The sequence below is a fragment of the Clostridium porci genome, assembly GCF_009696375.1.
Classification (GTDB): Bacteria; Bacillota; Clostridia; order Lachnospirales; family Lachnospiraceae; genus Enterocloster; species Enterocloster porci.
Map to the genome: position 1 here is coordinate 57672 of NZ_VUMD01000002.1, position 55426 is coordinate 113097.

The 55426-nt window shown below is 45.2% G+C and carries 61 protein-coding genes and 6 pseudogenes (2 of these 67 only partly in view); 39 read left to right on the forward strand and 28 right to left on the reverse strand.

Features of this window, described 5'->3' with window-relative positions; genetic code table 11:
• From ptsP to FYJ39_RS02480, 6 genes and pseudogenes are all read left to right on the forward strand, one after another.
• On the forward strand, positions 1-1225 hold the 3' portion of the coding sequence (ptsP, locus tag FYJ39_RS02450) for a phosphoenolpyruvate--protein phosphotransferase (RefSeq protein ID WP_287847230.1). 389 nt of this gene lie to the left of the window's left edge; the window shows 1225 of its 1614 coding nt (coding positions 390-1614); its start codon lies off the left edge, out of view; it ends in the stop codon at positions 1223-1225.
• A gap of 83 nt (positions 1226-1308) precedes the next feature.
• Positions 1309-1467, forward strand: a complete 159-nt coding sequence (locus tag FYJ39_RS20790) for an HPr family phosphocarrier protein (protein WP_287847249.1) — start codon at positions 1309-1311, stop codon at positions 1465-1467.
• Between the two features lie 49 nt (positions 1468-1516).
• On the forward strand, positions 1517-1804 hold the full coding sequence (locus FYJ39_RS21445; protein ID WP_407923822.1) for a winged helix-turn-helix domain-containing protein: 288 nt from the start codon (positions 1517-1519) through the stop codon (positions 1802-1804).
• A gap of 510 nt (positions 1805-2314) precedes the next feature.
• A pseudogene (locus FYJ39_RS02470) lies at positions 2315-2857 on the forward strand (transposase).
• A 69-nt stretch (positions 2858-2926) separates the two neighbouring features.
• Positions 2927-3091 (forward strand): hypothetical protein, encoded by a 165-nt coding sequence (locus FYJ39_RS02475; RefSeq protein WP_154470887.1) that lies wholly within the window; start codon positions 2927-2929, stop codon positions 3089-3091.
• 107 nt (positions 3092-3198) lie between these two features.
• A pseudogene (locus FYJ39_RS02480) lies at positions 3199-3570 on the forward strand (transposase); the annotation flags it as partial.
• A gap of 134 nt (positions 3571-3704) precedes the next feature.
• On the opposite strand, the gene FYJ39_RS02485 reads toward FYJ39_RS02480, so the two are convergent.
• Complete coding sequence (locus FYJ39_RS02485; protein WP_154470888.1) at positions 3705-4826, reverse strand: KamA family radical SAM protein; 1122 nt, start codon at positions 4824-4826, stop codon at positions 3705-3707.
• A gap of 519 nt (positions 4827-5345) precedes the next feature.
• On the opposite strand from FYJ39_RS02485, the gene FYJ39_RS02490 reads away from it, so the two are divergent.
• Positions 5346-7013 (forward strand): Na/Pi cotransporter family protein, encoded by a 1668-nt coding sequence (locus FYJ39_RS02490; protein WP_154470889.1) that lies wholly within the window; start codon positions 5346-5348, stop codon positions 7011-7013.
• 201 nt (positions 7014-7214) lie between these two features.
• On the opposite strand, the gene FYJ39_RS02495 is transcribed toward FYJ39_RS02490, so the two are convergent.
• The 4 genes from FYJ39_RS02495 to FYJ39_RS02510 all read right to left on the reverse strand — a co-directional run bounded on the left by FYJ39_RS02495 (position 7215) and on the right by FYJ39_RS02510 (position 10426).
• On the reverse strand, positions 7215-7865 hold the full coding sequence (locus tag FYJ39_RS02495) for a trimeric intracellular cation channel family protein (protein WP_154470890.1): 651 nt from the start codon (positions 7863-7865) through the stop codon (positions 7215-7217).
• 35 nt (positions 7866-7900) lie between these two features.
• The gene (asnA, locus tag FYJ39_RS02500; protein ID WP_154470891.1) at positions 7901-8908 is read right to left on the reverse strand and encodes an aspartate--ammonia ligase; all 1008 of its coding nucleotides are present in this window, start codon (positions 8906-8908) and stop codon (positions 7901-7903) included.
• Positions 8909-9012: 104 nt separating this feature from the next.
• On the reverse strand, positions 9013-9225 hold the full coding sequence (locus FYJ39_RS02505) for a DUF3006 domain-containing protein (RefSeq protein WP_154470892.1): 213 nt from the start codon (positions 9223-9225) through the stop codon (positions 9013-9015).
• A gap of 37 nt (positions 9226-9262) precedes the next feature.
• Complete coding sequence (locus FYJ39_RS02510) at positions 9263-10426, reverse strand: ComEC/Rec2 family competence protein (protein WP_154470893.1); 1164 nt, start codon at positions 10424-10426, stop codon at positions 9263-9265.
• Between the two features lie 416 nt (positions 10427-10842).
• On the opposite strand from FYJ39_RS02510, the gene FYJ39_RS02515 reads away from it, so the two are divergent.
• On the forward strand, positions 10843-11070 hold the full coding sequence (locus FYJ39_RS02515) for a hypothetical protein (RefSeq protein ID WP_154470894.1): 228 nt from the start codon (positions 10843-10845) through the stop codon (positions 11068-11070).
• Between the two features lie 378 nt (positions 11071-11448).
• On the opposite strand, the gene FYJ39_RS02520 is transcribed toward FYJ39_RS02515, so the two are convergent.
• Positions 11449-13269, reverse strand: coding sequence for an ABC-ATPase domain-containing protein (locus FYJ39_RS02520; protein ID WP_154470895.1), 1821 nt, complete (start codon positions 13267-13269; stop codon positions 11449-11451).
• Positions 13270-13740: 471 nt separating this feature from the next.
• On the opposite strand from FYJ39_RS02520, the gene FYJ39_RS02525 reads away from it, so the two are divergent.
• The 5 genes from FYJ39_RS02525 (at position 13741) to FYJ39_RS02545 (ending at position 17827) form a co-directional block, all read left to right on the forward strand.
• A complete protein-coding gene (locus FYJ39_RS02525; RefSeq protein ID WP_154470896.1) occupies positions 13741-14415 on the forward strand; it encodes a hypothetical protein in 675 nt (224 codons plus the stop codon).
• A gap of 186 nt (positions 14416-14601) precedes the next feature.
• Positions 14602-15207 carry an imidazole glycerol phosphate synthase subunit HisH gene (hisH, locus tag FYJ39_RS02530; protein ID WP_154470897.1) on the forward strand — a complete coding sequence of 202 codons (606 nt, stop codon included), beginning with the start codon at positions 14602-14604 and terminating at the stop codon, positions 15205-15207.
• Positions 15208-15241: 34 nt separating this feature from the next.
• Complete coding sequence (hisF, locus tag FYJ39_RS02535; RefSeq protein WP_154470898.1) at positions 15242-16003, forward strand: imidazole glycerol phosphate synthase subunit HisF; 762 nt, start codon at positions 15242-15244, stop codon at positions 16001-16003.
• 159 nt (positions 16004-16162) lie between these two features.
• Complete coding sequence (locus FYJ39_RS02540; RefSeq protein ID WP_154470899.1) at positions 16163-16837, forward strand: uracil-DNA glycosylase; 675 nt, start codon at positions 16163-16165, stop codon at positions 16835-16837.
• A 147-nt stretch (positions 16838-16984) separates the two neighbouring features.
• Positions 16985-17827, forward strand: coding sequence for an undecaprenyl-diphosphate phosphatase (locus FYJ39_RS02545; protein ID WP_154470900.1), 843 nt, complete (start codon positions 16985-16987; stop codon positions 17825-17827).
• A gap of 73 nt (positions 17828-17900) precedes the next feature.
• On the opposite strand, the gene FYJ39_RS02550 is transcribed toward FYJ39_RS02545, so the two are convergent.
• Positions 17901-18932, reverse strand: a complete 1032-nt coding sequence (locus FYJ39_RS02550) for a 3-deoxy-7-phosphoheptulonate synthase (protein WP_154470901.1) — start codon at positions 18930-18932, stop codon at positions 17901-17903.
• 804 nt (positions 18933-19736) lie between these two features.
• Here FYJ39_RS02550 and tyrS point away from each other — a divergent pair.
• Positions 19737-20963: a tyrosine--tRNA ligase gene (gene tyrS, locus FYJ39_RS02555; protein ID WP_154470902.1), complete on the forward strand. Its 1227-nt coding sequence runs from the start codon at positions 19737-19739 to the stop codon at positions 20961-20963.
• A 62-nt stretch (positions 20964-21025) separates the two neighbouring features.
• Positions 21026-21772: a hypothetical protein gene (locus FYJ39_RS02560; RefSeq protein WP_154470903.1), complete on the forward strand. Its 747-nt coding sequence runs from the start codon at positions 21026-21028 to the stop codon at positions 21770-21772.
• Between the two features lie 135 nt (positions 21773-21907).
• Here the strand turns inward: FYJ39_RS02560 and FYJ39_RS02565 are convergent, their stop codons facing one another.
• A complete protein-coding gene (locus FYJ39_RS02565) occupies positions 21908-23272 on the reverse strand; it encodes an MATE family efflux transporter (protein ID WP_154470904.1) in 1365 nt (454 codons plus the stop codon).
• A 349-nt stretch (positions 23273-23621) separates the two neighbouring features.
• On the opposite strand from FYJ39_RS02565, the gene FYJ39_RS02570 reads away from it, so the two are divergent.
• A complete protein-coding gene (locus tag FYJ39_RS02570; RefSeq protein ID WP_154470905.1) occupies positions 23622-24188 on the forward strand; it encodes a manganese efflux pump MntP in 567 nt (188 codons plus the stop codon).
• A 986-nt stretch (positions 24189-25174) separates the two neighbouring features.
• On the opposite strand, the gene FYJ39_RS02575 is transcribed toward FYJ39_RS02570, so the two are convergent.
• Positions 25175-26158, reverse strand: coding sequence for a radical SAM protein (locus tag FYJ39_RS02575; RefSeq protein WP_154470906.1), 984 nt, complete (start codon positions 26156-26158; stop codon positions 25175-25177).
• 82 nt (positions 26159-26240) lie between these two features.
• Positions 26241-27122 (reverse strand): AraC family transcriptional regulator, encoded by an 882-nt coding sequence (locus FYJ39_RS02580; protein ID WP_287847210.1) that lies wholly within the window; start codon positions 27120-27122, stop codon positions 26241-26243.
• 248 nt (positions 27123-27370) lie between these two features.
• On the opposite strand from FYJ39_RS02580, the gene uxuA reads away from it, so the two are divergent.
• Positions 27371-28420 carry a mannonate dehydratase gene (gene uxuA / locus FYJ39_RS02585; protein ID WP_154470907.1) on the forward strand — a complete coding sequence of 350 codons (1050 nt, stop codon included), beginning with the start codon at positions 27371-27373 and terminating at the stop codon, positions 28418-28420.
• Positions 28421-28747: 327 nt separating this feature from the next.
• On the opposite strand, the gene FYJ39_RS02590 is transcribed toward uxuA, so the two are convergent.
• Complete coding sequence (locus FYJ39_RS02590) at positions 28748-29968, reverse strand: 6-phosphofructokinase (protein ID WP_154470908.1); 1221 nt, start codon at positions 29966-29968, stop codon at positions 28748-28750.
• 347 nt (positions 29969-30315) lie between these two features.
• Here FYJ39_RS02590 and FYJ39_RS02595 point away from each other — a divergent pair, with 347 nt between their 5' ends.
• From FYJ39_RS02595 to FYJ39_RS20410, 6 genes are all read left to right on the forward strand, one after another.
• Positions 30316-30534 (forward strand): helix-turn-helix domain-containing protein, encoded by a 219-nt coding sequence (locus FYJ39_RS02595; protein WP_154470909.1) that lies wholly within the window; start codon positions 30316-30318, stop codon positions 30532-30534.
• 160 nt (positions 30535-30694) lie between these two features.
• The gene (locus tag FYJ39_RS02600) at positions 30695-31744 is read left to right on the forward strand and encodes a TRAP transporter substrate-binding protein (RefSeq protein ID WP_235919721.1); all 1050 of its coding nucleotides are present in this window, start codon (positions 30695-30697) and stop codon (positions 31742-31744) included.
• Complete coding sequence (locus FYJ39_RS02605) at positions 31745-32242, forward strand: TRAP transporter small permease (RefSeq protein WP_154470910.1); 498 nt, start codon at positions 31745-31747, stop codon at positions 32240-32242.
• A gap of 1 nt (position 32243) precedes the next feature.
• Positions 32244-33551 (forward strand): TRAP transporter large permease, encoded by a 1308-nt coding sequence (locus FYJ39_RS02610; RefSeq protein WP_154470911.1) that lies wholly within the window; start codon positions 32244-32246, stop codon positions 33549-33551.
• A gap of 244 nt (positions 33552-33795) precedes the next feature.
• Positions 33796-34395 (forward strand): biotin transporter BioY, encoded by a 600-nt coding sequence (locus FYJ39_RS02615; RefSeq protein ID WP_154470912.1) that lies wholly within the window; start codon positions 33796-33798, stop codon positions 34393-34395.
• 447 nt (positions 34396-34842) lie between these two features.
• Positions 34843-34998 (forward strand): hypothetical protein, encoded by a 156-nt coding sequence (locus FYJ39_RS20410; protein WP_195840358.1) that lies wholly within the window; start codon positions 34843-34845, stop codon positions 34996-34998.
• Positions 34999-35654: 656 nt separating this feature from the next.
• Here FYJ39_RS20410 and FYJ39_RS02620 read toward each other — a convergent pair.
• Positions 35655-36332 carry a transcriptional regulator gene (locus tag FYJ39_RS02620; protein WP_235919722.1) on the reverse strand — a complete coding sequence of 226 codons (678 nt, stop codon included), beginning with the start codon at positions 36330-36332 and terminating at the stop codon, positions 35655-35657.
• A 92-nt stretch (positions 36333-36424) separates the two neighbouring features.
• Here FYJ39_RS02620 and FYJ39_RS02625 point away from each other — a divergent pair, with 92 nt between their 5' ends.
• From FYJ39_RS02625 to FYJ39_RS02650, 6 genes are all read left to right on the forward strand, one after another.
• Complete coding sequence (locus tag FYJ39_RS02625; RefSeq protein WP_154470913.1) at positions 36425-36571, forward strand: hypothetical protein; 147 nt, start codon at positions 36425-36427, stop codon at positions 36569-36571.
• Between the two features lie 137 nt (positions 36572-36708).
• A complete protein-coding gene (locus FYJ39_RS20415; RefSeq protein WP_195840359.1) occupies positions 36709-36900 on the forward strand; it encodes a hypothetical protein in 192 nt (63 codons plus the stop codon).
• Positions 36901-37239 (forward strand): DeoR family transcriptional regulator, encoded by a 339-nt coding sequence (locus tag FYJ39_RS02635; RefSeq protein WP_154470915.1) that lies wholly within the window; start codon positions 36901-36903, stop codon positions 37237-37239.
• Positions 37236-37550, forward strand: coding sequence for a DUF3847 domain-containing protein (locus tag FYJ39_RS02640; RefSeq protein WP_154470916.1), 315 nt, complete (start codon positions 37236-37238; stop codon positions 37548-37550). Before FYJ39_RS02635 ends, FYJ39_RS02640 begins: the two co-directional genes overlap by 4 nt.
• Entirely contained in the window at positions 37547-37747 is a 201-nt protein-coding gene (locus FYJ39_RS02645; RefSeq protein ID WP_154470917.1) for a hypothetical protein, read from the forward strand. The genes FYJ39_RS02640 and FYJ39_RS02645 overlap by 4 nt, the downstream gene beginning before the upstream one ends.
• A gap of 126 nt (positions 37748-37873) precedes the next feature.
• Positions 37874-38104 (forward strand): DUF4318 domain-containing protein, encoded by a 231-nt coding sequence (locus tag FYJ39_RS02650; RefSeq protein WP_235919723.1) that lies wholly within the window; start codon positions 37874-37876, stop codon positions 38102-38104.
• Between the two features lie 209 nt (positions 38105-38313).
• On the opposite strand, the gene FYJ39_RS02655 is transcribed toward FYJ39_RS02650, so the two are convergent.
• The 11 genes and pseudogenes from FYJ39_RS02655 to FYJ39_RS02700 form a co-directional block, all read right to left on the reverse strand.
• Entirely contained in the window at positions 38314-38781 is a 468-nt protein-coding gene (locus FYJ39_RS02655) for an AraC family transcriptional regulator (RefSeq protein WP_235919724.1), read from the reverse strand.
• A gap of 353 nt (positions 38782-39134) precedes the next feature.
• Positions 39135-39983, reverse strand: a complete 849-nt coding sequence (locus FYJ39_RS02660; protein ID WP_154470918.1) for a MerR family transcriptional regulator — start codon at positions 39981-39983, stop codon at positions 39135-39137.
• 56 nt (positions 39984-40039) lie between these two features.
• Positions 40040-40300: a hypothetical protein gene (locus tag FYJ39_RS20420; RefSeq protein WP_195840360.1), complete on the reverse strand. Its 261-nt coding sequence runs from the start codon at positions 40298-40300 to the stop codon at positions 40040-40042.
• 53 nt (positions 40301-40353) lie between these two features.
• Complete coding sequence (locus FYJ39_RS02670) at positions 40354-41115, reverse strand: class I SAM-dependent methyltransferase (RefSeq protein ID WP_154470920.1); 762 nt, start codon at positions 41113-41115, stop codon at positions 40354-40356.
• A 30-nt stretch (positions 41116-41145) separates the two neighbouring features.
• Entirely contained in the window at positions 41146-41556 is a 411-nt protein-coding gene (locus FYJ39_RS02675) for an ester cyclase (RefSeq protein ID WP_154470921.1), read from the reverse strand.
• Between the two features lie 51 nt (positions 41557-41607).
• Positions 41608-41781: a hypothetical protein gene (locus FYJ39_RS02680; RefSeq protein ID WP_154470922.1), complete on the reverse strand. Its 174-nt coding sequence runs from the start codon at positions 41779-41781 to the stop codon at positions 41608-41610.
• 66 nt (positions 41782-41847) lie between these two features.
• A complete protein-coding gene (locus FYJ39_RS02685; protein WP_154470923.1) occupies positions 41848-42147 on the reverse strand; it encodes a DUF3847 domain-containing protein in 300 nt (99 codons plus the stop codon).
• Positions 42140-42301: a DeoR family transcriptional regulator gene (locus FYJ39_RS21650; RefSeq protein ID WP_456236677.1), complete on the reverse strand. Its 162-nt coding sequence runs from the start codon at positions 42299-42301 to the stop codon at positions 42140-42142. The genes FYJ39_RS02685 and FYJ39_RS21650 overlap by 8 nt, the downstream gene beginning before the upstream one ends.
• A 212-nt stretch (positions 42302-42513) precedes the next feature.
• Positions 42514-42696 (reverse strand): annotated as a pseudogene (locus FYJ39_RS02695) (PcfB family protein); the annotation flags it as partial.
• 58 nt (positions 42697-42754) lie between these two features.
• A pseudogene (locus FYJ39_RS21315) lies at positions 42755-42838 on the reverse strand (DUF5348 domain-containing protein); the annotation flags it as partial.
• A 17-nt stretch (positions 42839-42855) separates the two neighbouring features.
• Positions 42856-43964 (reverse strand): annotated as a pseudogene (locus FYJ39_RS02700) (DUF6017 domain-containing protein).
• Positions 43965-44128: 164 nt separating this feature from the next.
• Between FYJ39_RS02700 and FYJ39_RS02705 the strand changes: the two are divergent.
• A pseudogene (locus FYJ39_RS02705) lies at positions 44129-44380 on the forward strand (ABC transporter ATP-binding protein); the annotation flags it as partial.
• Between the two features lie 116 nt (positions 44381-44496).
• Here the strand turns inward: FYJ39_RS02705 and FYJ39_RS02710 are convergent.
• Positions 44497-44667, reverse strand: coding sequence for a DUF1540 domain-containing protein (locus FYJ39_RS02710; RefSeq protein ID WP_154470924.1), 171 nt, complete (start codon positions 44665-44667; stop codon positions 44497-44499).
• A 263-nt stretch (positions 44668-44930) separates the two neighbouring features.
• On the opposite strand from FYJ39_RS02710, the gene FYJ39_RS02715 reads away from it, so the two are divergent.
• The 3 genes from FYJ39_RS02715 (at position 44931) to hslO (ending at position 47202) form a co-directional block, all read left to right on the forward strand.
• A complete protein-coding gene (locus tag FYJ39_RS02715) occupies positions 44931-45443 on the forward strand; it encodes an SEC-C metal-binding domain-containing protein (RefSeq protein ID WP_154470925.1) in 513 nt (170 codons plus the stop codon).
• A 76-nt stretch (positions 45444-45519) separates the two neighbouring features.
• Positions 45520-46299: a class I SAM-dependent DNA methyltransferase gene (locus FYJ39_RS02720; RefSeq protein ID WP_456236678.1), complete on the forward strand. Its 780-nt coding sequence runs from the start codon at positions 45520-45522 to the stop codon at positions 46297-46299.
• Positions 46300-46323: 24 nt separating this feature from the next.
• Complete coding sequence (gene hslO, locus FYJ39_RS02725) at positions 46324-47202, forward strand: Hsp33 family molecular chaperone HslO (protein ID WP_154470926.1); 879 nt, start codon at positions 46324-46326, stop codon at positions 47200-47202.
• A 150-nt stretch (positions 47203-47352) separates the two neighbouring features.
• Here the strand turns inward: hslO and FYJ39_RS02730 are convergent, their stop codons facing one another.
• Complete coding sequence (locus FYJ39_RS02730; RefSeq protein ID WP_054347109.1) at positions 47353-47550, reverse strand: cold shock domain-containing protein; 198 nt, start codon at positions 47548-47550, stop codon at positions 47353-47355.
• A gap of 327 nt (positions 47551-47877) precedes the next feature.
• Here FYJ39_RS02730 and FYJ39_RS02735 point away from each other — a divergent pair, with 327 nt between their 5' ends.
• The gene (locus FYJ39_RS02735; RefSeq protein WP_154470927.1) at positions 47878-48423 is read left to right on the forward strand and encodes a DUF5662 family protein; all 546 of its coding nucleotides are present in this window, start codon (positions 47878-47880) and stop codon (positions 48421-48423) included.
• Here FYJ39_RS02735 and FYJ39_RS02740 read toward each other — a convergent pair.
• Positions 48403-49185 carry a TMEM164 family acyltransferase gene (locus FYJ39_RS02740; RefSeq protein ID WP_154470928.1) on the reverse strand — a complete coding sequence of 261 codons (783 nt, stop codon included), beginning with the start codon at positions 49183-49185 and terminating at the stop codon, positions 48403-48405. The genes FYJ39_RS02735 and FYJ39_RS02740 overlap by 21 nt on opposite strands.
• A 147-nt stretch (positions 49186-49332) precedes the next feature.
• On the opposite strand from FYJ39_RS02740, the gene FYJ39_RS02745 reads away from it, so the two are divergent.
• From FYJ39_RS02745 to FYJ39_RS02765, 5 genes are all read left to right on the forward strand, one after another.
• Positions 49333-49758, forward strand: coding sequence for a DMT family transporter (locus tag FYJ39_RS02745; RefSeq protein ID WP_154470929.1), 426 nt, complete (start codon positions 49333-49335; stop codon positions 49756-49758).
• A gap of 98 nt (positions 49759-49856) precedes the next feature.
• Positions 49857-50582: a helix-hairpin-helix domain-containing protein gene (locus FYJ39_RS02750; protein ID WP_154470930.1), complete on the forward strand. Its 726-nt coding sequence runs from the start codon at positions 49857-49859 to the stop codon at positions 50580-50582.
• 92 nt (positions 50583-50674) lie between these two features.
• Complete coding sequence (locus FYJ39_RS02755; protein ID WP_154470931.1) at positions 50675-51382, forward strand: response regulator transcription factor; 708 nt, start codon at positions 50675-50677, stop codon at positions 51380-51382.
• A gap of 92 nt (positions 51383-51474) precedes the next feature.
• A complete protein-coding gene (rlmH, locus tag FYJ39_RS02760) occupies positions 51475-51954 on the forward strand; it encodes a 23S rRNA (pseudouridine(1915)-N(3))-methyltransferase RlmH (RefSeq protein ID WP_154470932.1) in 480 nt (159 codons plus the stop codon).
• 261 nt (positions 51955-52215) lie between these two features.
• Positions 52216-53127: an AraC family transcriptional regulator gene (locus tag FYJ39_RS02765; protein WP_154470933.1), complete on the forward strand. Its 912-nt coding sequence runs from the start codon at positions 52216-52218 to the stop codon at positions 53125-53127.
• Between the two features lie 232 nt (positions 53128-53359).
• Here FYJ39_RS02765 and FYJ39_RS02770 read toward each other — a convergent pair whose 3' ends face one another.
• Both FYJ39_RS02770 and FYJ39_RS02775 read right to left on the reverse strand, forming a co-directional pair.
• Positions 53360-54310 carry a GDSL-type esterase/lipase family protein gene (locus FYJ39_RS02770; RefSeq protein WP_154470934.1) on the reverse strand — a complete coding sequence of 317 codons (951 nt, stop codon included), beginning with the start codon at positions 54308-54310 and terminating at the stop codon, positions 53360-53362.
• An 18-nt stretch (positions 54311-54328) separates the two neighbouring features.
• Positions 54329-55426, reverse strand: partial view of an MBOAT family O-acyltransferase gene (locus tag FYJ39_RS02775; RefSeq protein ID WP_154470935.1) — the 3' portion only. 321 nt of this gene lie beyond the right edge of the window; the window shows 1098 of its 1419 coding nt (coding positions 322-1419); its start codon lies beyond the right edge, outside the window — the gene reads right to left on this strand; it ends in the stop codon at positions 54329-54331.

Consider the following 55426-nt stretch of genomic DNA (forward strand, 5'->3'; position numbering starts at 1 on the left):
CAAAGATATTACAGAGCGTGTGGTCACAATCCTGTGCGGCGGCACGGAAAATAATGATATGGGTGATGAACCGGTAATTATTGTTGCAGAAGATCTTGCTCCCAGTGAGACTGTGCAGTTGGATAAGAGTAAGTTGTTGGCATTTGTTACACGTCTTGGCTCTGCGAACTCTCATACTGCGATTTTGGCAAGAACCATGGGAATACCAGCTCTGGTAGGCGTTGAAATTGACGAAGAATGGAATGGAAAAGCCGGCATAGTAGATGGTTATGAGGGGAAATTCCTGGTTGATCCGGACATGGATACTCTGGAAGGTTATTTTAAAAAGAAGGCTCATGACGATGAGCAGAAGAAACTGCTTCAGGAATTGAAAGGAAAAGAAAATATAACAAAAAACGGACAAAAGATTAACTTATATGCGAATATTGGCAGTCCTAATGATCTGATATCTGTTATGGAAAATGATGCGGGTGGCATCGGACTATTCCGATCAGAATTTTTATATCTGGAGTCCACAACTTATCCAACGGAGGAAGAGCAGTTCGAGGCATATAAAAAAGTTGTAGAAACTATGGGTGGCAAGAAAGTCATTATTCGTACCCTTGATATTGGGGCAGATAAACAGATTGAATATTTTGAACTAGATAAAGAGGATAATCCGGCATTGGGCTATCGTGCAATCCGTATCTGTTTGACCAGACCTGATATTTTCCGCACGCAGCTTCGTGCTTTGTTTCGTGCAAGTGCGTATGGTAATCTTGCAATCATGTATCCGATGATTATTTCTGTAAAAGAAGTAAGGCAGATCAAGGAAATCTCTAAATCGGTGCGGGAGGAATTGAAAGCAGAAGGCATTGAAGTAGGTAATGTAGAAGAAGGCATTATGATTGAAACGCCTGCAGCAGCTGTAATGAGCGATGAGTTGGCGAAAGAGGTAGATTTTTTCAGCATCGGAACGAATGATCTGACCCAATATACGTTGGCGATTGACCGTCAGAATGCAAAATTAGATTCTTTCTATGATGCCCACCATCCAGCTGTGCTGCGGCTGATCCAGATGGTAACGGAAAATGCACACAAAGCAGGCATATGGTCTGGTATTTGTGGTGAACTTGGAGCGGATACTGAGTTGACGGAAACCTTCCTAAAGATGGGACTGGATGAATTGTCTGTATCCCCGGGTTGCATTTTGCCGGTGCGAAAGGTAGTCAGAGAAGTAGAGTGATAACAAATATGGTTGCTTGTCATGTAAAGAGGGCTATTGCGTTAGCTGGACCCGCTATCGTATAGCCCTCTCTTCTTAGGAGTATTGAAGATGTAAAAGAATTTGTAAATACTGTAAGTAAAATAGAAGGAGATGCTACTCTTTCTGGTGGAAGATACATTGTCGATGCAAAATCGATTATGGGTATTTTCAGTTTAGATTTAACAAAGCAACTCAAACAGGATATGGTATCCTGTTTTTGAACGGATGAGAGTAAAAAATGAGATTGTGATATCAATTCCTGGATTGGACATGTACCCTGAACGAAGAAAGATTTTCTGTAATGGTCAAAAAATTTTTTTGACTGTAAAGGAATATGAATTGCTTTATTTATTGTCAGCAAATCCGGGAAAAGTAATGACATACGAACAAATGTATGAGAATGTATGGAAAGATTATGCACAGAATATTAGGAACAGTACAATTAGTTATCATGTAAACAATTTAAAGAAAAAAATTTCTTTTGTGTTGCCAGCAGCATTATTTGAAATTCGATGTGTTAGGGAAGTAGGTTATTGCCTTGAAGTTAATTCTAAATAGTATCTAACAACGGTCTGTCATTTTGAGGTGGCAGACTGTTTCTTTTTGTCTAAACTTGCGATATTCCATTACAAAATCATTTGAAATCCTAGATAATTCCATTTTTTATTTCAGTATACTACTCCTATTGACATATAGTGGGAGGAGAATGCTGTCATGTGCTTATATCAGTTGCATTCCTTGAAAAGAGGGATGAAGTATTAAAGGGTATATTGGGAAATTACTAACTGAAAAGTAACCGTCAAATAATAATACGGTCAGATATAGAATTACCCCAGCCCTTTGCGAGTTGGAGTAATTTACTATAATTCACATGCGATTTTTGATAGATTGGAGTTTTTCACTCCAAGGGCCAGTTCTGCGGAGACTGTTTCAAGTTGGACCTGTTGACAAGCTAAAGAGAACTGGCTTTCTGTATGGTATACTTATTATATCAATTGCAGGAGGTCATTTTTTATGATAGAAAAACAAAGCGGACAAATCTAGATGGTAATCCTCGATATGGAGGCTATGATCCCAGAGGATCATCTTCTGAGACAGATTAAAGATTGTGTAAATTTTGATTTCATATACGAAAAAGCGGCCCCCTATTATTCCTATGTTGGAAGAAAATCTATTGATCCGGTTGTTCTGATAAAAATGCTGTTGATCGGCTATCTTTATGGAATCAAATCCGAGCGGAGACTTAAGGAGGAAGTGTAGCTTAACCTTGCTTACCGCTGGTTTTGTGGACTTGATCTTATGCATAGAGTACCGGATCACTCAACTTTTAGCCAAAATAGAAGAAGACGTTTTAAGGAAGCCGGCATATTACGAGAAATTTTTAATGAGATCGTACTGAAGTGTATAGAGCTTGGGATCGTATCTGGAGAAACCGGCGTTGCTGATGGTTCATTTCTTCCGTCTAATGTATCCTGGGACAGCCGCTATGAGGCAGTTGAGACGATTAACCGTTCCACTGTAAAATATATGGAAGAACTGGAAGCAGAACTTTCTTCTATGCCTGGTTATAAGAAGCCGGAGCTTGTAAAAAACGAAAAAGAATCTTTATAAAGTCGAACCGATCCAGAGTGTGGTTATATCCATCGGGCTCGTAAAAAGGGGCTGGGTTATCTGACAGAGATGACAGTAGATACCAGACATGGCATTATTACCGGGGTGGATTGTTATCCTGCGAACCAGCGGGAAAGTGATAGTATCCTGGAGCATTTGAAGGGACAGCCCTGTAAATATCAGGAAATTGGATTAGATGACGGATATGATATAGGAGCGTACACAGAGGGTTAGAGTTATTAGGGATCAATGGTTATACGGCTATACGGGAATATCAGAACAACGCAATGAAAAAAGGATTCTGTTATGAGGAATAAACAGATCGTTTCGTATGCAGCCAGGGAGAATATTTAGAGTTCCAGAAATTAATCTATAAAAAGTCAACGCAGAACTATTACCGTTTATATAGATGTTCAAAAAAACAATGTAAAAACTGCCCAGGTTTTTCCGCTTGTGCCCTGGATCTTGGTACAGTCAGAATCAATGCCAGCGCCTATTATCCCTCTTTTTATCGAAATAGCCAGAAAGTGGGAACCAGCGATTATTTGAGGATCATGCGGCTTAGGAGGATATGGGCGGAAGGAACATTCGCAGTTTTAAAACGAGAACATAAATTGAATAAAATTCAGAAAAGGGGCCTTCAGAAAGCGATGGAAGAATGCCTCTTATCGGCAATAGCATTAAATCTAAAAAGACTGATCAAAGCGGTGTGAATAACCGGATTTATCAGCCTCTTTATGCTATTTCAGAAAAAAGTATACAAAAATAAACCTAGAAAAAGGGTTTGTCAACAGGTCCCAAGTTTTGTGTAAACAGAAAAAACTGATATAAGATATGTCGTTAGTTACTAAGGGCAGAGCCTAATTTTAAAGGTGGTTTTCAGCCATGCCTGACCTGGCTTCATTTTCTGGGAGAAAATCCGGCCCATATCCTCTGAATACTTGGCCTGCTGGTATTTGAAGAGCATCTGTCCATCCGGCAGCAGTCCCAGAATTTCAATTTTACCTGTTACATGGGACATGGCATAGCGGATGGTCTTACCCTGACCATTTTGCATAGCCTTGGCGCCCTCCACGATTTTGTACCCTTCCTCCAGAGGAACCTGAAACTGAGCTTTCACCCCGGATACAGGGCGGCATTGAAAAATATAATAAGGAGTAATGCCCCAGCGTGTCAGTCCTTTCAGAAGTGCGCCTAAGGTCTGACTGTTGTCATTGACGCCTTTTAAAAGCACAGTCTGGTTTTTTACCATAATTCCTGCTTTTAAGAGCTTCTGGATTCCTTTGTATGCTTCTGGAGTTAATTCCTGTGAATGGTTAAACTGAGTGACGACGTATATCTGTTTTTTCTGATTGTAGAAATTGAGAATATCTAAAAGCTCCTGGTCTTCATAAATTCTCATTGGAAGAACCACCGGGACCCTGGTGCCGAAACGAATTAAATCCAGATGGTCGATTGGGCTAAATAGTTCCAGATACCGTTTGATGGTAGCATTGCTGTTCATAAACGAATCTCCGCCGGAAATAAGTATATTGCTGATTTCCGTATGCTTCCTGACGTAGCCGGCCATCTCCTCGACGTTATCGGATGTTTCGTCATCTGAGATTCCTACCAGCCGCTTTCTGAAGCAGTGCCTGCAATACATTGCGCAGCAGTGAGTAGATAGAATCAAAGCAGTCTGTTTATATTTATGCTGTAACCCCGGCAGAACGGTGTTGTCTGTCTCTCCGCTTGTATCAAAGGCTCCGCTTAAGTCCGTTTCTTTAATAGAAGGCACAGACATTCGAAAGATTGGATCTTTCTCAGGATTAGACCAGTCGATTAGATTAAAATAGTAGGTTGGAATTGTCATCGGAAAACGTTCAAGGATTGCTTCCAGGTGTGTTTCTTGCTCGTTGGTAAGGTGGAGCCGTTCTTTGAGTTCACCAGCTTTTGTAATATTGGCTTTCAGTAGTTCTTTCCAAGTCATATCATCATCCCCTTTTCCATATACTATTACGACTATATCAAATAAAAAAGCCATTTATATGAATAAACCCTTAAGAAAAAATAAATATTTTTGTGAATATACCATATTCCCTAACCGTTTTCTAACATTTTTCCATGCTCTTTTCTGGATAATGATGGTATTTATTTCTGCTGAAAATATGTGTAATTCCAGTTGTTTTACATATAATTTACATAGACTTTACATTGAAAACTGGAAACTATATTGACGATGGGTGAAATATCCCGTATAATGAGTATGTGTAAAGAAAGTGTAAATATAATGTAAATAATAAGAAAAGAGGCTGCATATATCATGAAATATGCCTGTACGATGAACGCCGCCGGTGTTAATATGTGAGGCGTAACCTGCGATTTTAGAGATTAAAATGGCAGGCTATGCCTTATTTTTACGGCTATTTTAGAATTCTTCACATATTCATATCCGAAAAATGGTAATGTAGTAACCTGACAATTTCTATCAGACAAAAGGAGAAAGTACATGGGAGTAGAATTGGTATTGAGCTTGCTGGGAGGGTTGGGGCTGTTTCTGTACGGAATGCAGATGATGAGTACAAACCTGGAGGCAGTGGCAGGCAACCGGATGAAGCAGATTCTGGAGCGGCTTACGGCAAACCGTTTTTTAGGTGTTTTTGTGGGGGCAGGAATCACAGCCTTGATTCAATCATCCTCTGCAACGACGGTTATGACTGTTGGCTTTGTTAATTCGGGCCTTATGTCTCTGCGGCAGGCGGTCTGGATTATTATGGGAGCCAACATTGGCACTACGATTACCGGTCAGCTGATTGCCCTGGATGTCGGCGTTCTGGCGCCACTTATTGCCTTTGCCGGCATTATATTGCTGATTTTTGTGAAGAATAAAAAAATACAGCATATAGGAGGAATCGTGGCCGGTATCGGTGTGCTGTTTATTGGCATGGGTATGATGAGCGACGCTATGGTTCCCCTGCGGGATTCCCCAACCTTTGTTGAGCTGATGACTAAGTTTTCCAATCCGCTGCTTGGAATTATTGTTGGAGCCGTATTTACTGCTATTATTCAGTCATCTTCGGCATCTGTAGGAATTCTTCAGGCCCTGGCTATGGGGGGAGTTATTAATCTTCACAGCGCGGTGTTTGTTCTGTTTGGACAGAATATCGGCACATGTATTACTGCTCTTTTGGCTTCCATTGGTACAAGCAGGAACGCAAAGCGGGCTACTATGATTCATTTTATGTTTAATGTGATTGGAACGGTGATATTTGTTACCCTCTGTATCCTTACCCCCTTTACTGATTTTATAATCAGTCTTACACCGGACAATCCTGTGGCTCAAATTGCCAACGTTCATACAATATTTAATATCACAACTACAGTGATTCTCTTGCCCTTCGGTACGATGCTGGAGAAGCTGGCTACTATGATGCTGCCGGATAAGGCAGTACCAGTGAAGGATACCGATCGCTGGTTTGAGGATTTGATGGCTTCTAAGCATCATCTGGGCATTTCCACTATTGCGATTAATCAAATTCATGAGGAGATTACCGCTATGCTGGACACAGCTGCCGTAAATGTTTCCGAGAGCTTTAAGGCAGTGGCAGAAGGAACGGAAGGCGGTATTGAAGCCATAGCTGCTAGGGAGGAAGAGATAGACTTAAGTAATATGAGATTGTCCAAGAAAATCTCCAAAATACTTGTCCTGGATCAGACTCCTAAGGATATTGACACCTTGAACCGCATGTATACTATATTAGGAAATATTGAGCGCATTGGGGATCATGCCATGAATCTGGCGGAATATGCGGAGACGATAGAAGAAAAGAAGCTGAGTTTTTCTGAATATGCAAAAAAGGAAATTGCTGCCATGGAGAGCAGCTGCAGAGAGGGTATGGACTATCTGCACAAAGCTGCAATGGGGGATTCGGAGTTCAGCCTGTCTGGGGTAGTTGAGGTAGAGCAGCGTATTGATGATATTACCCATAGATTCCGCCAGAACCAAATAGACCGAATGAGGGAAGGCAACTGCAGTGTAGAGTCTTCCATTCTCTATTCGGAAATGCTTACAGATTATGAAAGAATCGGTGATCACATGCTGAACATTGCCCAAGCCTATGCAGCCATAGACTGGTCAGGGGAGAGAGGGCAGACAGCTGCCACCTCAATGGATTGAGGTAATAGGGAAAGAGGCCGGAAATTAAAATAAACAGACAAGAAAACAGGAGGAGCCTGAAGTTTATCAGGAGCCTCCTGTTTTGAGTCAATGGCTTTAGACAGAGGAGTGCGTAGGAGTTTCCCAGGTTAATAACAAAGACTGGGGAACAGAAAGTTTAAAGTGACTTTTGGAATATTCTTTTTGGGCTTTGGAGGGTAGTTACCGTTTGGTGGCCGCAGGAAGATTCCAGCAGTACTTGGTAGCAAGCATACGAACCAGTATAATCAACAGCGCACTGATAATCATGGCTCCATCCCCTGAAATGTGTTTCGACAAAAACACATAGCATAAAGCCCCGGCAAGAGAAGCGCAGGCATATACGTGTTTTCGCAGGATATAAGGCGTCTGACCTGCCATAATATCTCTGAGGACACCGCCGCCTACGCCTGTCAGCACTCCCAGAAACACAGACAAGAAATGGTAATCCCCGTATCCAGACAGAACCGCCGTATCAATACCCGTCACTGTAAATGCAGCCAGGCCTATGGCATCGAAAATATTCATTAGCTTTTCATAAGCTGCGATATAGCAGCTTTCCAATATTTGCTGATTAAGCCTTACAATGATAAAGAGAATCATTACCGTTATAAAAGCAGTAAATACATAGACCGGATTGACAAACAGGCTGGGAGGAACGGCTCCGAGTATAATATCTCTGAGCATACCCCCTCCCACTGCAGTGGTTACTCCCAAAACTACCACGCCCAGGAGATCCAATTCTTTCTTTATAGCAGCCATAGCGCCGGAGGAGGCAAAGGCAATGGTTCCGATAACTTCTATTACAAAAAAAATTGATACCTTCAATTCCATAGGAATACCCGCTTTCTTTGCCGCTAGGGTAGCTGCTAAAGAAGGAAAATGTTATGCTCCTTGCAGGCCTTTCGCATTTCCTTCGGCCAGATGCTGGCCTGAACCTCTCCGATATGGGCGCGATCCAGAAGAAGCATGCAGAGCCTGGACTGACCGATACCGCCGCCGATGGTGCAGGGAAGCTCGCCGTCTAAGAGCATTTTATGATAAGGCAGGCTTCTTCTGTCACTGCATCCGGCTTTCTCAAGCTGCTCTGCAAGGGATACCTCATCGACGCGTATGCCCATGCTGGAAATCTCCAGAGCGCAGTTTAAGTGTTCGAACCAAAACAGGATATCTCCGTTTAATTTCCAGTCGTCGTAGTCTGGCGCGCGTCCGTCATGTGGCTTTCCTCCTGCTAATTTGTCCCCAATTTGCATAAGAAATACACAGCCGTGCTCCCTGGTAATAAGATTTTCCCGTTCCTTGGGAGTTTTATCTGGATACAAATTCTCCAGTTCCTGAGTTGTGATAAAGTAAATGTCCTTGGGAAGAAGCTTTACTGCTTCCGGGTATTTGTACCATACCTCATGCTGCATATGTCTGATAATTTTAAATATCTGGCGTACGGTAGCTTTTAAGGTGTCCAGATTGCGTTCTTCCTTAGTGATAACCTTTTCCCAGTCCCACTGATCCACATAGCAGGAGTGGAGGTTATCCAGCTTCTCATCTCTGCGAATGGCGTTCATGTTGGTGTAGAGGCCCTCTCCTGGCTGAAAGCCATATTCCTTAAGAGCCATTCTCTTCCATTTGGCCAGGGAATGAACCACTTCCAGAGTTTCACCCGGCAGTTCCGGCATATCGAAGGCAACGGGCCGCTCGGTGCCGTTTAGGTTATCGTTGAGACCGCTGCTGTGCTCTACAAAGAGAGGGGCGGAAATACGCTCCAAATTCATTTCCCTTCCCAGCTCTTTCTGGAAGGTGTCCCTTATATATTTGATAGCGTCCTGGGTTTCCCGGATGGTCAGCCGGGGATCATAGTGTTCAGGTAGTTTGAGTTCCATTTACAATCCTCCAAATAATAAATTAACATATGCTCTTTATAGTACCATTAATGGAAAAAAGGCGCAAGAGTTAAAAAGAAAAAAATGCTTTCGCGCTGCATAGATTATTCAAATAAATCCTCTAGCTTTTTCCGGATGGCTTTACGCCGCTTCTTTGTGTTCTCTGGGTCCAGAGTAAAGCTTCCTTTTTCTTCTTTTAGAATATCTCCTTCTTTTACCTCATTCGGAAGCATTGTTCTGGGAATAGTTATTATTTTTTTTTGTTCGTTTTCACATACAGCCAGACCTTCCTCCAGTCTGTCAATGATATACCTCATATGGCTGCGCCTCCTTTTTGGGTTGGTTTTGATTCACTTATGGATTACACTGCTTGCAGGGCTCATATCCCATTGTTATCAGAGTAGCTCTGTTTTCAGTAATACTCTGACGGTTCGAAGAGTTCATGGTGACTGCAGATTGGCAGGTGGGGAGGTGGAATTTCTTTGTATTGGTGTTAAGGATGTAGGCTTGGGCAGAATCGTGCGGCAGGGAGCCTGAATCCTGGGGAATCGGGGCTCCGGTATTGATGGCTTTAGCTAAGGGGGCTGCCTTATGGTTTGCTTCGGGCATGTTAGCGCTTCCGATACTCCAGGCTATGGAACTGCCGTTACAGACTGCTACGATCGTGCCCTCTTGGTCAGTTCTGAATATTTGTATTCCTCTCTTTTCCAGCTTTTCCAGGGTTTCCAGATGGGGATGCCCATAGGAATTGTCTTTACCGCATTGTATCACGGCATAGGAGGGGGAGACTTCATTTAAAAATGCATCACTGGTAGAGGTGCTGCTTCCATGGTGTCCAACCTTAAGAATATCAGCCAAAAGATCTTGGCTGTACTTAAGAATATCAGCCTCAGCATCTGCTTTTGCATCTCCGCACATCACCAGATGGTTATCTTTATAGGAGAGCCTTACTCCTATCGACCAGTTGTTCAGATCTTCTCCGTAGTCCTTGACGGGGGCCAGAATCTGAAAGGAGGCATTGCCTAAGGTATAGGTATCCCCTGCCTTCGGCATTGTAATTTTCATCCCTTTATTTGTAATCACATCCAGCAAATCCTCAAAGGTTTTGGAGGTGTGCTCTACTGGAGGAAGAAGTATCCTTCCGACCGGAAATTCACGAAGTACATCATCCAGACCGCCGATATGATCGGAGTGGGGATGGGTGCCGACGACATAATCCAGTGAAGAGACACCCGCATTTGTAAGGTAGGAGACCACTGTCTGTCCCTGGTCATTTTCTCCTGCGTCAATGAGCAAAAAATGTCCCTTCGATTCAGCAAGAATGCAGTCTCCCTGGCCTACGTTAATAAAATGTACCTTAAGATCCTGCCAGGAGGCCTGGCTATCAGGAGCAGGATCGGCTTGTCCGGAGGATGTGGCAGGGGAAGGAGATGAGGATCGCTGACAGCTGCCCAGGCTCAAAGCGATGGTTATCAGAAGAAATTGTATAAATATTCGTATAGGATTGCTGTATTTCATAGAAGCTTGTTAGCCTTTCTGATCATTTTATTCCTGCCGGTAGTCAAAGACGGGTATATAGGAGATGCTCCGTCCGCTGGGGCATGATGCGGGTGCCTGGAAGCAATTTGTAGGGGAATTGCCTCTGCATGATTAACAGTATAACCCAGAGCAAACCGTTCGTAAAGTGCTTTCTGCCCAAAGCATGGCAAACCTGATATTACTTAATCGTATCAACACTCAGCTTCGTTTACAGTTTGTTCATTCATGGATTCATCGTAGCCGGAAAGAAAAAACAGGTTGTATATAGGTTGTATATTATGAGAAATGTTGTCATATAATAGTAATAAATGGAGCGGCCTTGGACTGTAGGAAGCGGCGCCTCCGACGCTGGGGCAGATTCAGAAAAGAAAATACGAAAAAGGAGCGTGTAGTTTATGGCACGGGGAGTAAGAAAATCACCAATAGAAAAGCTGCAGGGTGAACTAAAGGATGTACAGGCATCCATTGCGCAATATGAGGATTGTCTGGAGACTTTAAAGGAAAAGGCCAAGGTTTTAGAAAGCCAGATTCAACTTGAAGAATTCAAGTCTGTAAATGAAATGTTGAAGGAAAGGGACATGACGATGGATGACTTAAAGGAAATGCTGGCAGGGGAAAGATAATCATAGGTCTTGTATTCTGTAGAGCTTCATAGAAAAAACGGCTCCGATTGCTTTTATGCCTTGCTCATTCAGCAGTGTGAATGGGATTCAAGGAAGCCCTCTCCCGTCACAGATTACATAGATCTGTAGTAGTTTCATATGTCTGCCTTGCATCTGAAAACAGAGGAAGGACGATGACAGAGAGATAGAGCGTCTTTTCCTGTCCAAAGCCAGAGAGAGGATGAAGCGGACGGAGCAGTGGTTATTCTGGAGAGCATATAAGGAAAATACTATGGGATAGAATATCTGTGCTGTTAGAGAAGAAACTGAAGGATGAGCTGGAACAGGTGCCTGTCCGGTGTGGAGCGAATCTGCATACCGAACAGGCCTTTATTTTAACTATCCGCGATAGCGGTTCAGACATGCGTAAATTTCCTGAACCCGAGGCATACAAAGTCCCATAGCGCTGTAGGAGGAATCACTGATGGCAGTAAGGCCGCCCTTTTCGATCTCTTTGAGCAGAAGGTTGACAGCTTCGGTTATGCTGTACCTCTCTAAAAACTGATGTTCAGCGCAATAGCGCATCATCTGTGCCAGCGCATTGGTCTGCTCTCCATCTACCAGCTGCTCCACAAACCTTAAGTCTAGCGGAGACTTGCCTATTTGCAGCGAGTCTTTCCCATAGACTTTTACCTTAATACGCTCATCCCGGCTGTCATGACGCTGACCGGGGCGGTTCCGTCTGCCCGTTTCTCCGGTTTTATAGCGATCTGGAATAGGGCTAGCTGCGTAAGAAGTGAGGCCGCAGATTTCTGAGGCGTGCTTGCCTTTTATATTCGTTTCGGGTGTCTTTTCTGGATATAGTCTTCTTCCGGTTGAGGGCAGCACAAAGCCGGGCGCTGAGGCGATAGGTTCTGCTCCGTAGGATTGGCAGAATGCCTTGGTTCGTTCTGTTATATCATATGGAACATAGCAATCCATCTGAATAATTCGGTCTGCAATATAAAAGTATGCCCCGGAGCTTCCCGCAACCATAATAGTGGACACGCCCTCATGCTCAAAGAGCTGTCTGGCCCGCTCAATAAAGGGGGTAATAGGTTCCTTGGAACGGCTGATGATTTTTTGCATCAAATCATCCCGAACCATAAAGTTGGTGGCCGAGGTATCTTCATCAATGAGGAAAGAACGGCTGCCAGCTTCTATGCCCTCAATTACGGCGGCAGCCTGGGAGGTACTGCCGCTGGCATCCTCTGTAGAGAAGGAATGAGTATCCTTTTTATTAGGCAAATCATTAATAAACAGAGAAATATCCACATTCTGAATACTTCGGCCATCCTCTGCCCGAAGCTTCATAGCTGTCTCGTCTGTAATCACATATTCCCTGCCATCTCCTGCAATATGATTGTAAACGCCTGCCTCTAATGCCTTTAAAAGGGTGGATTTTCCATGATAGCCTCCACCTACAATCAGGGTAATGCCCCTGGGAATGCCCATACCCGTAATTGTTCCATGATTGGGAAGATCCAGTCTAACCCGGAGAGACTCAGGGGAGGTAAAAGGAATGCTCCCTTTCATGGGTCTGCTGGAAATGCCGCTTTCCCTAGGTAAAATCGCGCCATCGGCCACAAAGGAAACCAGGCTGAGACGCTGTAGCTCTCTCCGTATATAATTCTGATCCTCTGCCAACTCAGCCACAGCCTTTACCTCCTGGGGCTGCCGGCTTTTGTAATAGAATACCTGCTTCACACACCGGGGCAGAAAATCAAAGAGAATCCGGATCAGCTCACCGGAATTAATGGTTCTGCCATTGGCCGGGAAACCGGCCTCAAACCGGGCGGTTATACCCTTAGAGCCGCATTCGCAGGCAGTTCTGCTTAAAATCTCTGCTCCCGGATGGCTTGTGGCAATCAGTCCGCTTTTGCCGGAGCCCTTAGCCTTGAAATTATATTTTGCAATCTCCTGATGGAATTGCCGTACCAGATAGTCCTCCAGGGCCGTCTGCTTCCAAGGAGTGTCAAAAAGGGATGAAGGATACCCTGCCTTTTGGTGGGGAACAAAAACGCTTAACTTGGAGGGTGAGGCAAAGGGATCGCCCTGTACGTGATCAATGGAGAGAAGGTAGTCGGAGAAATTATAGACTCCTCTGGTATCCTTGTAAGCAGGGTAACTCCTCCTGTCAATGGATTCCAGCAAGTTTCGCAAATCAACAGATGATTTCATAGTTTAACGCACCTTTTAACCTGCCGGAGCAGGCTCCTTTACTGTTATTATCCCAAAGGCAGACATCCAGGGCAAGGAAACCTGGCTGCATCTGCTGTCTCTGGGGAGAAATCCCTGGCAGCTTGCTGCGGGGATTTCTTTCACAGCTTTTATTGTATAGCAGGACAAGGGAAAATGCAAGCAGCAGAGCCTTGCGCGGATCGATAAATGAACAAGCCGTAAATAAATTTTTTATGCACTTTGGTTGTTGTCCTATGTTAGAGGAGACATTGAAGAATCTAGGCTTCCATGGTATAATATCGCCAGATATTATACTGCGCCGGTTCAGTGACCCGCCAAAGCGGGTCAAAATACCAAGTTGAATCATGCGCCCCCCCTAGAGAATATGGTATACTAGCCCTGGGATGGTATTATCGGCAACAGCCAAAGGAATATAGATAGTAAAAACGAGAAGAAAGCAGATGAACACAGATGAATGACAGAAATGTGCAAAAGAAAGAGATATGTACAGCTATATCTAAGGCAGAGAAGGTTCTCATTGGAATCGGCGGCGAATGGCGGCTGAGGGAGGATGGAAAGAAGGTTCGCAGCCGCAGGTTGAAGGATGAGGCCCAGCGCGCTTTGCGAGAGGGATATGAGAGCCTGTACCGGCTGATAAAGGATAAAGATTACTACATAGTCACTACATTAACAGACGGAGCCATATACGATACAGAATTGGCTTCTTCCCGCATTGTGGCTCCCTGTGGAAATATACACTGGCGTCAGTGCTCCAAAGCCTGCACAAAGGATATTTGGGAGGAAGGAGAGGTCCCCTCGGATGTCTGTCCCTACTGCGGAGCTCCTATGACGGGAAATACCCTAGAGGCGGAAGCCTACATAGAGGAAGGATATTTGCCTCGCTGGGAGGCTTACAAGCAATGGCAGGCGGGAACGTTGAACCGGAGATTGGTGATTCTGGAACTGGGAGAAGGCTTTAAGCTTCCTACGGTGATCCGGTGGCCCTTTGAGAAGATAGCGTTTTTTAACCAGAAGTCTGCCTTTTTCCGTATCCATAAAAGCCTCAGCCAGATTCCAAAGGAGGTGGAGGAGAGAGCCTGGGGAATCGGAGCGGATTCCCTGGAATGGATACGGGGGATGGTATAAGCAATACACATGTTTGGACCAGGCTCTGCTGCTCCAGAAAAGGGCCGTATGAAGGAAGCAGGAAGGCTGCTCCGTTAACACCTTGACTTTATTGCTTTACTATGATAAAATATTCGAAATTAAGAGCAGCTGTCCGGCAGGAGGATACGCTGGATCATCACAATCATAGAAGCGAGGTCTGAATATATGATTGCAATTATCGATTATGACGCAGGCAATCTGCGGAGCGTGGAGAATGCCCTCCTATTTCTTGGTGAGACCCCTGTTATCACAAGAGACAGGAACAATCTCCTGAAGGCGGATAAGATCATTCTGCCGGGAGTCGGTTCCTTTGGCGATGCTATGGGACGCCTGCAACAGTATGGGCTGGCAGACATTATACGGGAGTCAGCTAAAAAGGGAACCCCATTTTTAGGCATCTGCCTTGGGCTTCAGCTGTTATTTAACAGCAGCCAGGAGAGCCCTGGGGTAGCGGGGCTTGGCCTTCTTCAGGGACAAATCCTGAAAATTCCGGACAGTAAAGGACTGAAGATTCCGCATATGGGATGGAATTCCCTGGAGGTAGCTCCTGGATCTGCCCTGTTTAAAGGCATAGCCACCGGAGCCTATGTCTATTTTGTTCACTCTTATTATCTGCAGGCAGAGAACGAGGAGATCGTTGCGGCATCCGCTGAGTACGGAGTTCATATCCATGCAGCCGTAGAGAGGGGAAATATTTTTGGATGCCAGTTCCACCCGGAAAAAAGCGGCCAGGAGGGTCTTGCCATCCTGAAGAACTTTATAGAGCTTTAAAGAGTGTGCAAAGCAGGCAGATAGGAGAGAAAACATGTTTACCAAACGAATTATCCCATGTCTGGATGTAAACAACGGACGTGTTGTAAAAGGCGTAAATTTTGTGAACCTGAGGGATGCGGGAGATCCAGTTGAGATAGGGGCAGCCTATGGCAGGGCAGGGGCTGACGAGCTGGTATTTTTGGATATCACAGCTTCATCAGATAATCGCAGCACAGTAGTGGATATGGTGCGCAAGGTGGCAGAGAACGTATTTATTCCCTTTACTGTAGGTGGCGGTATTCGCTCTGTGGAGGATTTTCGCATGCTTCTTCGGGAGGGGGCAGACAAAATATCCATTAATTCCTCAGCGATTGATAATCCGTCCCTCATATCTGATGCGGCTATGAAATTCGGACGCCAGTGTGTGGTAGTGGCCATTGATGCCAGGCGCAGAACCGGCGGAGCAGGCTGGAACATTTATAAGCATGGAGGGAGGGTGGATGTGGGGATGGACGCAGTAGAATGGGCGATGAAGGCCGATTCCCTGGGAGCAGGAGAGATCCTTCTCACAAGTATGGACTGTGACGGCACCAAGGCAGGATATGATAATGAGCTTACCTCTCTGATAGCAGAAAATGTTTCGATACCGGTAATCGCCTCAGGAGGCGCCGGAAAAATGGAGCACTTTTATGACGCTCTTACTTACGGAAAAGCAGACGCAGCGCTGGCAGCCTCCCTCTTTCATTATAAGGAGCTGGAGATACGAACCTTGAAAGAATACCTGTGGAAACGGGGAGTACCTGTCCGCCTGTAGCGATCCATATTGTATATGAGAAGCCGCCGTTCCAAAGAAAAAAGTCTGGAACAGCGGTTTTTTAGAAATAATTTTGTATATATTCGTTGTTTCCTGTCGCTTCCTATGCTAAAATATAAAATTATGGACATTATGTTTTAGGAAAAGGAGATGCTCAAAATGGCCGCGATTGATAATGACTGGCTTCAGCCTTTAAGCGGGGAGTTCAAAAAGCCTTATTATAAGAAATTATATGATACAGTAAAAAGGGAGTACCAGACCAGAAGAATATACCCTGCGCCTGACGACATTTTTAATGCTTTTGCGTTTACACCATTGGAAAAAGTAAAGGTAGTAATTTTAGGACAAGATCCATATCACAACGACGGTCAGGCTCATGGCCTGTGCTTCTCCGTAAAGCCAGATGTGGAGATTCCTCCTTCCCTGGTAAACATATATCAGGAGCTTCATGATGATCTGGGGTGCTACATTCCTAATAATGGGTATTTAAAAAAATGGGCGGATCAAGGAGTTATGCTTCTAAATACCGTTCTTACCGTGCGTGCTCATCAGGCTAACTCCCATCACGATATTGGCTGGGAGGAATTTACGGATGCGGCCATTCGTATTCTCAATCAACAGGATAAGCCTATCGTATTCATCCTCTGGGGAAGGCCGGCCCAGTCTAAGAAGCCTATGCTGACAAATCCCAGGCATCTGATTCTGGAGGCTCCTCATCCCAGTCCCTTGTCTGCCTTTAGAGGATTTTTTGGAAGCAGGCCTTTCAGCCGGACCAATGACTTTTTGACTGGTCATGGTTTGGAGCCAATAGACTGGCAGATAGAAAATGTATAAGAGAAAACAGGTATAGAGACAGATTTGATTACATACAATGTACAGCGTAGCAGGTCAATTCTTTAAGGGGCGCAGAAATGACGGAAGGCTCCATTTTCTGCAGTTCAGGCAGAAAGCTGCCGGCAGCGTGTGCGGTAAGGAGTGTTTATGACATTAGTTGAAATATTGAAGATAATTGTGCTGGGAATTGTGGAGGGCTTTACAGAATGGCTGCCCATCAGCAGCACCGGTCATATGATCTTGGTAGATGAGATTATCCGTTTGAATCAGCCGGATGCATTCAAGGAGGTATTTTTGGTGGTTATCCAGCTGGGGGCTATTTTGGCAGTTGTGGTAATGTTTTTCCACAAGCTGAATCCCTTTAGCCCTTCTAAGAGCAGCAGGCAGAAGGAGGCCACCTGGGCACTCTGGATCAAGATAGTGATAGCCTGCCTGCCCGCTGCTGTGTTCGGGTTTTTGCTGGACAGCTGGATGGAAGCTCATCTTTTCAACGCCTATGTGGTGGCGGCGGCCCTGATTTTATACGGCGTACTCTTTATCGTACTGGAAAACAGCAGTGTCTGCGCCAATCCTCATATTAATAAGGTTGGTCAAATTTCTGCAAAGACAGCATTTTACATCGGTATGATTCAGCTTCTGGCTTTGATTCCGGGAACCTCCCGTTCCGGCTCCACGATTTTGGGAGCGATGCTTTTGGGTTGTTCAAGAGGGGCGGCGGCAGAGTTTTCCTTTTTTCTTGGGATTCCAGTTATGTTCGGAGCCAGCTTGTTAAAAATTGTAAAATATTTTGTAGCAGGCAATGTATTTACCGGTCCTCAGACATTCTACACAATTTTAGGAATGTTAATCGCCTTTGGGGTGTCGGTTTATTCGATTCAGTTTCTTATGAGCTATGTGCGGAAGCATGATTTCAAATTCTTCGGATATTACCGAATCATACTTGGAGTGATTGTACTTGCTTACTTTGGAATTACGGCCCTGGCAAGCTGACAGAAAGGACCGCCTTTCAACCGGAAGAAGCTCTGGGGGAAGGACGGTCCTTGGCTGTGTATGTGCAACTAGATTAATCCAGATTTTCCGCAATTTCATACAAAAGTCTTCTGGAAGCCTCCCATCCCAGACAGGGGTCCGTGATGGACTGTCCATAGCAATGATGGCCGATTTTCTGGCTTCCAGGTTCGATGTAGCTTTCAATCATCAGGCCCTTTACAAGCCGCTTGATATCAGAGGCATGCCTGCGACTGTGAAGAACCTCCTTGGCAATGCGAATCTGCTCTATGTACTGCTTGTTGGAGTTGGCATGATTGGTATCAATAATGCAGGCAGGATTTGCCAGATTTCTCTGGGCGTATAATTCATAGAGCAGGCGCAGATCTTCATAGTGGTAGTTGGGGATACACTGTCCTCGCTTGTTTACTGCGCCTCTGAGAATGGTATGGGACAGGGGATTGCCTGGACACTGCACTTCAAAGCCTCGGAAAATAAAATCGTGGGGAAGCTGTGCCGCAACTACGGAGTTAAGCATCACAGTCAGATCGCCGCTGGTAGGATTCTTCATACCAACCGGAACGTCGCAGCCGCTGGCTACCAGACGGTGGAACTGATTCTCCACAGAGCGGGCCCCTACTGCTATGTAGGACATCATATCTGATAAATAGTCCAGGTTTTCGGGATAGAGCATCTCGTCTGCAGTTGAAAATCCGGTTTCCTGTAATATGCGCATGTGCATGTGGCGGATGGCGAGGATACCCTCGAACATATCCGGTTTTTTTTCCGGATCTGGCTGATGAATCATGCCCATATAGCCCTCTCCTGTGGTTCTGGGCTTATTGGTGTAAATCCTGGGAATGATAATCAGCTTATCCCTCGTATCCTCCTGAACCTTCACCAGGCGGTTTACATAGTCGCAAACGGCTTCTTCATTATCTGCGGAACAGGGGCCGATAATTACCAGAAATTTACTGCTTTCCCCAGTAAATATTTTTTTTATTTCCTCGTCTCGTTCCTTTTTGAGAGCTGCAAGTTTTGGAGCCAGTGGAAACTGCTCTCTGATTTCTGCCGGGGTAGGCAGCAGGTTAATAAATGTAAATCCCATATTGTAAGTCCTCCGATTGTGCCGCCCGGGTTTCTGTCAGGGCGTTTTCACCTTAATACTTTATCTCAATGCTTCATTATAGTATAGAATCGGATATTCGTAAATAGTGATGTTTATGAAAATGTTCACGGCTATAGAAAAATTTGGAATAGGCAATGGAGTGAGCGGAGAATTTAGGAGGATAAGCTGGTGGGACGGAGGATAAAAAATCAACTTTAAACTTGCAAACAGGGGTTGACAAATTGCTAAACACTATCTATAATGGAGGATAATTTCATGAATTGGCTATGACGAGAACAAGTAGTGATTTGCAGATCCAAACAGAAAGCTGCCGGATGATGAGAGGCGCATGGAGAGCAGGCCATGAATACATCTTTGAGCTTCGCACTGAAGGGCGCTGCAGGTTATTTGCAGAGATGCTTTGTAGGCTGCGGCGTATCCCGCACACGTTACAGTGCTAGAGTATTAGAGCCGGTATGGCGTTCAGTACTTGAAGAGGCAGGCAGTGTGAGCTGACTGTGAACAATAGGTGGTAACACGGAGGCGTATGCTCCGTCCTTTTGATAGAGAGGACGGGGCTTTTTTGCTTCTAAAGAAAGAGACATTGCTGCTGTAACCGGCCCAGCAGCCGCTTTCTGGAAAGCAATCACCCTCCGGGAGAGATTTATGCTGCCGTAGGGAGCCGGCAGGATGGACTTGATTGTACGGTATTCTCTAAGGCAGTTAAAAAACGTAAGAATCTAAGCCCTTGCATGAAACAGGAAGTATGGTAAAATATTTAATGTAGGAACAGGAGAGAAAGAGATGCAGATTTATGAAGAATTAATTGCCAGAGGTCTGATTGCTCAGGTAACCAACGAGGAAGAGATTAAAAAGATGGTGAATGAGGGAAAGGCTGTATTTTATATCGGCTTTGATCCAACGGCTGACAGCCTTCATGTAGGGCATTTTATGGCTCTGTGCCTAATGAAGCGCCTTCAGATGGCAGGTAACAGGCCTATCGCCTTAATCGGAGGCGGAACCGGGATGGTAGGAGACCCTTCCGGACGTTCCGATTTGCGTACCATGATGACCCCTGAAACCATCCAGCATAACTGCGACTGTTTTAAGAAGCAGATGAGCCGTTTTATCGACTTTTCAGAAGGAAAGGCCATGATGGTGAATAACGCAGAGTGGCTGATGGGGCTGAATTACATCGAATTTCTGAGAGAGGTAGGCCAGCATTTTTCTGTCAATAATATGCTGAGAGCCGAGTGCTACAAGCAGAGGATGGAAAAAGGCTTAAGCTTTCTGGAATTTAACTACATGATTATGCAGAGCTATGATTTCTACGAGCTGTTCCGGCGTTACGGCTGCAATATGCAGTTCGGCGGCGATGACCAGTGGAGCAATATGTTAGGCGGAACAGAGCTGATTCGCCGCAAGTTAGGAAAGGATGCCCACGCTATGACCATCACCCTCCTTTTAAATTCTGAGGGAAAGAAAATGGGCAAGACTCAGTCCGGCGCGGTATGGCTTGACCCGAATAAAACCTCGCCTTTCGATTTCTACCAGTATTGGAGGAACGTAGGCGATGCGGATGTGCTTAAGTGCCTGCGTATGCTTACCTTTCTTCCTCTGGAACAGATTGACCAGATGGATGCATGGGAAGGGAGTCAGTTAAATCAGGCTAAGGAAATTCTGGCTTATGAGCTTACCAGCCTGGTTCACGGTGAGGAAGAGGCCATGAAAGCGCAGGAGGGAGCAAGAGCTCTCTTTGTGGCAGGGGAAAGTACAGAAAATATGCCGGCCTGTGAGCTGACAGAGGAGGATTTCAGAGACGGCTTTATTGACATTTTAAGTGTACTTCACAAGTCCGGCCTGGCTGCTTCCCGTTCTGAAGCAAGAAGAAATGTTGAGCAGGGAGGAGTTTGTGCAGGCGGCAATACGGTTAAGGATGTAAAGGCTGTATTTGCGAAGGAGCAGTTTGGGGGAGAGGGCCTTGTGTTTAAGAGGGGGAAGAAGAGCTTTATGAAGGTAGTTGTAAGATAAGCTTCCTGAAAGATAATAGGGATTCTCTAATATGAAGTGAAAATGTAGAGAGGAGGATGCGGATGAAGCGGTATGAGTCTGTAAAACGTTTAAGCGTGCTGCTTGCGGCTGCGGTTATAAGTATGGCCGCTGCCTTTGTCTCAGAGGCAAGGGCTGTATCCAATACAGAGGTGCCAGTTACCCTGCATCTGGACATGAACAGCAGAAAGACCTCCATTTATGATGGATATTCGTCCTATCTGCTGGGCAACCGGGTTTCAGAGATCGATACCTTCATAGTTACCAGAGACAACAATAACGTGAATCTGGATGATGTGATTCTGAATTATTATCTGATTACCTATGGCGGCAACACCCAGAAATACTTGGAATGTACCGTTTACGGCCTAAAGGAAGGACAGCATTATCCGGTGATACGGCCGGAGACTGTGGAAAGGGAGACGGCCTCAGGTCAGCTGTATGAGAACCTGGAGCGAAGCTATATGGTGGAGCTTATGCTGGGAGATGCTAAGAAGCAGTATTATTTTCTGGTATATCCTGAGTCGGAGATGAATGAATACCGAAATATTCTCCTTGGAAAATGGGTTCAGAGCAGTGCGGGCTGGCAGTACCGGTATCAGGATGAAAATCTGACTTCCTGGGCGTTGATTAACGGTCAGTGGTATTATTTTGGTACAGACGGTATTATGAAGACGGGGTGGCAGGAGTACAAGGGCCAATGGTTTTATCTGGATCCGGAGTCAGGAGTGATGCGCTCCAACTGCAGGATTAATGGCTATGAGCTGGACAGCAACGGCGTCAGGATTTAGGAGGAAAACCGGCAAAAAGGTAGTAACGAAAAGAGAATCCACAAATTTAGAAGAAGGGCAGTTCTAAAACAGGTCTTTTCAAAAAGTATAAAAAACGGTTCCAGCAGCTATAGAAGCAATTTGGAACCGTTTTTGCTACTTCTCAAGAGGAACCGCATCCTTTTTCGGCAGCTTGCGCCGTATTTTGCGGAAAGTCACCATATGGGCCAGAGCCGTTATGCTCCAGGATACAGGATAGGACAGATAAAGAACATCCAAGGACCGGTGGGCCGCAAAGACGGTAAATACCCACAGCACCCGGATGCCGCAGGCTCCCGTCAGAGACACGAACATAGGAATAATGGAATAACCCAGCCCCCGCAGGCTGCCAACCATACAATCCATAATACCACAAAGGAAGTAGGTTCCGCATATGATTGTCAATCGAAGCATGCCGTAATGGATCACCTCTGTGTCAGAGGAATAAATTCTCAGGAGATAATTTCCACCCAGAACGGCTCCTAGCCCCAGGATTATGCCTACCAGGGTAACTACACCCAGACAGATATAAAGAATCCGGTTAATACGGCTGTATTTTTTGCCGCCCAGGTTCTGGCTGGTAAAGCTTAAGTTGGTCTGGTACACTGAATTCATAGCTGTATAGACAAAGCCCTCAATATTGGATGACGCCGTGTTCCCTGCCATAGCGATGGAACCGAAGGAATTAACGGAGGACTGAATCAGTACATTGGAAATGGAAAAGATAGCTCCCTGCATCCCAGCCGGGAGACCTATTTTCACAATCCGTACTAGCTTTTGCTTATGGATATGGAGCTTTCTAAGGGAGAGCCTGAGGGGCCCTGGAGCCTCCGACAGGCTTTTGATAACCAGTATGGCCGAGATATGCTCTGATAGAACTGTTGCCCAGCCTACGCCGTCTACGCCCATCCCGAAGCCTATGACAAACACCAGATTCAGACATACATTCACCACCCCGGCAGCAAAGAGAAAGTACAGGGGACGCCTGGTGTCCCCCACTGATCGTAGTATGGCTGATCCGAAGTTGTAGGTCATCAGTGCCGGCATTCCCAGGAAGTAAATCCGCATATAGAGCACAGCCTGATCCAGTACATCATCCGGTGTTCCCATAAGATGGAGAAGGGGCCTTGCTGCGCAGAGGCCAAGAATGATCAGAAAGAGACCGCTTATAAGGCTGGTGGCAATGGCTGTGTGGATCGTTTCGTTAACATCCTTGGACTGCTGTCCGCCATAGTATGTTCCAACTAAAACATTGACGCCAACAGACAGGCCCAGGAACACATTAATCAGTAGGTTAATAAGAGCCGAGGTAGAGCCAACGGCGGCCAGAGCCGTGCTGCCTGTAAACCGTCCAACCACAATGATATCAGCCGCATTGAATAGAAGCTGGAGGATGCCTGACAGCATTAAGGGCAGAGTAAACATAAGAATTTTGCCCAGCAGTGTTCCGCTGCACATATCTATTTCATATGACTTTTTCATTTGGTAAATTCCTCCTGTTATTCATATTGCTCCAGAATGCTTCAGGGTTTTCTTGCGTTCTTTTCAGTGTAGCACAAGGCATGGATTTTTACAATGGATTCTGATGCGGATTTTAATGGGCTTTTTCATGAGAAATTTTCTTGACAATCGGCTTTTTGTCCGGTAAAATGTAGCAAGTGGTAAGGGAGTAGTTGACATGCCCCGGCATGTAATAAAGTCAACACACTGATAGTGATTCTATCTGGCTTTATTTTAAATAATGAGACTTATCTATGGCGTGCTGTGCCATAGATGGGTCTTTTTTTATGTGCTTTCCCATATATTAAACCAATACCAAGGAGGAACTGTTATGTCATTAACTGAGTTATTCATAATCGCTGTGGGTTTGTCTATGGACGCTTTTGCTGTAGCTGTCTGTAAGGGACTGGCTATGCCCAGGATGAATTGGAAAGGCGCCTGTGTCGTAGGCCTGTATTTTGGTGGTTTTCAGGCAGTCATGCCTTTTTTAGGCTATGTTCTCGGCTCCAGCTTTAGCCTGAGTATCCGGGCTTATGATCATTGGATTGCGTTTCTACTGCTGGTCATAATTGGGGGGAATATGGTAAAGGAAGCCCTGAGTCATGAGGAGGAATATACAGATAGCTCCCTGGATATGAAACATATGACGCTGCTGGCTGTTGCTACCAGCATTGACGCCCTGGCCGTAGGCGTAACCTTTTCGTTTTTAAACGTGGATATCCTTCCTGCCGTATCATTTATAGGCGTTGTGACCTTCTCTCTGTCTATGATTGGCGTTAAGACAGGAAATGTCTTTGGCTGCAGATACAAGTCCAAGGCAGAGCTGGCTGGAGGACTGATACTTATCCTGATGGGTATGAAAATACTTCTGGAACACCTAGGGTTTTTACCATTTTAGAGACTCAATATTGAAACAGGATGGAAAACATAAGGTGTATTTTTCAAAAGTAAATGTTTTTGAAATAATATTCTGAATATTTGGCAAATAATAAGGATATAAACGGTGAATAATATAAAATAATTTAAACAATTATAATAAATTGATTCAATATAAAAATAACCTAAAAAATACAGGAAAAAATAAAAAAAGCATTGACAAATATCGGTTTGTTTATTATAATAAAGATAACAAAAGACAGAGAAAAAGAAACATAAGAGCTGTAGACCATCAGTTCACAAAAGCAATAAAATCCAAGCAAAGGAGGTACGGACCACCAAAGACGAAACTTTGTTTAATATATAGCTTCAAAGAGATTTAGCCGTATATTAAACCAGGAGAAACCATTCTGCTAAATGAAGCAACCTCAGATAGTTGAAAGCAATTCCTAAATTGATGGAAATTAATTGATTCAATCGATTGGAAAGATTCTAAGAAGAAGCGTTTCAAATAGCATGCATTGATACGTAATGGGTAATGATATTTTCAACCACTATCTAAAGAGTATAACAGCAATCGTTGCGGATTCGGCTTCGTAATAGGACGAGAAAGTATTAGGAAGGTCGAAAAGGGTGATACCGGATAGTAAATAAGCAGAGGGAAAATGGATTAACCGTAAGTAAGCAAATGCGGAGGATGAGGGAGCGCAGGCAGCAGAGGGGTGTAATAATTTCATATATAAAAAGAAACGATTGTTTCGGAAAAGAGAGGCTGAGTCCAATGGACATCGTAGTCAGAAAGCGGGTATCGTAATCGAGAGGCAGTAAGTCGAAGATTTCGGTACTCGCTTTCAATTTGTGTTTTACAGACAGAGGAGAAGTATGTGCGCCAAAGCCGCCGGCTTTGCGCTTTTTTTGATTTATTGTGTCAGCTGCGGCAGCCTGGATAACGTGGGGAATGCGGATGGTGATTTCCCTACATTGTGGAAGTAAAAACGAATCGTCGCTCTATAGGCCCTCCAAATGAAAGGGGGGCGTATATTCTTTGCCTGCGCTGCTTTTTTGCTGCATATACCCTTGGGTGAGTCCGAGACTGACGGCGGTATCAATAACCCTGTTGTATTCGTAGGTAGTAATATGGCGGTTAAGCTCCGGGCAATCCTTATTTGAACCATAGGGAGTATACTGACTCATAAGGCTCAGCAGGTATTGGCCTTCAGGCAGGTGCGTCTTGATCCAGTGCAGTAGGGCGATGGAATCATCCTTATGGCTGGGAAGGACGAGATGGCGGATGATGACCCCGGATTCCAGAAGGGGTAAGGCTGCAGAGGAGGATCTATAAGGGCTGCTGATCGTCTGTTCAGCCTTCCAGACAGGGGAGCCGGTCTGCTCTATCATTTGAAGGATAGCCTCTGACGCGGTTTCAAAGTAGTCTCCGGCCTGTGAATATCTGATGCCCAGACGATTGTCAAAGTATTTAAAGTCAGGCAGCCATATATCTACATAATCTTTTAACGCCTTTACAGTTTGTGTTCGCTCATATCCGCCGGAATTATATACCACAGGAATGTGTAGCTTGTGTCGTACCTTATCCAGAGCGGCTGTAATATGGGGCAGAAATTGGGTGGCTGTGACCAGATTGATATTATAGGCGCCCTGGCTTTGAAGATTTAGAAAGATCTGAGCAAGCGCGTCAGCGGTTATTTCTTTACCGAAGTTTTCTCTGCTTATGGCATGATTCTGACAGAAACAGCAGCGGAGGGTACAGCCAGAGAAAAAGACAGTTCCGCTGCCTCCAGGCCCTTCAGCCGGGCCGCTTAAGGCAGGCTCCTCCCAATGGTGAAGCGCGGCTCTGGCAGCCCTTAGCTTATGGTTCAGGCCGCAAAAGCCTGGTCTGCTGCTGCGGTCTGCCCCGCAGCGTCTGGGGCAGAGCTGGCAGTTGGCATAGGTTTTAAAGGATAGAAAATCTGAATGATGGCTATTAATATCCATAGAGGCTCCTGATTCATGGTATACTAGCTCCAGAGCGGCTATGCCGCTGCCAGTCGAAAATGAACCTAAAAATGACAGGGCTTCAAGCCTGCTGTTCAGGGAGGCGGTGCTGTTCTCTGTATTCCCTGGGGGACACGCCGTATTCTTTTTTAAAGGCCCGAAAAAAGCTGGTGTAATCCTTAAATCCATATTGATGATATATATGGCCTATGGGCTGATCTGAGAGAACGGCGTTTTTGCTGGCATGGAGGCGTTTTTTTAAAATATATTGGTGGAGTGGAATGCCCATATTGTCTTTAAAAATGTGGGAGATATGGTATTTACTCACATAGAAAAAGGCCGAAAGGCTGTCCAGGCTTAAATTCTCCTCCAGATGCTGGTTAATATAGTCGCAAATGCTCAGATACAAGACATTTTCATAGACAGGAGACGCTGGGTTCAGACTATCATAGAGCAGCCGGTTCACATAAACCAGAAAGGATAAGGCAGAAAGCTCTGAAGCCAGATGGCAAAAGGGCCGTGCGCTTTTGGTTTCCTCGATCAGCTCTGTCAGCTTCCCCTGAATCTCCTGGGCGGTGATGTAATCGGTGGGCAGGCGGTAGGCTTGGCTGCTGTCCGCATAGTCAAATGCGTAGGCTATATCCGGGTTCCACTGCCTAAGCTTTGCGTAATAGGATTCTCCCAACCAGAATACGAAACGGCGGTAGGGCTTGTCAAAGGACAAAAATTCAGGATAGTGCGGAAGACCAGGAGGAATCAGAAGACAGTCTCCATACGCCAGCTTGTAAGCTTTTTCTCCGATATGGTATTGAACGTCCCCTTCCAGGAAAAAATAAAATTCGTAGTAGTTATGTGCATGGGCGTCCACAGATTTCAGAGCAGCATCCCTATAGTAGAACAGCTCGAAATCTGAGGACTGCATATACTGTCGTGTGCTGAAATCTGAGGAAAGCTTTTTTTTCACTGGGAGGGCCTCCTTCTTACTTATTCAATTAATCTTAGCACGAAACAACAATATTTGCAATATGCACAACAAGTAACACTATAGACGACAGGCTTCAATCTGCTATAATGAAAGCAGATTGAAGGGCAAGTGAAACCAGCGGCATGCTGCTTTGGTTGGTGTGAAGGGCGTAAGGAAAAGATGACAGGTATCACATGTAAGAGGCCAGAGCATGCCCGCTAAGGGCTTATAACAAGGAGGAGTTACACATGAAGTTATCATTCAGATGGTACGGGGAAGATGATAAAGTGACCCTGGAGCACATCCGCCAGATCCCAGGTATGAAGTCCATCGTTACAGCAGTTTATGATGTGCCTGTGGGTCAGGTTTGGAGCCGTGAGAGCATTGCCAGGCTGAAAACGCAGGTAGAGAATGCAGGTCTTGGCTTTGACGTAATTGAGTCCATTCCGGTTCATGAGGATATTAAGCTGGGCAAGCCGGCCAGAGACAGATATATTGACAATTATTGTGAGAACGTGCGCCGTGTGGCTGAGGCCGGAGTCAAGTGTATCTGTTATAATTTCATGCCTGTATTCGATTGGACAAGAACGCAGATTGATCACAGGCTGGCAGATGGCTCCACCTCTCTGGTATACTATCAGGAGCAGGTAGATGCAGTAAACCCATTAAACAGCGAAAGCGATTTAACCCTTCCGGGCTGGGATTCCAGCTACACAAGAGATGAATTAAAGGCCGTAGTGGAGGAATATCATAGTCTGACTGAGGAAATGCTGTGGGATCATTTAAAATATTTCCTGGAGCGGGTGATTCCCGTAGCTGCGGAGTTGGATGTAAATATGGCTATCCATGAGGATGACCCATGCTGGAGTATATTCGGACTGCCCAGAATTATTACTTGTGAGGAAAATCTGGATAAATTTTTAAAGCTGGTAGATGATAAGCACAATGGCATTACTCTGTGCACCGGTTCTCTGGGCTGTTCTTCCCAAAATGATGTGGTAAGAATGGCAGCAAAGTATGCGTCTATGGGAAGAATTCATTTTGCTCATATGAGAAATGTAAAGGTATTGGACAATGGATTTGAGGAGAGAGCGCACCTTTCCGCCTGCGGCTCCCTGGATATGTTCGGTATTGTCAAGGCACTTGTTGATAATGGCTTTGATGGCTACGTCAGACCAGATCACGGACGCATGATCTGGGGGGAGACAGGGCGCGCAGGCTATGGGCTTTATGACAGGGCCTTGGGCGCTACCTATTTAAATGGTCTTTTCGAGGCAGCTGAACGGATGAATGAATAAGGGTATCGAGGCGCAAAAACGTTTCGTGACACTATGCAGCTTTATATCCTGAGTGGTGAAATGGATATAAGCATTAAAAGGAGATGTAGCAAAACCGGTTCACGAAGATGGTGCATAAAAAATCACGGTTCCAGCAGCTATAAAAATCAACTGGAACCGTGATTTTGTTGAGAGAGGCAGATTTTTGTATAATCTGCTATCGTATTTTTATTTTGAAGCGTATCTGATGAAACGAAGCTCACTCAGGTGCGTACAGTGAAAGGCAGCCTATGGGATTCGGAATTGATCGAAGAGGAAAGACAGTGGTAATTCCCGGTGCCTAATCCATTACTCTCTGGAAATATACCGAGGCAATCCATGCTCCGTTACATGCTTCACCTCTCCCTGAATCAACGGCAGCCCATAGCTTAAAAATTCCGGCCTAATATCCCTGTGATTTTCCGTAATCCATTCCACCGGAAATTTTTTTTCCTTATTACATACATTTCCTACATCTGTAGCTCCATACTCCACCTTATACCCAGCTCCAATCCGGCGCTTAAACGTAACCATTTTTCCTGTTTCTCCCAGAAGCCCTAATTTTACAGCTGTGCGCCCTGCCTCTACTGCTTCCTCCACATCCCTGCCAGATGCAAGAAGCCCGCTGCATCTCTGATTTACATTTAACTCAACGGATCGAACCTTTACCTGGAACCGGTTTCGTACATAGCTTTCCAGCAGCTTTCCGCAGCCTGTAAGCATTTTATGGCCAAAGTTATCTACCTGCGCTTCATTTGAATATTCGCAGATAAGTCTCCCGGATCTGTCCTGAATCCCCTCCGACACACATACAACGACATTCGGCTGCTTAGCAAGGGCTTCCTCCAGATCCTTAAAAAAACGCTCCATCTCAAAGGGTACCTCAGGCATATAAATCAATAAAGGATTATCCTCCGGAAAACGCCTTGCCAGACAGCTTGCCGCCGTAACCCATCCTGCATGCCTTCCCATCAGCTCCACAATGGTAACAGCGGGCTTCTGATAGACTGCCGCGTCAAGTGAAATCTCCCGTACCGTAGAAGCTACATACTTTGCCGCGCTTCCGTATCCCGGAGTATGATCCGTCACCGGCAGATCGTTGTCAATGGTTTTGGGAACACCGATAAACACAATATCTTCATGGAGCAGCTTCGCACAGCGCGAAAGCTTATCCACCGTATCCATAGAATCATTTCCCCCGATGTAAAGGCAGATACCGATATCCAGGGCCTTAAACTTTTCAAAAAGAAGTCCATATACGGAGGCATCCAGGTGTTCCGGCAGTTTAAAGCGGCAGGAGCCAAGATAAGCCGCAGGCGTCTGCTTTAAAAGCTGTAAATCCTCAGAACTCAATGTATCTAAAAGGTCTACGTAATTTCCTGAGAGAAAACCCTCCACCCCGTTAACCATGCCATAAACGGTACCCATCATATGGGAATGGGTCATCCAGCCGTCAATTACACCATATAAGCTGGAATTAATTACAGCCGTAGGCCCGCCGGACTGGCCCACCAGAATATTTTTTTTCATAATCTGTTTCCTCCTATGTTAGACTTGCTAGAGCGTGTTTAAACATTGATTCCCGCTATTGTATAGCGGTTGTGCGCTACAGCAGCACAGGAGGAGCTCATTGTTCAAACATGCTCTATGAGTATATAATAAATAACTAGACAATGCAACGTACTCTTATAAGTATCCATGAGAAATTGTTTATATCCTGCTTTGCAACAACCTGGTATACGCTGCTAATTGCTTTTGGAGGATACTGTGGCTGTTGGTATTCGTTATAGCGAAGGTATTCAATATTTATAATATAATTTATTCTTAATCTATCAATAACTGGCTCTCGTGGAGCTTAAAAAATACAGGAGATAGCAATGATAGATTATACACCATTCTGGAGAACGCTGGAGAAATCTGATGAAAACTGGTATACGCTGACGAAAAAGCACAAGCTGTCAGATAGTACCCTGCACAGGCTGAAGCATAATAAGGATATTTCCATGAAAACAGTTAACGATTTGTGCAGAATACTGAATTGTGAGATTAAGGACATCGCGACCTATGTACCCTCAGATAAGGATCAGGCTTTATAGCCTTTATATGAGGTGTATCCTATTGAAGAGAATAGACAGGCACCTCTCTTTGATTCAATAGTATGAGAACAGAATTTTAGTCCAGAATATTGATGTAGGTAATGAGCAGTGCAAAAGTGAGCGCTGTTGCATCTATCTTAGGTTTGTCAGGATCTTTGTTATGAACGGGGAAAGGAATGGAAAAGAAGTGAGAAGAATGATGAAAAAACTGACAGTCTGTGTTCTGGCTGCTGCTGTTGGGATAAGCATGACGGGCTGTGGTGCGATTACCTCAGGGAAACGGATTATCCGTATCTCTCATGGTCAGTCGGAAACCCATCCGGAGCATATTGGGCTTCTGGCCTTTAAGGAGTATGTAGAGAAACGCCTGGGGGATAAGTATGAGGTACAGATATTTCCTAATGAAATTCTGGGTTCCAGCCAGAAGGCCATTGAGCTGACGCAGACGGGAGCCATTGATTTTGTGGTGGCGGGAACTGCCAATCTGGAAACCTTCGCAAGCGTATATGAAATATTCAGCATGCCGTATCTATTTGATTCCGAAGAGGTGTATAAGTCTGTTATGCAGGATACGGAATATATGGAGCAGGTCTACGCTTCCACCGATGAGGCCGGATTCCGTGTTGTAACCTGGTATAACGCAGGTACAAGAAACTTCTATTCTAAAACTCCGATTCATATTCCGGATGATTTAAAGGGGAAAAAGATCAGAGTGCAGCCAAGCCCTGCCAGCGTGTCCATGGTCAATGCCTTTGGCGCCGCTGCGGCTCCTATGGGCTTTGGAGAGGTTTATACAGCAATTCAGCAGGGAGTGATTGACGGAGCGGAGAACAATGAACTGGCTCTTACAAATAATAAGCATGGGGAGGTTGCAAAGTATTATGCTTATAACAAGCATCAGATGGTTCCGGATATGCTGGTAGCGAACCTTAAATTCTTAAATAGCTTAAGTCCTGATGAATATGGCATTTTCGAGGAAGCGGCAGCCTTGTCTACACAGGTGGAACTGGAAGAGTGGGACAAGAGCATTCAGGAAGCCAAGAATATCGCTGTGAAGGATATGGGAGTGGAATTTATTGATGTAGATGTGGAGGTATTTAAACAGAGGGTTCTGCCTCTTCATGAAAAGATGCTGAAGGAAAATCCTAAGATTGCAGATCTATACAGACACATTCAGGAAGCCAATGAGAAAGGGAAGGGAGAACAGTAAATGGAAGGAATGCATAAAGTAAGAGCCGCTATCTTGCATGTGCTGGGTATATTCATTATTTGTCTCTTTGCGGCCATGACTGTTATCGGAACCTATCAGATTGTAACCAGATATTTCTTTAACCGGCCAAGCACGGTTTCTGAGGAGCTGCTGACCTACTCCTTTACATGGATGTCTCTCATGGCCGCTGCCTATGTATTTGGCAAACGGGATCACATGCGCATGGGCTTTCTGGCGGATAAGCTTTGCGGAAGGGCTAAAAAATGCCTGGAGATTGCCATTGATCTGCTAGTCTTTACCTTTGCAGGGGTGGTGATGGTTTATGGAGGCGTTTCCATCACGAAACTGACTATGATTCAGACCACGGCGTCCCTGCGTGTGCCTATGGGCTATATATACGTGATTGTTCCTGTGACAGGGGTTTTGATTATGATATTCAGCCTGATGAATGCGGCTGACATGGTGCATACGGATTTCAGTAAAAGGGAGGAGGTGTAGCATGGATATTGCGGTAGCTTGCGGCCTGATGATTCTGGTTCTTTTGCTGGTCATGCTTCTGGCTGGTGTGCCGATTGCGGTAGCGCTGGCCGTATCCTCCATCTGTGCTATCCTGCCTGTGTTGAATGCAGGCGCGTCGGTGCTTACGGGAGCACAGCGAATCTTTTCCGGTATTTCCGTGTTCAGCCTGCTGGCTATTCCCTTCTTTATTCTGGCAGGGAATATTATGAACAAGGGTGGAATTGCCATCCGTCTTATTAGGTTTGCAAAGCTGTTTACCGGACAGATTCCGGGAGCTCTGGCCCACACCAATGCGGTGGCTAACATGCTGTTCGGCGCTATCTCTGGTTCTGGCACGGCTGCTGCCTCGGCTATGGGCTCCATTATCGGGCCCATTGAGGAGGAGGAAGGCTATGACAGGGATTTCTCTGCGGCTGCCAACATTGCTACAGCTCCAACAGGGCTGCTGATTCCTCCAAGCAATGTTATGATTACCTACTCCCTGGTCAGCGGCGGAACCTCTGTGGCGGCTCTATTTATGGCAGGCTATCTTCCGGGAATCCTTTGGGGGCTTGCCTGTATGGCGGTTATCTTTTATTATGCTAAGAAGAAGGGATACCGAAGCAGCCAGAGGCTGGACTCCGGAGAGAAGTTAAAGGTAATCTTTCAGGCATTGCCCTGCCTTTTGATGATTGTAATCGTAATTGGAGGCATTATCAGCGGTATCTTTACGGCGACCGAGGGAAGCGTGGTAGCAGTAGTTTACAGTCTGATACTATCCCTGTTTTTCTACAAATCCATTAGACTTTCAGAGCTGCCGGAGATTTTTCTGGACAGTGCGGAGATGACGGGGATTATCATTTTCCTGATTGGCGTGTCTAGCATTATGAGCTGGGTTATGGCCTTTACAGGAATACCTGGGGCTGTTTCCGAGGCAATGCTGGGAATCAGCAATAACCGGTATGTCATTCTGTTTATTATCAATATCCTGCTGCTGATCATTGGTACCTTTATGGATATGACTCCTGCATGTCTGATTTTTACCCCGATTTTTCTGCCCATCTGTCAGAGACTGGGGATGAATACGGTGCATTTTGGTATTATGATGATATTTAATCTGTGTATTGGAACCATTACGCCTCCTGTGGGGACGACTCTGTTTGTTGGAGTGAAGGTTGGGAAAACCAGGATTGAAAGGGTAATTAAGCCTTTGCTACTGTACTTTGCAGCTATTTTTGTGGTTCTGCTGCTGGTATCCTATATTCCGATCATTTCTATGTGGATTCCGGGGCTTTTAGGGTATGTGTAGCGGGGGGATTCGTGATGTAATTGTATTCACAGAGAGAGGCCCCCTCTCTTTTTGGTATATTTGAGGACTGCTTCAGGGGTTACTTATTTTGGGCCAGAATATAATACGGTTGCCGTATTGGCTTCTTATCTAGCAACGAGAATACCTAAGAATGCGGCTTCTGTTTTAAAATATATGGTTGTCTAAATACTAAAAAAGTAGTAGAATCATTTACAAATATATTTAGACAAAAGGGGTGGCATGTATGAAACAAGCAAGCAGCACAATGGCACAACGGCAGGTTATGACAAGGGATCTGACTATATGCGGGTTATTTGCCGCATTAACGGCAGTTGGTGCATTTATTAAAATTGTTATACCAGTTGGAGCGGATACCATGAACTTTACTTTACAGTGGTTTTTTGTGCTTCTGGCAGGCCTTTTACTAGGCTCAAAAAGAGCCTTTTTAAGCGTGACAACCTATTTGCTGATTGGTCTGGTAGGGATTCCTGTATTTGCGCGGGGCGGTGGCCCCTCCTATCTGCTTCGCCCTACTTTTGGGTTCCTGCTTGGGTTTGCTCTGGCAGCGTATGCTATGGGAAAGGTGTGTGAGCGGATGCGTTCATCTAAAATCAGCGCTGGAATGGTTTCCGCAACTGTGGGATATGTGATTTATTATGGTATGGGAATTCTTTATTTTTATTTTATTACCCATTTTGTAGTCGTAATGCCTAATACTGTCGGGTTGGGAGCAATCTTTGCACTGTATTGTCTGCCAACGATGCTTCCAGACTATGTACTTTGTGTGCTGGCTGTTATCGTAGCAGGGAGGCTTCGTCCGGTGGTTAAGCGGCTTTTGCAGTAAGAGTGGTGGTCTGGGGGCCTGTAAATGAAGCGTCTCCCATCATTTACCGCTTCACTGACTCCGTTTAGGTCATGAACGTATGCCCTAGCATGTTTGTTCCAGAGATGGAGGGAAGATTGATAAACAGGTGTAATATGGTGTTTTTGCCATATTATTCCTGTTTATTTTATATGTGAGGGAAAATTCAGGCATCACAACAGCAAGGTATAAAATAAGGAAAAAAGATTTGGCGTATAAAAAATCCGGTCTGCCTACGTATTGTAAGCAAACCGGATTAAAAAGGGGAGGATAAGTATTAATTATTTTCTCTTTTGTGTATACTCCTATTATGAACGCCTTTGAGAATTATATACACATTATCATAAATTTATTTTATTTTAATCTTATTCTGGTAAGTAAAGAATAATACATCAGGGTTTTCTGCATACTATGGCAGAGGTGATAAAAATGAATAAGGATAAAACAGAACAACTGGCGCAGAAGAAAGCAAATGAGCTATTTAACAGCATCACAGAAAAAGTCAAACCGGAGAATCAGAATCAGGCACATAATTCCAGGCGCGAGGGGATGGGACCTAATGCAAAGAGAAGGCCTGTTTCGTAAAAAAGACGCCAGCCAAAGGCCCGCTTTATTCTTGACAATTATTGATTCCGTCATTTATGCTATCTGTTCGGCAAGGATTGCCTTTATCAGCGTGTCTTGAAAGGTGTCCTTGCTGTCGTGGTCGAAAAAATATCTCGGTGATCAGGGGCTGCCTTCCAATCTCCGCTGCCAGAATGCCGTCCGTCTGGTGGGGCGCGGGTTTTACTTCGATGATCTGCGTATGTTTTTTCTGCCATTCAATTACTCTTTGGTTTGAAGCGAAAAAAAGAGATTTCCTGCGATTAGGAAATTTCGTTCTGCTATGGCGGGTATTCGGTTTTAAATTGTGGCTTGCGCCTCTTTTCCACCCTGTACGCCCACGTTTTTATGCGGTCATACGCGCGGAGCTTTTCAAGGTTTTTCGTGTGAGATTCCCTAAGGAAAGAAACCAGTGTCGTTTTATTTGTCTCAGCAAATGATTTTGTGGAATCACTATTATTTAAAATTACAAAATATTTGATTGTGGGGTTGTAGGTCCCTTCACTTTTTCCTTCAATTTATTTATGCCTGAATTTTTTTGCCCTAATGCAGTATTTTGGGTATTTTATCTGAAAGAAAATTTAATACAGGAAAAAGGCAGCTGCTAACGGAAACAAATTCCATAGGCGGCTGTTTTTTTATTTTCTCTTGCGCCGGAAGTTAACCGGGCTGTTTTTGATAGTGGGGGATTTTGACAGTATCTTTTTCAATATCATCTGTTCATCAGAGGGCAGTTTGTAAAAGTCAATGCCGAGCATATTGAAAATGACCGCCCACACCTTTCCGAGATAATCCCCGGAGAATTGAATGGCTTTCCGGATTTCCAAAGCAACTTTCTTTGCAACAGAATAATCCGGCGTGCTGTCAATGTCATGCTCATGGGATTTCCGTATGTCATGGAGGATGGCGTCCCATGTTTTGTGCGTCACATGGCAGAAGAAATCTTCTTCCTTTACTTCTGCGGCGAGAAGTGTCTGCGAATAGAAATCCTTATCTACCTGCTTGTATTTCTGAATGATGGTCTGCCGCTGTTCTTGCAAAGACTCATAAAGGCTGCGGAAGGTAGAGGTTGCATGGCCGTCTATGTAAATCTCCGTGTCGGTCATAAGCTGCTCAAATTTATCGTTGGCAACAATCTCACACAGGAGTCGGTTGTTAATACGGTCGCTTTTCAACAGCGCCACCATTTCATCCGTCAAATGCAAATCCATCAAAGGCGTGTTGGCCTGCTCCCTATTCTCCGTCCGGCACAGCAGATAATCAACGGACACCTCATAGAAATGGAACAAAAATGAGCTATGATACAGGTAGTTCATCGATGGATTATTCCAATCGAATGACCGGCCTGTATGGGATATGCTCCCCGGCGATGTAGCACAGTGACTTGCGGCAGGGAAATGGAGGAATCATGACCACAACGAGCGTACCAAAGGGAGCGAAACGCCGTTGTGAGAGCCAGGGGCAGGAACGACATCAGGGAGAATCGGCGAAAATGAACACCGAATTGATACCGAGACACAACAATATGATAGGGCATAGTCTACCCTATCCGTAATACTACGGGGGATTTCCGAGCGCTTCTATGGCCGCTTTTTCCTTGAAAATTGCCCCGAAACACGACACTAAAATCTGCTATCCGTCTATTGCGGCTGTTATGGCTGAAATGGGCGGTTTTTTGTTTAAGGAGGCACTATGCCGAGAATGCCGGAAAAGAGGAAGCTGGAACTGTCCTTCTTCCTCAATGAACGGGGGCGGGTAAGGTACAACGACCTTTGCCGGAAATGCCAGCGCACTTGCAAGCAGAGTTTCCGGGCGGTCATTGTGGACTGCCCCCATTATCTTTCCAAACGCTCAAAACGAAAAGCAAAGGAGGACACCGCTTGAATGGATGTTGAATTTATGACCGCAGACACCACCCTGCCACCCTGTATGCCGCTGCCGAGAGCCATGCTGCGGCTCCCTATCAGCAGCACCGCCAAGGTCATGTACGCCCGGATGTTGGATATTATTTTCGTATCCGGCATAGAGGACGCCAACGGGATTTTATTTATCCATTTCCCCATCGTGGAACTGGCGGCGGCACTTGCCCGCAGCACCATGACCGTGAAGCGTTCCCTGAATGAGTTGGAGGACGCCGGACTGATACTGCGGGTGCGTCAGGGCTTCGGGGAACCCAACAAGATATATGTACTCATTCCCAAGAAGGAGGACAGCCGCTTATGAAGGAAAATTTGGAAACGCTCAATCAGGAGATAGAGAAAACAGAAAAGAAGCTGCGCTGGGCACAGCAGGAGGAAAAACGCCTGACCCATCAGGCCAAGGCTCTGACACGGAAGGAGCGGACACACCGGCTTTGTACCAGAGCCGCCATGCTGGAAAGCTACCTTCCCCACTCGGAAGCCATCACGGATGAACAGGTCAGCTTGTTCTTGAAGTTGCTGTTGCACAAAAACAGCACCCGGCAGCTTATGGAAAAAATGTTCGGCGATAACAGCGATTTTCAGGGAGAGGACGCAGGCCGGAAACGGCCATGATTGCTTCCAGAGCCGCAGTCCGCGGCTACCCCTCTGAAAGAGGGAGCAACTATACACCGGTCGAGCCGGTGCGTTGCGCCCTGCCGGGGGCTTCCTGCGGAAAGCGGATGATTGCCAGCACACTTGCGGCTGATTCCAATCATCACAGGGGACGCTACGCTTCCCCTGCGCTGGCTGCCGCCAGCTACCCCATGTAGATGAATCACGTCTGCGGCGGACATCGCTACTCAGAAATTTACAGTTTAGCTATTCAAAATAAACAACAGAAATGGTATAATATCAATAATAACGAATCGAGATACGTTCAGGAAGGAGTGATATTAATGCTTAGTATGCTCAAAAAAGCTTTTTGGGTTCCATATGACGAGAGTGATACCTATCCTACTGTGGCAAAAGCGCACCAAGCAATTTCCAAGTATTGTGAAGAAAACGGTTATTCGTACTCTTTTAATGGTGATGACGAAGTTGCAATAAACGGCAAGCTCTATGAAATATATAGGGGCTATGAAAGCGGAAGCCGTGGCAATTACGGAATTAAGTGCAGAGAAAAGTAAATCCCTAAAATTCTGTTGATAATTAATCCGATATGTCAATCTGCATGACTTTGGAATATCCCGATTTGAATTCGTGAATTGAATACCGGCCGCCGGTGGGCGGCCAGTATTTAGTTTTGAACGTTCGGGTCAGGCTGGCCCGATGATGAAGATGGTCTAACAACTTAGGATTTGCAAAGCCCTACTCAAGATAATAGTTCAAATTCAAATTATAGAATAGGTATACACAATTCACAATAATGCCTGTCTACAAGAGTTTTTCTATAACGCTCCATTACAGGCCTACTTTTATCTAACAAATATCCTAATTTCTCCAATTCAGAAAAACACATTTTCCATGCGGTTTTGACTGCATTTGTTGTGTGGGGAATTAGAAAAGTTAAATAATTACCGCCCTCCAATTCTCTTCTCTGCACTTGATTTAGTTCAAAGGTGTGATTTTGGGGTTGATTGATACAAACATCATAACGGCACTGGCAAGGCTTTACTATTTCAGGGTTATCCATAGGTATTGCATAAATTACTGTATCCTCATCGTATAAATTGTTCTCTTTCATCCATTTCTTAAAAGTATCCATCAGTTTGTAATTTTCAACGCCATACTCACCAGTTCTTCTCATATAAATAACCTTAGAGGATGGTATTCTTTCTTGCATAGTGCTAATATAGAATTTCAAAATTGTTTTCTCCAATCTTATAAAGTACATCGATGTCCAAACAAATCGTAACCCCAATTAAAATGATTTTCAAGGAGTTTTTTAAATGGGTATTTGTCGCTGACTCTATTATACTATGACCGTCCACTATGGGGGAGATGAATTGTAAACTTGCTGGACGGGAACAGTTTGCAGCCGCAAGGGTTTCCGGGAGGCAAGTCCACAAAGGGGTAGCTGGCATCAGCCAACACAGGGGTAGTGTAGCTCCCTTCCTTCTCCCGGCATCCGGACAAAGAAAAAGCAGGAAACCGTTTTTGATTTCCTGCCAAGGTGGCGCCGCCGGTGGGCGGCTGGTATCCAATTAAATTTCTGAATTATTTGTGTTTATAGAAGGCCTCTATTGCCTGTGCAAAAAACTCAGAAGCTCCTTCGCCATATTTTTCATCTATCATAGGTCTGATTTTTTCATTGCGATAGTATTGCGCATGTGCCAGCATAAGTCCTTCTTCATTCTTTACCTGTGTAAACTGCTTCATAACAAAGCCAAATTCTCCAACCACTTCTTTAACTTCAAAGGCGTCTACATCACATCCTCTCTTGGCAATAAGTTTTTGCAAAATCGCTTCCATTCGCTTATTGTAACTTTCTGCAACTTCTGTACTGACAGGATTATTGGCGACAGACAAGAAGTTATCTTTCCCGCCATACCACTCAACAACCTTTGCGTAGCCTTTCTGCATTTCTTCTGAGGAAACCACTTCCATATAATGCTTTTTCCATTCTTCAACGCTTCCAAATTCTTTAACAGCAAGATCTCTCATGTTGTCTGGCATGTTGTCAAACATAGTTTGAAACATTTCTTCAATTTCTGTTTTACTGAAAATTGCAAAATCCATTTTATTTTCTCCTTTCAGAATGTCATCAATACTGGAAATCAGACGTTCCATACGTTCTTTCTTTGCAACAAGCATTTTACGCTGCATTTGCAAAATCTGATTTCTGTCAAGAGCCGGATTGTTCATAACAGCATTGATTTTTTTTAAAGGAATATCAAATTCACGGAAAAACAAAATTTGTTGCAATGTTTTCAGGGCTTCATCGTCATAAAGCCGGTATCCCGCTTCACTTTTTTCTGTCGGCTTCAATAATCCGATTTCATCATAATAATGAAGCGTGCGCACGCTGATACCTGTTAAATCTGATATTTCCTTTACTGTCCTCATAGCTGTGACCTCCCGTTCCTGATATATTCACTTTAGTCTATGACGCTCCGTGAGAGTCAATAGGTAATTTCAAATTTTAGTTTGAGTATATCATTTTTTTGTCCGCTTCGGAAGAAACAGCGCAGGCTAATATAAAACTTGCCGGACGGGAACAGCTTGCAACGCAAGGTGTTTCTGGGCGGCAAGTCCACAAAGGGGTAGCTGGCGTCAGCCAACGCAGGGGTAGTGTAGCTTCCTTCCTTCTCCCGGCATCCGGACAAAGAAAAAGCAGGAAACCGTTTTTGATTTCCTGCCAAGGTGGCGTCGCTGGTATTCATTTTAAAAGTTCGGGTCAGGGTGGCCCGATGATGGATAGCTCGATAAATGGGAATTATATAGCTCTGCCAATATAAAATACATACCCATAATACTGATTGAACTTTGAATAAAGCTCTGTTTCATATCGGTTTTGTGCTGCATACTCAATCATAGTCTCATTACCAGCATATTTTTCTAATAGCCTGTTAATTGCCGCTTCGCGGGGAATAAAATAGTTCTCTGTCCAGCATTCTTCCGGCAAAGTAAAGGACGCAATAAACTGATAACCACATCTCTGCATAATTTCTATATTATTACTAACGCAATCCAATCGGCTCCCTGCCTCGTACCAAAACTGTTCAACGATGGCAGGGCGTTCTTTAGTAAGCCAAGACGGACATGTTACCGCGATAAATCCTCCTTTTTTTAGAAAGTCATGCCAATGGGAAATTCCCTTTTCAAAACCAATATTGTCAATCGCACCCTCTGACCAAATTAAGTCCAAAGAATTTTTTTGAAATGGCAAGTCCTCCATAGAGCCAACAATGCCCGTTACTCGATTTCCCAAATTCATGCTTTTTGCATTTTCATTCAATTTCTCTATAAAGTCAGCGAACATATCCAGACCAGTAATTGCACCGGGTAGATGCTGCGCTAAATGAATAGTCTGTCCCCCAGTTCCACATCCTAAATCTGCAATTCGTGAAAACTTATTTAGTGGTTTAAGAAATCCAAGAGCCTGTTCAATGGCTTCGGAACTTCCGGGGCCCTGGCGTTCCAATCCAATATGTGTTTCAAGCAACAAGTCTAACATAGATGGGTGTTTAGTTTCCATTTCTATCTCCTCCAAATTAAAATTTTTCATTTATACTGGCTTAATCAAACCGTTTTCCCCAAAAGCATCAAAGGTGTTTACTGCACCACCGTGTTCAACGATTTTTCCGTTCACAACTTTGTCAATATCTACACCAGTCATTTCTAGAACCTTATTCGTCGGCGTTATTCCAATGAACTCGCCTTTGTGCGTTCCTCTCATAATAAATTCCGAAATAATGGTCTCGCCGTCCTCAAATTGGCGGATAATATCCATCGTGTAGTCGGGATATGTTTTTTTGACAGCCACAAGGTGTTGCCTCATTCCGTCTATGCCGATAAAAATCTCGTTTTCACCGACCCTTTGCACGCAATCCTTTGAAATATATTGCGGAAGCTCATCAAGCAAGTTTTCCGAAACAACCACCTCATAAAAGTATTTTATAATCTCTTTATTGTTCATGGTGCACCTTTAAATAAATTCCGATTTATCATTAATTTTATTATACCTCATTCAGCCAGAAAAATATAGCTGGCTTCTGTAAAACTTGTTGGCCGAAAACAGCTTGCAACGCAAGGTGTTTCCGGGCGGCAAGTCCACAAAGGGGTAGCTGGCGGTAGCCAGCGCAGGGGAAGCGTAGCGTCCCCTGTGATGATTGGAAGCAGCCGCAATGGTGCTGGCAATCATCCGCTTTCCGCAGGAAGCCCCCGGCAGGGCGCAACGCACCGGCTTGACCGGTGTATAGTTACGTCCTTACTCCATAAGGGATTTCCCGGCTACCCTCCGTTTCACGCTTTCCGCAACAGCTTCTATCACGCCAGTTTTTGAAAATGCCTGTTTCAGAATGTCCATCACATCATCGTCCGTCAGCACTTCCGGCCTTGTCAGGAAACTTTCCAGCATGGCCCCTCTGGTACAGAGCCGGTGCGTCCGTTCCTTCCGGGTAAGCTGCTTCATCTGGTGTTCCAGTATCTTTTCTTCGTGCTGCGCCCGCCGCAGTCTGGCTTCGCCTTTGGCAAGCTCTCGATTAAGTTTTTCCAGCTTTTCATTCATCACGGTAGCCCTCCTTCTTGGGGAGCAGCGTGTAAATGCGGTTCGGTTCTTCCACACCCCGGCGCACCCGCAGGATCAGCCCGGCGTCCTCCAATTCTTTCAAAGAACGCTTGACAGTCACGGAGCTGCGGGACAATGCCGCTGCCAGCTCCACAATGGGGAAACGGACAAACAGTATCCCGTTGGTATCCTCCGAACCTCACGCAAGGGTGGCGTCCAGTAGGCGGGCATACATGACCTTTGCGGTGCTGCTGATTGGCAGCCGCAGCATGGCGGTGGGAAGTGGCATACAGGGCGGCAGAACGGTGTCTGCGGTCATAAATTCAAATTCCATTTAGTCTGTTTTCTCCTTTCGCTCGGCTTGTTGTTAGACAGGGCGGAACCGTCCTTTTTGAGCTGCCGTAAGCTATGTTTTCCGTAATGTGCCTTTCCTGTCCCTTTCTGCCGGGCGGCCAGATATGTTTGGATGGCTGCTTGCAGCATTTGGGCGGTGAGCTTACCCGTCTTAACCGCTAACGCGATGGTTTTCTGTTCGATTTCTTCCTGCAACTGCTATCCCTCCTTGGAAGTCAAAGCAGGCAGGCGGCACGGCTTAAATCCGCACCCGCAGGCCGCCGTAGTAGTCCGCAAGGTCAAAACGGATGTCATAGCGGTCTGCCTGCTCGTCAAAAATCAAGGTTCCCTGTTTCATAGGGATGTCCTCCTTTTTCAGATTTTGCCGGTGTTCATATCGTGGGCCACCAGGGCCGTGTAATAGCCGTTGATGGTGCTGGGGGAGTTAATAAAACCGCCAGCAGGTATTTCTTGATATTTCGGATTTCCGTTGTGTTTTTGCTGATACAGTCAAAGACAAACTCCATGTGGGAGCTGTTCAGCTTCATCAGCTTGGACTTCACCAGGTCAGCGGGGTAATCATCCCCGGCAATGCGGATGGTCGTTTGGGCGCTGCATACGGTTTCCACCAGCAAGTCCACGATCTCGTCCAGTAGTTCCCGGTCAATCACCTTGGTGTGCTGGCAAAGGTGTTCATACTCGATGTTGTCCTTGATGATTTCCCGATAAACCGCTACGGCGCTCTGTGACTGCGTCCCCGTTCCTTTCCGTTCCGGCGGCGCAGCCGCTGCTTCCCCCAAGGGAGAGGGAGGGGAAGGAATAGGAATGGAATCGGTAATTCGTCCATCTGTATTTGATTTCTCTTTACTTGATCTATCTTTATTTAATTGCGTTGGTTTTTCCTGCGTTGGATTATCCAATGTTGGATTTTCCAATGTAGGTGAATCCGGTACAGGCTGGGGCTGTTCGTAAATGATGTAATCCGCCCCGCGCAGGCGGCCTTGTCCGTCACGCGCACGGGAACGCATGATGTAGCCCGCCTGTTCCAGCTCCCGGACAGCCGCCCGGATGGCGTCGATCTGCTCCCGGTTGCTCCGGGATAAGCCTTTCAGTGTAAAGTCCCAATCCTCCGGCAAGGAAAGCATTTGCGATAACAAGCCCTTGGCTTTCAGGGATAAGTTCTGATTTCGCAGGTGATGGTTGGACATCACCGTGTAACCACGGTTCTTCTCCACACGAAACACTGCCATCTCGTCGTCCACTCCTTTCACTTGAAATTTCACCGTGTCAAGGACGGTGAGCCTGCCCGGCTGGTAAGGACATTCTGCGTAGACGCAAAACTGATACTTCCAGTGTGGGCGGTCAAATCGGCAAGTGCCGCAGTCCTCCGGCGTGACCGTCTCGCCGTTGTCAAAATGGTCTGCCCCCGGCCTTGTCTGCATGAGCTGTTCAAAGGCCCGGTCGCTGCTGGATGTAAAGTACATAGGCGGTCGCCCCCTTTTCTGTTACTAGGAAACAAAAAACGCCTTTTGACTGGCCGAGGGCTGTCATAAGGCGTTTTCTGCGTGGTTATAGGGTTATATCTATTTTTGTTTGTGGGTGAAAACCCAGTATTCATGGGGTTTTCTAGTGGTGTGTATATAAACATGAGGCCACCGCTTCTCTGGATGTGGAGAATGAAACCTTAATTCAGGCTGCCCTTTCTCGTCTGATTAAAGAAAAGACTGTGCTGGTAATTGCCCACCGTATGCGCACAGTAGCCGGTGCGGACCGGATTGTTGTGCTGGATGGAAGCATGGTGGCAGAAGACGGAGCTCCTGATAAGCTGCTTGCGAAAAAGGGAATTTACTCTCATATGGTAAAGCTGCAGACGGAAAGTCAGAACTGGACATTAGCGTAAGGAAAACATGCCATCCTCTCTCAAACAAAAAACAGGGTTCCAGGCGGTTTTTAAAACACCTGGAACCCTGTGAAACTTCTCTGAATGTCCTTTTCAGGACAGTCCTTCTGAGATTACTAAGCCCTGTTTACAAAAGACTCGCAGTCTGTACATTCCTTCTTAGTAGGATTTGCCTCGTGTGTTCCAACCAGGATTCTGTCCAGAGTGCAGTAATTTTCTTCCTGTGCATGGTAGGTGCAGTTTTTGATGGTACATTGAATGCTTTCATTTTTGCCGTCTACTTTCATGGTAAACCTCCTTGAAATGATTAATTGATTCCTGCTTAGTATAAACCAAAATTAGTAAAGCATACGTTTTGTACCTTGGTTTCTCCAGACTGTTCTTCTGTAATTTCATATTTACGCCAGAAATGAAAATATATTTGAAAAATCTCCTGTTTTGTTATATACTAAAAAGCATGGGTGCCCATGGACAGGCTGCACAGGGTTTTGCATATATAGGTCATGGCGCGAGCATGAACATAAATAATACAAAAAGGATGGATGTTACAATGGCATTATTAGAGACATGGAGAAATCTGGCTTATGGGGACGGCCTGGATGATAAAAAGAGAGAAGAACTTTGGGCTGGATATTTTCAGATTGAAAAGGGAATCTACGAGCAGATTTTATCCAATCCAACCCAGGTGATTACAGGAACTGTTAAGGAGCTGGCTGAAACCTATGGTACTGAGCTTTTGATTATGACTGGCTTCCTGGACGGTATTAATGAGAGCTTAAAGGGCTATGAAAACCCAATTGACACCATGGAGGAGGATACCCTGGTTAAGATAGAGATTGACCCGGAGAAGCTTTACTACAATATGGTGGAGGCAAAGGCTGACTGGCTGTATCAGCTCCCTATGTGGGACAGCATCCTTACAGAGGAGAGGCGCAGAGAGCTTTATAAGACCCAGAAGGCTTCCGGCACTATCCGCAAGGAAAAGAAGGTATTCCCCAACGATCCCTGTCCATGCGGAAGCGGTAAGAAATACAAAAAATGCTGTGGCAGGAATATGAAGTAAGCTGGCATAAGCATAGGCCGCACAGGAGGATGCCGCCTGCCCGGAGAATATCCGGGCAGGCGCTTTTGCAGTATGTATGAAAGGGATGGTGGCTCCTATGGAAGCCTATACCAGTTTTGCGCAAGTATACGATCTGTTTCAGGACAATGTACCCTATCAGGAGTGGTGCGTCTACCTTACCGGCTTGTTAAGAGAGCAGGGAGTAAAGGATGGCCTGGTGCTGGACTTGGGCTGCGGCACAGGAAGCCTTACCAGACTTTTGGCCCGATCCGGGTATGATATGATAGGGGTGGATAACTCCGGGGAAATGCTCCAGATCGCGATGGATAAGGGTCAAGGGATGGAGGAGGACATTCTGTATCTGATGCAGGATATGCGGGAATTTGAGCTTTACGGTACAGTAAGAGCAGTGGTGAGCATCTGTGATTCCATGAACTATCTTCTGGAATATAAAGATTTGGTGCAGGTTTTCCGCCTGGTGAATAATTATCTGGACCCAGGAGGAGTATTTATTTTTGATTTGAATACAGAATATAAATATAAGGAATTGCTGGCAGACAATACCTTTGCGGAGGATCGGAAAGAGAGCAGCTTTATATGGAATAATTTCTATGACCAAGAAGAAAGAATAAATGAATATGATTTGATTCTGTTCATCCGTGAGGGAGAGCTGTACCGGAAGTTTGAGGAGACCCACTATCAGAGAGCCTACAGCTTGGAGACGGTGAAGGCGGCAGTCCTGGAAGGCGGTATGGAATTTGTAGCTGCATACGATGCCTGTTCTCATTATCCCGTGAGACCAGACAGCGAGCGTATCTATGTGGTTTGCCGGGAACAGGGAAAGGCGGCAGATTAAGAATAAAGACAAGGAGTGATGGAGATGGCAGATTATGTAATACGGGCAACGGCAGCCCAGGGAGAGATCCGCGCCTTTGCAGCTACCACCAGAGAGTTGACGGAGGAGGCCAGAAAGGCCCACAATACCAGTCCGGTGGCAACAGCAGCCTTGGGCCGGCTGCTCACGGCAGGCGCTATGATGGGCTATGAAATGAAGGGGGAAGAGGATTTGCTCACTCTGAAAATACAAGGAGACGGTCCGATGCAGGGGCTGACGGTGACGGCAGATGCCCATGGAAATGTAAAGGGATATGTCTTTAACCCAATGGTGATGCTCCCCCCCAACGATAAAGGAAAGCTGGATGTAGGCGGCGCTATTGGAGTGGGTGTGCTGAGCGTTATTAAGGATATCGGTCTAAAGGAGCCCTACACAGGTCAGACGATGCTGGTGACAGGAGAGATAGCAGAGGATCTTACCTATTATTACGCCTCCTCTGAGCAGACACCCTCCTCCGTAGCCCTTGGAGTGCTTATGAATAGGGACAATACGGTGCGCCAGGCAGGGGGATTCATGCTTCAGCTGATGCCGGGAGCCTCTGAGGACATTATCAGCCGGCTGGAGAAGAAGCTTGAGGAGATTACCTCCATTACAACGCTGCTGGATGCGGGAAACTCACCGGAAAAGATACTGGAATATATTCTGGGTGAGTTTGGCCTGGAGATAAATGACAGGATTCCGGCCAGCTTTACCTGTGGCTGTACAAAGGAGCGGGTGGAGAAGGCCCTTATCAGTGTTGGAAAAAGGGAGCTTCAGGAGATGATTGATGAAGGAAAGACCATAGAGGTAAACTGTCATTTCTGTAACAAGAATTATGGATTTTCCGTAGATGAGCTGAAGACGCTTTTGGAGAAGGCCAGATAGTCCAGCAGGGGCTTATGCTTTAGGGATGAACGACAATAAAGCCAGTCCTGAGACTGGCTCTTTTGTAATCATTTGAAATCAGATATAACTTACTTCAACGTTCTATCAGTTATGATATATGTTTGAAAAAGGTACACTGTTGTTCATTGATTAAAGTCTGGTTACGTTTGTAGCCTGAGGTCCCTTAGCTCCGTTCACTACGTCGAACTCAACCTCTGCGCCCTCATCTAAGGACTTGAAGCCTTCCATGTTCAGGCCTGAGTAGTGTACGAAAACATCGTTGCCCTGCTCATCGGAAATAAATCCGTAACCTTTCTGGTTGTTGAACCACTTAACTGTACCTTTCATTACGATACCTCCAAAAATATAAAAATGTTCTCTGGTTGCAAACTATTTCGCAACTGTCCTAAGAATATCATAAATGTTGAAAAGTGTCAAACGTTTTTGGTCATAAAGCATAAACAATTTGCTCAGACCGCAGAAGCGATTGTTAAAAGATTAAAATGTAGAAAAATAAGGGGCAAAGCGTAAATTTCATGATATAATATCGCAGGATTATATGAAGACCGTCCGGTGGGCTACAGCCTGAGCCGCTCCTGAAACCGGACCTGGCCCGTTACATTGGGATGGGGTATATTTGCGGCAAACATGCTCTGAAAAGAAGGGATATAATAAATGAAGATTTGCAATATATGGAGGCATTTCTATACCATTACAAAGCACAGGCACTTAGTCAGGAAGCATTGCTTCAGACTCGGATTATACTGGCAGGGACTTACTCATGATCTGTCAAAATACAGCCCGGAGGAATTTTGGACTGGAGTTCGATATTACCAGGGTACCAGAAGCCCCAATGCGGCGGAACGGGAGATTGTAGGCTTTTCCTGTGCCTGGCTGCATCATAAGGGACGGAACAAGCATCACTATGAATACTGGATTGATGTGTCTAATAACAAGGAGGAGGGGCTGGTGGGCAATAAAATGCCTCTTAAATATGTAGCGGAGATGATCTGTGACCGGATTGCCGCTTGTGAGGTATATAAAGGAAAGAATTATACCAGCGCCTCGCCGCTGGAGTATTATGAGCATACGAAAAGGTATATAACCATTCATCCTGAGACAAGGGCGCTTCTTGAGAAGCTGCTGATCATGCTTAAGGAGGATGGGGAGGAGGCCACCTACGGTTTTCTTCGGGAGCTGTTAAAAAGGGGCGTCTATTGATTGTACGGTAAGCAGCCGGCAGGCCATATGGAAGATCCATCCTCCCAGAGCCACGGAGGACAGGTATAAAAGATTGCCTGGAAGGATGCCGATGGTAAGCGCTATCTCATGAAATACTATCTGTTCATTTGGGTAGTAAGGGCTGATATAGAACATGTCGGCATTTCCGTAAGGATGAGAGGCTACGTTAATCAAGGTAGCAATGAGAGAGCAGCCAAGGAGCAGAGGAAGGGTAGACACAAAAGCTCCTGCTTTTCGACTGCCTGTGCCTGAGAGGGCGCAGTAAAGTCCCATACATATCAGAATAAAATGCCAGATGAATCCATGAAGAGTCAGAACCCAGTAGGGATGCATAAGGCCGCTGGGTTCTGCCAGAGCCATGAAGCCCCCCAACAGGGCAAAGTCCTGTATAAACGTTCCCATAATTGCGGCAGCTTTGGGCGCCTGTTTTTGGATGGCCGGGTAAAGGATTCCGAGATACATGGGTACGCTGCAAAGCTGAAAGGGAAAATACCACCAGTCATAGGTCTGGCTGTTAACAGCATAATACAGAAAACCCTGCTTATAAAGCTCGATGGCTGCCAGTACCAGGCCGGAGATGAAAAGCACATGGGAAGCCGGCCTTTTGGCCAGCTTGCAGGCCAGTAAGCCAGCGGCCACAATACCGGAAGCTCCAAAAAGCATATGAAAACCCGAATAGGGTCTGGGAGCTTCCATAGGCCATGCAGAAGCTTTAAAAAAATATTGCAAAATTCCTTCCATTATCTGTGCCTCCTGACAGATTGATTATATATCATATGCAGAGGCCTTTCAACTTCTTCCGGCTGGCTTGCCCAAGGAGAATAAAAAATGAATCCCAGGGAAAGCTAAAAGGAAAGGAAGAAGGATGGAAAGGCGGAAATACGATATATGGGATTTATAATTGCGTTGGTGTCAGGCGCATTGATGAGCTTGCAGGGAGTATTTAACACAGAGGTAACGAAGCAGACCAGCGTGTGGGTGTCAGCTGGCTGGGTACAGCTGACTGCGTTTTTAACCTGTGTTCTGATCTGGCTGTTTACAGGAAGGTCGCCTGTAGGAGGGCTGATGGAAGTAACGCCCAGATATGTTCTGCTGGGAGGAATTATGGGAGCCTTGATTACCTATACGGTTATTCGAAGTATGGCGGCTTTGGGACCGGCTCAGACAGCGCTTCTGATTGTAATTTCCCAGATCATTGTAGCATATGGAATTGAGCTGTTTGGCCTGTTCGGTGTTGAAAAGGCTCCCTTTGCATGGAATAAGCTAATAGGAGCTGTCATTGCTATCGGTGGAATTATTGTTTTTGAAAGATAAAAATTGGAAATAAAGCTTGTATTTATATACCATTTTAGTTAGAATAATAGCATCAGGCTGAGATGGCGCTCTCTTAAAAAGGAGGGATACCATTGAAGATGAGACTTAATTCATTCAAACGCTTCAAGCCGGCAGGGATAGCCATATGTATGTTGGCTGCAGGCATATGCTATAGCTGCAGCGGTTGCGGGCCATTCGGAACTCAGAAAGAGTCTGTGATGGATCTTAAGGAGGCAGAAGCTTCTGATTGGGAGGCATTAGACGGAGCAAAACAGAAGAAGGAAGCCATGAAGGAGCCTATAGACGGAGAGTTCGCAGAATCGAGTGTAACCATTGGTACGGCAGCAGGAGCTGACAAGCCCACAGCCCAGTCGGTATACGTTCATGTCTGCGGGCAGGTAAAGGAACCGGGCGTGTATGAGCTTCCGGCTGGCAGCCGGACTTACGAAGCGGTAGAGGCAGCAGGAGGGTTTGCCCAGGCGGCAGCCAGGGATTATCTGAATCTGGCCCAGGAGGTACAGGACGGTATGAAGCTGGAGGTGCCTACCAGGGAACAGGCAGAGATGTGGCAGAGTCAGGGCCAAAGGGCAGGTGCAGCTTTGGGCGGGGACAGCGATTCAGGAAAGGACAGTGTGAAGGTCAACCTAAACACTGCCTCAAGAGAGGAGCTTATGAGCCTTAAAGGAATCGGTCAGTCCAGAGCAGAGGATATTATCCGGTATCGGGACAGGTTTGGAGGCTTTGGAGCAATAGAGGATATTATGAATGTACCGGGAATCAAGGAAGCAGCTTTTGAAAAGATTAAGGACAGTATAACAGTATAAATTGACAGGAGGGTGTCCAAAAGTCGTGTTATAATTTTTGAAATCAGAATGGCTTTTGAGACACTCTCATTGATAGATAAGGGGATAGAAGAATGGCGCGGGTATTAGTAGTAGATGATGAGAAACTGATTGTGAAGGGAATCCGTTTCAGTCTGGAGCAGGATGGAATGGAAGTAGATTGTGCCTATGACGGTGAGGAAGCCCTGGAGCTTGCCAAGAAGACGGAATATGACGTTGTGCTTCTGGACGTAATGCTTCCTAAGTATGACGGTTATGAGGTCTGCCAGGCCATACGGGAATTTTCGGATATGCCGATTATTATGCTGACGGCCAAGGGAGGCGATATGGATAAGATTCTGGGACTGGAGTATGGAGCGGATGATTATATCAGTAAGCCCTTTAATATTTTAGAGGTAAAGGCCAGGATTAAGGCTATTATGAGACGTAATTCCAAGAATAAGCGTCAGAAAAAGGAGGAGCCTGCAGACAATATGATCGGAGCAGGGGATCTTAAGATGGATACGGAGAGCCGGAGGGTATTTATTGCCGGCAGGGAGATTAACCTGACTGCCAAGGAGTTTGATCTTCTGGAGCTGCTGGTGCGCAATCCCAGCAAGGTCTACAGCAGAGAATCTCTTCTCACCTATGTATGGGGTAATAAGGCCATGGAAAATGGTGATGTGCGGACAGTGGATGTTCATGTGAGAAGACTGAGAGAAAAGATTGAGCCCAGCCCAAGTGACCCAAGGTATGTACATACAAAGTGGGGCGTGGGATATTATTTTCGGGTAAAGGGCTGATTGGATCGTCGCCGGACCTTCGCTATGTGAACAGGGGCTTTTGGTTTCTGTTGGCGCGGGGCTGCATGGTAAATGGAATAATGGAGTAACAGATGAAGATTACCCTTGTAACAGTGGGAAAGATAAAGGAGCGTTACTTGGAGGACGCAGTAAAGGAGTATACGAAGCGGCTTGGACGGTACTGCAAGCTGGAGGTGATCCAGGTGGCAGATGAGAAAACCCCCGATGGCGCGGGAGAAGCTGTCGTACGGCAGATCAAGGAGACGGAAGGGAAGCGTATTCTTTCTTTTATAAAGGATGGAGCTTATGTGATTGCTCTGGCTATAGAGGGGAACATGCTTTCCAGCGAGGAATTGGCAGAAACGCTCCGGCGGCTGGGCGTGGAGGGCGCAAAACAGATTGTGTTTGTGATCGGCGGTTCTCTGGGGCTGTCCCAGGAAGTGATGAAACGGGCAGACTATGTCCTCAGCTTTTCCAGAATGACCTTCCCTCATCAAATGATGAGGGTTATTTTGCTGGAACAGATTTACCGGGGGTATAGGATTATGATGGGACAGCCGTATCATAAATAGTGGGGAGGAAATCGGATTGGCTTTTAGCCAGAGGGTAATAGAAAGCGCCAAAGTTGCCAGAGCTGCCTAAGGATTTTCCGATTCCTCCTCAATATAAACCTTAATTTTGGCCAGATCGTTTTTGGCTTTCTCGAATAAGTGCAGGTTATTCATTGACGCTCCCAAGATGTTCCTCCACAGCCTCTAAAAGAGCATTGTATGAAAAGCACATTTAGTTGTTAAATGATATGATTTAAGCAACAAATGAGGGAGGGATGTGTTATGCACGCATGGGAAGCAATTCAAAGAGCAGTCAACTATATTGAAGAAAATTTGCAGGAAGAAATTAGTACAGAAATGTTAGCCGAAATGGTTTCATTGTCACCGTTTTATTTCCAAAGACTGTTTAAGCGGTTGGTAAATAAGCCTGTACAGGAATATATTAAGCTGCGCCGTCTATCGAAAGCCATTACTCAACTTAACACAAATGACCGGCGAATTTTAGATATTTCCTTAGAGTATGGTTTTTCCAGTCACGCTAACTTTACGCGAGCTTTCAAGGAAACCTTCGGCATTACGCCGGAAGAATACAAAAAGACACATCCAATGCTGAATACGGTTATCAAGCCGGAAATCTCTATGAATTATGTTTTGATTGACGAAGGCGTACCTCTCGTTATTGATGATATTGTTTTAGAAATTCATAGAGAAAAATTAGCTTCCGCAGAAAGCTATATCGGGTTAGTGGCTGATGTTAAAATTGCAACACAAACGCCTGTTGGCCAAAGCACAGGAATCGATGTTCCCGGACAACTTTGGACACGTTTTCACAAAGAAAAAGCTGAACTTGCTGAATCTGTTAATCCTGCCGTAGAATTAGGCATGTCATATATGGCAGACTCCGAAAAAGGTATCTTTAAGTATTTTGCGGGTGTACTTTTACAGGGGAAATTCAGCAGTACAAATGATTTCATTACACAAGAATTACCTGCTGGAAATTACATTATTTGTAAAATTGAAGCCGAAGATTTTGAAAAACTTGTGACGGAAGCATTAGACAAAGCGGGTAAATATTTTTTTGGCACCTGGCTCCCCAATCATTGTCTAACTTTTGAACCATTCTCTGCTGAAAAATACTACACAGATTGCGATTGTGGGAATTGTATGGAGATATGGGTAAAAATCTTAGATTAGAAAAAACATAGATAGCATTTTCAGATTGAATAAAGAGCCGGAATGGGACAAGGAAACGGAGCTCAGGGAAAAGTGTAGCTTTTATGAAAAGGAAGCTGTCAATTCCGGTGGTTGATACGCGAATAGAAACATCAGATTTCTATATTACTCTATGAAAGTATTATACTGTGCCGTGGCTGTTTTGGGTTTTTATCCGCAAGATCTTTTAAGCAGCGGGCAGAGCGTTTGGGGATTACATCCCTCGGAGCCATTCTACCCACACGGAATAGTATTTCCCTAAAATATGAGAGCCGTCTGTAGAGTAACTGGCATTGAGGCTTCCCGTTTCATCATCAAAGATTTCATTCACATCTATATAATAGCAAGCATTGTTTTCTGCGATTTTTTTAATTTCATTGTTTAAAAAATCGATGTTCTCATTGTTGTAAATGGGGCTCTGAGCAGACTTTTCTTGTGTGACATGGAGGTTGGCCTCCAGCACGATTGCAGCGTCGGGCTGACGCAGCTTTATGGCATCTACTACGGACTGATACTGCACAACCGTTTGATGGCTGCCATAGCCCAGTTCATTGATACCGAGCATTAAGTATATGGTATGAAATTGTTTTTGAGCCAGTACTTGTTCCAGGGATTTTTTGCTTCCGTCCTTTCCCCTTACCTTCGCGTCAAACAGATTGAACACGCTCATTCCCGAATTAGCGAATACTTCGGCATTTCGCAGGTCTCCATATTCGGAGAGACCTACGGTTCGAGAGTCTCCAATAAACAACACATCGGTAAAGTCCGGAATTATAGCAATGCTGTAATCTGAGGTATCGCGGGCGCCATTTGAGGATTCTGGCATTTCACCAGAAACGGTTGAATTGGGAATTGATGCTTGGGGATTATTAGTTATATGGGCAGGAGAAGCTTCTTTCGATTCTGGAGCCTTCTCATTGCTGACAGAAAGAGCTGTATTTTCTTTCGTTGTCTCCGGCATCTGGTTGCCGTCTGCTTGAATGTAATTGTGCTCATCTGAACCTGTAAGGGAAACGGTGATATGCTTTCCAAGCTGTAAGCTATATCCGGCTGCCTGGTTCATGGCTTTAGCGAGAGCATTTGGAATGAAAGCAGGCATTATAGGAATTGCAGCTGATATGGAAAGGCTGAATATAAATAAAATAGTATACCAATATCGTTTCATGTTTTCATTCTCCTAAGTTTAAAATCTAAAATATAAAAAGGGATCATCAGCGCCCATTTTCATGAAATAAACACATAGCCAAAAAATAACCAACAGGAGTACCGCTGTTATAAACGAATTTTTATATAAGTCATAGATCTTTCTTGGTATACTGGTTATAAAAATCAACCCTGCCGCCAGTGATAGAAAGTATAGCTTCCCGTATTTGAGAAAGTCACCAGCATAATACATAAAATGCTGATTTGGTGACATGAACGGGAACAGGCGCAGGAAGTATACCAACATCTGTTTCAGATCTGAAACTGCAAAAATCAGCCAGGTCACAGGTATTGCAAACAGCATATATAAATGGCCAATGACTGGAAAGCCATGGAAAAGCTTGATTAACCCTAGTTTTTCTGCTGAGATTAGAATGAACAGGATAAAACCCCATAGAATGAAATTCCAACTGGCGCCATGCCAGAAGCCGGTTAAAAGCCAGACAATTAGCATATTTCGAAATGTAAGCAGGCTTCCCATTCGATTGCCTCCATTAGGAATATAGATGTATTCTCTAAACCAACTGCCAAGGGTCATATGCCATTTTCTCCAAAACTCCGTCATGGATAAGGCCATATAAGGATGATGAAAATTGTCCGGTAGGTGAAAACCCATGAGCTTACCCAGACCTTGTGCCATTAAGGAATATCCATAGAAATCAAAATAGATTTGAAAGCTATATGCAGCCAGCCCCAGCCAGGCCAGCGGGGTAGAAATGCTTTCATAGCCGATTGCAGTTACTTCACTCCACAGCCTGCCAACTTGATTTGCAAGCAATACCTTAAATCCTAAGCCTATGGTAAATTCACGCAGACCCTCCTCTATATTTAAAAGCGTATGTTTGCGCCTGCTGATTTGCTTTTGTATAGAAGCATAGGTGACAATCGGTCCGGCAATTAATTGCGGAAACATATTAATGTACATTCCAAAATCGATAAAAGAGGTTTCACAAGGAATATCTCTGCGGTAAACATCTGTCAGGTAAGAGATTGCCTGAAAGGTATAAAAGCTGATACCGATTGGGAGCGTAATATGATAGACTGGAAGCGCGTATCTGAAACCGAACTGTTGAAGCAG

Bases quoted from the DNA above. Each gene is read 5' to 3' on its own strand.
- rlmH (WP_154470932.1), top strand. From the start codon at position 51,475: ATGAAGATTACCCTTGTAACAGTGGGAAAGATAAAGGAGCGTTACTTG.
- FYJ39_RS02485 (WP_154470888.1), bottom strand. From the start codon at position 4,826: ATGACTTGGAAAGAACTACTGAAAGCCAATATTACAAAAGCTGGTGAA.
- FYJ39_RS02635 (WP_154470915.1), top strand. From the start codon at position 36,901: ATGGATGTTGAATTTATGACCGCAGACACCACCCTGCCACCCTGTATG.
- FYJ39_RS02595 (WP_154470909.1), top strand. From the start codon at position 30,316: ATGATAGATTATACACCATTCTGGAGAACGCTGGAGAAATCTGATGAA.
- FYJ39_RS02680 (WP_154470922.1), bottom strand. From the start codon at position 41,781: ATGATTGCCAGCACCATTGCGGCTGCTTCCAATCATCACAGGGGACGC.
- FYJ39_RS02600 (WP_235919721.1), top strand. From the start codon at position 30,695: ATGAACGGGGAAAGGAATGGAAAAGAAGTGAGAAGAATGATGAAAAAA.
- FYJ39_RS02565 (WP_154470904.1), bottom strand. From the start codon at position 23,272: ATGAAAAAGTCATATGAAATAGATATGTGCAGCGGAACACTGCTGGGC.
- FYJ39_RS02715 (WP_154470925.1), top strand. From the start codon at position 44,931: ATGGCATTATTAGAGACATGGAGAAATCTGGCTTATGGGGACGGCCTG.
- uxuA (WP_154470907.1), top strand. From the start codon at position 27,371: ATGAAGTTATCATTCAGATGGTACGGGGAAGATGATAAAGTGACCCTG.
- FYJ39_RS02590 (WP_154470908.1), bottom strand. From the start codon at position 29,968: ATGAAAAAAAATATTCTGGTGGGCCAGTCCGGCGGGCCTACGGCTGTA.
- FYJ39_RS02625 (WP_154470913.1), top strand. From the start codon at position 36,425: ATGACCACAACGAGCGTACCAAAGGGAGCGAAACGCCGTTGTGAGAGC.
- FYJ39_RS02605 (WP_154470910.1), top strand. From the start codon at position 31,745: ATGGAAGGAATGCATAAAGTAAGAGCCGCTATCTTGCATGTGCTGGGT.
- FYJ39_RS02550 (WP_154470901.1), bottom strand. From the start codon at position 18,932: ATGGGATTTACATTTATTAACCTGCTGCCTACCCCGGCAGAAATCAGA.
- asnA (WP_154470891.1), bottom strand. From the start codon at position 8,908: ATGGAACTCAAACTACCTGAACACTATGATCCCCGGCTGACCATCCGG.
- FYJ39_RS02560 (WP_154470903.1), top strand. From the start codon at position 21,026: ATGAAGCGGTATGAGTCTGTAAAACGTTTAAGCGTGCTGCTTGCGGCT.
- FYJ39_RS20420 (WP_195840360.1), bottom strand. From the start codon at position 40,300: ATGAATACCAGCGACGCCACCTTGGCAGGAAATCAAAAACGGTTTCCT.
- tyrS (WP_154470902.1), top strand. From the start codon at position 19,737: ATGCAGATTTATGAAGAATTAATTGCCAGAGGTCTGATTGCTCAGGTA.
- FYJ39_RS02745 (WP_154470929.1), top strand. From the start codon at position 49,333: ATGGGATTTATAATTGCGTTGGTGTCAGGCGCATTGATGAGCTTGCAG.
- FYJ39_RS02660 (WP_154470918.1), bottom strand. From the start codon at position 39,983: ATGAGGACAGTAAAGGAAATATCAGATTTAACAGGTATCAGCGTGCGC.
- FYJ39_RS02735 (WP_154470927.1), top strand. From the start codon at position 47,878: ATGAAGATTTGCAATATATGGAGGCATTTCTATACCATTACAAAGCAC.
- FYJ39_RS02640 (WP_154470916.1), top strand. From the start codon at position 37,236: ATGAAGGAAAATTTGGAAACGCTCAATCAGGAGATAGAGAAAACAGAA.
- FYJ39_RS02685 (WP_154470923.1), bottom strand. From the start codon at position 42,147: ATGAATGAAAAGCTGGAAAAACTTAATCGAGAGCTTGCCAAAGGCGAA.
- FYJ39_RS02670 (WP_154470920.1), bottom strand. From the start codon at position 41,115: ATGGAAACTAAACACCCATCTATGTTAGACTTGTTGCTTGAAACACAT.
- FYJ39_RS02645 (WP_154470917.1), top strand. From the start codon at position 37,547: ATGATTGCTTCCAGAGCCGCAGTCCGCGGCTACCCCTCTGAAAGAGGG.
- FYJ39_RS02525 (WP_154470896.1), top strand. From the start codon at position 13,741: ATGAATGACAGAAATGTGCAAAAGAAAGAGATATGTACAGCTATATCT.
- FYJ39_RS02650 (WP_235919723.1), top strand. From the start codon at position 37,874: ATGCTTAGTATGCTCAAAAAAGCTTTTTGGGTTCCATATGACGAGAGT.
- FYJ39_RS02520 (WP_154470895.1), bottom strand. From the start codon at position 13,269: ATGAAATCATCTGTTGATTTGCGAAACTTGCTGGAATCCATTGACAGG.
- FYJ39_RS02490 (WP_154470889.1), top strand. From the start codon at position 5,346: ATGGGAGTAGAATTGGTATTGAGCTTGCTGGGAGGGTTGGGGCTGTTT.
- FYJ39_RS02710 (WP_154470924.1), bottom strand. From the start codon at position 44,667: ATGAAAGTAGACGGCAAAAATGAAAGCATTCAATGTACCATCAAAAAC.
- hslO (WP_154470926.1), top strand. From the start codon at position 46,324: ATGGCAGATTATGTAATACGGGCAACGGCAGCCCAGGGAGAGATCCGC.
- FYJ39_RS02750 (WP_154470930.1), top strand. From the start codon at position 49,857: ATGAGACTTAATTCATTCAAACGCTTCAAGCCGGCAGGGATAGCCATA.
- FYJ39_RS02755 (WP_154470931.1), top strand. From the start codon at position 50,675: ATGGCGCGGGTATTAGTAGTAGATGATGAGAAACTGATTGTGAAGGGA.
- FYJ39_RS02495 (WP_154470890.1), bottom strand. From the start codon at position 7,865: ATGGAATTGAAGGTATCAATTTTTTTTGTAATAGAAGTTATCGGAACC.
- FYJ39_RS02505 (WP_154470892.1), bottom strand. From the start codon at position 9,225: ATGAGGTATATCATTGACAGACTGGAGGAAGGTCTGGCTGTATGTGAA.
- FYJ39_RS02510 (WP_154470893.1), bottom strand. From the start codon at position 10,426: ATGAAATACAGCAATCCTATACGAATATTTATACAATTTCTTCTGATA.
- FYJ39_RS02620 (WP_235919722.1), bottom strand. From the start codon at position 36,332: ATGAACTACCTGTATCATAGCTCATTTTTGTTCCATTTCTATGAGGTG.
- FYJ39_RS02540 (WP_154470899.1), top strand. From the start codon at position 16,163: ATGGCCGCGATTGATAATGACTGGCTTCAGCCTTTAAGCGGGGAGTTC.
- FYJ39_RS02610 (WP_154470911.1), top strand. From the start codon at position 32,244: ATGGATATTGCGGTAGCTTGCGGCCTGATGATTCTGGTTCTTTTGCTG.
- FYJ39_RS02740 (WP_154470928.1), bottom strand. From the start codon at position 49,185: ATGGAAGGAATTTTGCAATATTTTTTTAAAGCTTCTGCATGGCCTATG.
- FYJ39_RS02570 (WP_154470905.1), top strand. From the start codon at position 23,622: ATGTCATTAACTGAGTTATTCATAATCGCTGTGGGTTTGTCTATGGAC.
- FYJ39_RS20410 (WP_195840358.1), top strand. From the start codon at position 34,843: ATGAATAAGGATAAAACAGAACAACTGGCGCAGAAGAAAGCAAATGAG.
- FYJ39_RS21445 (WP_407923822.1), top strand. From the start codon at position 1,517: ATGTACCCTGAACGAAGAAAGATTTTCTGTAATGGTCAAAAAATTTTT.
- FYJ39_RS02615 (WP_154470912.1), top strand. From the start codon at position 33,796: ATGAAACAAGCAAGCAGCACAATGGCACAACGGCAGGTTATGACAAGG.
- FYJ39_RS02575 (WP_154470906.1), bottom strand. From the start codon at position 26,158: ATGGATATTAATAGCCATCATTCAGATTTTCTATCCTTTAAAACCTAT.
- FYJ39_RS02475 (WP_154470887.1), top strand. From the start codon at position 2,927: ATGACAGTAGATACCAGACATGGCATTATTACCGGGGTGGATTGTTAT.
- FYJ39_RS02675 (WP_154470921.1), bottom strand. From the start codon at position 41,556: ATGAACAATAAAGAGATTATAAAATACTTTTATGAGGTGGTTGTTTCG.
- FYJ39_RS02515 (WP_154470894.1), top strand. From the start codon at position 10,843: ATGGCACGGGGAGTAAGAAAATCACCAATAGAAAAGCTGCAGGGTGAA.
- hisF (WP_154470898.1), top strand. From the start codon at position 15,242: ATGTTTACCAAACGAATTATCCCATGTCTGGATGTAAACAACGGACGT.
- FYJ39_RS20415 (WP_195840359.1), top strand. From the start codon at position 36,709: ATGCCGAGAATGCCGGAAAAGAGGAAGCTGGAACTGTCCTTCTTCCTC.
- FYJ39_RS02720 (WP_456236678.1), top strand. From the start codon at position 45,520: ATGAAAGGGATGGTGGCTCCTATGGAAGCCTATACCAGTTTTGCGCAA.
- hisH (WP_154470897.1), top strand. From the start codon at position 14,602: ATGATTGCAATTATCGATTATGACGCAGGCAATCTGCGGAGCGTGGAG.
- FYJ39_RS02770 (WP_154470934.1), bottom strand. From the start codon at position 54,310: ATGAAACGATATTGGTATACTATTTTATTTATATTCAGCCTTTCCATA.
- FYJ39_RS02730 (WP_054347109.1), bottom strand. From the start codon at position 47,550: ATGAAAGGTACAGTTAAGTGGTTCAACAACCAGAAAGGTTACGGATTT.
- FYJ39_RS02545 (WP_154470900.1), top strand. From the start codon at position 16,985: ATGACATTAGTTGAAATATTGAAGATAATTGTGCTGGGAATTGTGGAG.
- FYJ39_RS02765 (WP_154470933.1), top strand. From the start codon at position 52,216: ATGCACGCATGGGAAGCAATTCAAAGAGCAGTCAACTATATTGAAGAA.